The following is a 57,671-nucleotide window of genomic DNA, read 5'->3' as shown; positions in this document are numbered from 1 at the left end:
TTCTGGAGATAGGGCCCAAAGCTGGAAAGCACCGGATTACAATCTTGTGGATTTCCATGGGACCTACGATCTGCCCATCGAATTGGGTGGCATCAGATTGCAGGCATTTGTTCATGTATTCAATCTGTTGGATACCGAGTATATCCAGGATGCTGTTGATAACAGCGATTTCAACGCATTTGGCGATAAGGATCATAAGGCTGACGATGCTGAAGTGTACCTCGGAATTCCCAGGTCCGTTAATGCTGGGCTGGCCGTTCAATTCTAAACTGAACTGACAAGGCCTCGTAAGAAAAAAGCCTTCCGATCGGAGGGCTTTTTGTTTTTGTGCCGTGTGCCCTCATGTGTTGGAGCTATCTCACTTCGCCCACAAAGGTCTGGACTGCTCGCTTTTCTCAGGCATTGTGTCTTCCGGCAAACAGCCGTTCAACGGCATATAGGGGAAGATTCTGAATGTTTCCGTCAAAACCGAATCCCTTCGAGGAGATTCGAACACCACGCTCACCCCTTTTCTCCCTCAAGAATAAGTGCAAGCTCCTCATCCTGCCGGATGCCCCTTCTTTGACTTCCAGTGGGATGATCTCATTTCCTAGCTGCACCAGATAATCAACTTCGGCCGTGCTGCCGGAGGACTCCCGGTGCCAATACATTAACGGGTTGGTGACGGATGCATTCAAGTAGGCAGTCAATTCCTGTCCCACAAATGCCTCGGCAATAGGACCACCCCTGACGTGTTTTTGAACCCCACCTGTCACCCACTCCTCCAAATCCACACCCATCAGGTTTTGTGTCAATCCGATATCCAGCATGATTACCTTGAAGTGCCTGGGATTGAGCCTCGCCTGAAGGGGAATTCCATCTGCTCTTGAATTGATTGCTTTGTGGACGATTCGAGCTTTCTCCAGTAGTTCCAGTGGAGGAGAAAAATCCCGTGATCGAACATTTTCACCAAGGCGAGAGAATATGAACTTCGAGCCGAGCTGGAGAGGTATTGTCCGTACAAGTAGATCCAAATACTTCATCTGGTGGCTCTTGGCATATTTGGCAAAATCATCCTGAAGTGTGCGAAGCAGGTCCCGCTGAGCTTCATGGGCTCGGCGGAAGCTTTGCGAAGCAACGTACTCGTTCACCACTCCGGGCATCCCTCCGACCAACATGTACTGATGGAGAAGTCGCAGAAGCTTGTGGTGGTGAATTTCTGGGAGTGCCTCGTCCAACGGCTGTTTCTGAATCTTTGTCCTTAGCCGTTCCTCTCCTATGGCTACCAGGTATTCGCCCAACGTCATCGGACATAGATCTAGGTAAGTAATACGTCCGACGCCGGTAGGTATATGGTCCAAGACGAATTCAAGGAGTGACCCCGCACATATGACGTGAACGTCGGGCAGTTCTTCGTAGAAGTACCGGAGTGATTTGACCGCCAGCGGTGAGGCTTGAGCCTCGTCGAAGAAGAGTAGAGTCTCACTTGGCTTGTATTCCCGTCCCGTGGCGTCCAGGACTTCGTTCAATATCCTCCTCGGGTTTAGATCAACCTTGAACACCGAGGAGAATTGGGGATTTCTTTCGAAGTTTATCTCTATGAAAGATCTATACGTTTTTCCGAATTCTCTCACGAGCCACGTCTTGCCCACCTGACGTGCACCTTTCAACATCAAAGGCTTTCGATGGTCAGACTTCTTCCAGGTTCTTAATGCTTCAATCTTATCTCGATACATGAACAATATGGCTTTTATTCAGGGTTATAATATGGCATTCATGGTCATAAATCAAGCTTATTTGGTCTGGTAATGGTTTTTATTTGGGGTTATAGTGGGCTCTCGATGGCTCTAAATCAAAGTTAATCACAGCCTGTTAGGAAGCCAAGAGGTTGTGATTGATTATCGTGGGATCACTTCCCTGTGCAGAATCGTTCCCTTCGGGTCCCGGATGACCACCGAGACTTCGTTCAATTTCGGATTGTAAATATATTCAATCCATTCGGACAGGTTTCCCGCTGAATCGAAAAACTCCTTCTTTACCAGGCTGTTAGCTTCCGTGAAAGTGAGCCGGTGGCTCCCCAGGAGGGTGCCGTCAGGCCGGTAATATTCGGATAGGAGGCGCCGGTAGGTGACCGGACTGGTGGTATCTGTCACCGTCTCAAAACTATGCTTGAATTTGTAGGCGTAGTAGTCGTTACCCGTGGAGTCACGGACTGTCACACGCACCGGTCTCCCCAGTCGGTTGTGCTCAAACTCGGCAACCCATCCAGGCCTCATCTCACTGGCGGTGGGATGGAATAAATGGGGATCCAACGCTGTAAGAGGCTGGTGAGTGGAAAAAACGAGAGATAACTTGGAATCCTGCATTTGCTCGTCCCAGGTGACGTAGAATGTCCAGAGAAGTCGATTTCTTCTTACTAAGTATTCGACGGTTTTCACATGAGTTGTGTCCTGAAAGGCGGCCCTGTAGAAAGGTGTATCGCCAACTTCGTTTTCCGGCACCTCGCTCTCAAGTAGCCTCATGTGGTAATTCCAGGATTCAAAGTATCGAAAGGGGGGCTTTGGCCTGGGAAAGAGCTCACTTTTCCCGACGCGTTCTTTTCTCCTGTCACCGTTGGGAATAAACTCGGCACTGATGAGTTCACCCTTGTGGTCGTAAATCAATTTGAAATGGTTGACCAGCCTGGCTTCTTCCGAGCTTATTTCGTTTTTCAGGATATCTTGCCTGCGGAGCTTCGTCTTGAAGTACTTGACGGTTTCTTTCTCCTCTTCCTGGATTCCGGCCCAAAGGGGAACGAAAAGGAGCGACAGAATCAGTCTGACTATAAGAGTGTTCATGTTTTCATGTGTTCATGTGTTTAAGAAACAAGACAAAGGACAAGCCCACCGGAGCTCAAAACCTGAACACTTTAACACCTTAACACATGAACACTTCAATGACACGGCCAGGTTATTCACGACAGATGACCTAACAGTTCTGTTCGCTTGGTCTCGAGATCATCCAGCTTTTTCTGGAGGTCCATGACGCTCTGAAGAGCCGGCGAGGAATCCTTTCCTTTTCTTTCCAGCTCCCGGAGTTTGAGACGCTCTTCTGTGATCTTCCGTTTTAGGGGGGATTCTTCAAGGGAAATGAGGCAGTCGACGGCCACACGGGACGAATCCTCCTGTTGAGAAGTTTCGAAGAGAATCCGGCTTGCCAGATCCCGGTCCGGTTTTTCCTCGAATTGACCCAAAGCACCGGACGGATCAGGCGTCTGGAGCAGGTATGTTGCAAGGGATTTCATCACGGGATGGGAAAACAGTTCCATGTTCAGATGCGCTTTAAGGAAACGTGTGGTCGTTTGATCTCCTGTGGCGAGCAGCTTAACCAGCTCCATCTGGGCTCTTTCATAAGACGAAAAAAGTGACGAATCTTCTTCAAGTGTCTCTGGCTCTTTTCGCCGGTGTCGCCGGGTGCGACTGGTAGTGATGCGAAGAAGCACTTCTTCATCAACGGCCAGTTCTTCGGCCAGGATTTTGATGGTGTGTTGTCTAATGATGTCATCGCGGATTCCGGATATTTCAAAGGCGATTTCTCTGGCCAGGCGTGACCGATTGGCCGGTTTGGAGAGATCGAGTCCGCTATTCGCGAGATGAAATTGGATCAATCCTTTCGTTTTCTTGACGGCCGCCAAGAACGGTTTGGGTCCTTTCTCCTTCACCCACCCATCAGGATCCGAGCCATCGGGTATCTCCACAATTTCGGCGGTTAGTCCCCCTCTCAGCAGGTGATACCCTGCAGCTATGGCTGCTTTTCTTCCGGCTGCATCCCCGTCAAATGCTATCTGGGTGATGTGGGTGAACTTCCGGATTTGATTCACATGCTTCTCCGTGAGAGCCGTGCCGGAGGTGGCCGCTACGTTTTGAATATTTTTCTGATACAGCTGCAGAAAATCTGTGTATCCTTCCACTACGATCATCGCCCCGGTTTTCCGTACGGCTTCCTTGGTGTGGGCGAGGCCGTAGATAATTTCACTTTTGTTGTAGATGGGCGTTTCCGGAGAGTTCAAGTATTTCGCCTCGCTTTCGCCCGACAGATCTCTTCCTCCAAAAGCCACTACTCGTCCTGACAGATTGGTGATGGGAAACATCAGCCTGTTTCGAAACCGGTCAAATGTACCCTTGTCGGTTTTGGTAAATAGTCCGCAGCGATCCATGGCATCTTTGGGGAATCCCTTTTTCTTCGCAACGGATAGTAAGGCGTCCCATTCCTTTCCGGCAAGGCCGATGGAGAATCGATCCAGAGTTTCGGGTGTCAGACCCCTTTCCTTCTCCAGATAGCGGCGCACGCGATCACCCGCCTCCGATTTGCGATTCTTTCGATAGAGGTCTGCCGCGAGGCTATGTATGTCATACAGATGAGTGAAGAATTCCTTGGAGGCCCGATCCTGCCTGAACTGGACGTCAATACCGTACCGCTCAGCCAGCTTCTGAAGTGCCTCCACGAAGCTGATTTTTTCATATTCCATGAGAAAAGTGATCGCATTTCCTCCAACGCCACAGCCGAAACAATGGAAAATCTGTTTATCGGGGGCCACGCTGAACGAGGGCGTCTTTTCGGAGTGAAATGGACAGAGTCCGAAAAAATTCTTACCGCGCTTTCTCAGTTCAACATAGTCGGAAACGATGTCAAGAATTTCCGACGTATCACGGATATGGTCGATGGTATCCTGTGAAATCCCTGCCATTTTCAATCTTCGGTTCCTTTAAAGGACCCCACGCTTTCCTTCATCCAGGTTCTTCCCTTCGCCACCTGTTCCTCCATGCCGAACGCGCCAACCACCCACCTGCGGCCCTGAGTCAAGTAGCGATAGGTAATGGACCTTTCCCTGAGGTTCTGGAAGAATTCCGGATTGGGTGCCATGTCCATTACCAACATAATAATCATGAGAGCGAACGCTCCCTTGAGAATGCCAAACATGAAACCGAGTACCCTGTTGGAAGATCGTATTCCCCGGGAAAGCATGAACAGTTGAAGAGTCCCGGACAGAAGCCTGAAAAGGACAAGGACGGGGAGAAAGATGGCCAGAAAGCTAACCACGGCCAGGAGGGCGTCGTCAAGGGAAGTCCTGGACTGGAGCCAGGAGGAGACTGGCGCGAAAAACCTGATGGCGACAAGACTTGAAATTACGAGCCCCAGAAACCTTCCGAGCTCTTCCAGAAATCCGCGAGTGTACCCGATGATCGCCAGTACCGCCATGACGAGCAATGTCAGAACGTCGAACGTGTGGGTCATTCGGTGAGCTTTTCCCTGACCAACTGTTGAACCATTTTTCCGTCGGTCCGTCCCGCTGTTTTCCGCATAAGGATGGGCATCACTTTTGCCATATCTTTCAGGGAAGTCGCTCCGGATTCCTGAATCACCTCATCCACGATGGTGGCCAGTTCATCCGGCGTCAACTGCTCGGGGAGGTAGGATTCAATGATAACCAACTCACTCAGTTCGGCCGTCGCGAGGTCCTCGCGTCCACCGTTTCTGTACAGTTCGATTGCCTCTCTTCGCTGGCTGGCCGCCTTCTGAAGCACTCGGGACTCTTCATCTTCGGAAAGGTCGCTCCCTTTTGCGATCATTCCTTCCTTCAGTTTGGCCAAAAGGGTACGGAGGGTGCGCACGGAATCCCTGTCCCCGGCCCTCAGGGAGTTCTGCATGGAGGTTCGTAGCTTTTCATACAGTGACACGGTTTCTCCGATGGTAAGCTTTGGACTTCAAATTTACACGCCTGGGAGAGGAAATCAAGGTGTTTTGGCCCCTCTCAGGTCGACAAGTCGTGAAAACGATCCTGAGGAAGGAGAGGACTTATGCTAGAAGAGAAAGAGGTTAAGCCGGTGCCCGATGTGACGCGTGGGTTCGCAGTTCCAGGCGGAGATTGTGATCTCTGGACGGAACTGCATTGGCAAGTACATGCTGGGGGGTGCTTGCAGGTGAGTTAGGAGGGTCACCTTTCGGGCACCGACTTGAAGTGTTCATCTGGCCGTGCGACAAAGATCCTGCATGGTCAGCGGGATAAAATGAACTGCTTATCTTGTTTAATCCAAAAAAAATGTCTGGTGTTATGCTCACGAATATCATTCAGGTTGCCTTGAGAGATTCCTCCATCGCGGTATGTTTTTCCGTTACCATCTCGGCGAGCTTGTCGAGGCTCTCCAGGCCAAGCATATCGTCGATATCCTCCCGTATGACCTCCCAGCGAGGATGAAAGGGACACGGTTGTTCATCAGAGCATTCATCCAACCCGAAAATGCATGGTTCCTCTTCCGGCGGGGGACCATCAATGGCATGGATGATTTCTGGGAGATAGATCTCGCTTGAGGGACGGGCGAGTTTCACTCCTCCGTTCCTTCCCCGAAATGCGGTCAACAACCGGTACTTGACAAGGGTTTGGACAATTTTGGCCAGGAACTGCCTGGGAATGCTGTAAGCCTGAGCGATTTCCCCGATCATAATAGGGTCATCTGAATCCCTCTCGGCCAGGTAGATCATAGCCTGAATGCCATATTCAACTGATTTAGAAAAAAGCACTCTTCAGGACCTCGTTATCTGCTTCAAATTAAGAGGGTCTGTTCGCGGAGTCAAGGATTTTCTCCATCTTCATGCACCATGAGTGATGTAGAGAACTGTCCGATTCCGTGGGGAGAAATGGAGGGCTGGAATTGACTATTTACTATTGATGATTGATTATTGAACATTTGAGAACCGGAGACAGGGAGAAGGGAGAAATGGAGAAGTGGAGAATTGGAGGGATGGAGAATTGGAGAAGTGTTCCGTAGGACCTCCTTGGGAGGATAGATGGGCCATGATGCGTGACGCCCCGAGAGGGCATCCCCGAAATAATCGGGACAGGCGGGATTTCGCCCCGAAAGAGCGTCGGGATTTCGCTTTACTCAACTTTGCTCAACTTTGCTCAACTGCGCTCCGACGTGATACGTAATTGGTATCGTCAAACTGATGACTGGTTGACGGTGAGTACGGTGCTGGAAAATCGGGAAACTATGGAACCAAGGGAGTGGGGAACAGGGAATCAGGAAACTGGAAGGAATTGATGAATGAAAAATGAAAATTGGGTAGTGAGACATGATACCATTCACGGATATAAAAAAGGATAACACGGTCACGTTATCTTGACTTAGTGTATTCAAAAGTTGTAATTTTTCTACAGAACTAACTACAGGTTTCTTCAATGAATTCTGATCCAGACAAAGCTGTTGTTGAAGCCCACGACCCCGTTTATACAATCGGAGTCATCGCAAGAAAGATGAGTGTATCACCGCAAACCCTCCGATTGTACGAGAGAAAGGGGCTTGTTATTCCGTATCGAACCGAGACACGCCGACGATTGTATTCCCAGGTGGATCTTGAATGGATTGCCTGCATTCGCCGACAGATTGGGGGTAATAAGCTAACGATTTCCGGACTTCGGCGTCTGCTATCCCTCATACCGTGCTGGGAGATAAAACCTTGTGGAGTGAATGACAGAGAAGCCTGTGCCGCCTACATAAGCTGCGAAGAGGTATGCTGGAATCTTGAAGAAACAGGGGAACGATGCAAATCTGAAGACTGCCGGATTTGCGGAGTCTATCGTTCGGCCGCCAAAGTGGAATCTTTTAAAGAATTCTACAAAATGTCTCTTAAGCCTTCGGCCTGAAGCGAAAGTGCCTGCATGGAGTATGATTACGATACAGCTTCGTGATGGGATGGTTTTCTTCCTGGAGGCAGAAGATAGTCCGCTCGGATAATTCTTTCTTCTACTCAGATTCTTCCTCAATTTCTATGAGGGGCTATCCTTCTGTCTCCTTCTTGAAATCCTTAGGTCATGATTCGAAACCTCGCCCGTCAAAGTAATTCCTGTTTCAACGGTTTCATCCTGGCCCTCGTAGCTTCCTCACTAGTCTCGGCGGCCAAACCCGAGGTAAAAGTCACCTCCACGTTTCTGACGCCCAGACTCCATATGGTTGGGGGTGAAGAAGAAACTCACTGGCGGCTTTGGGCCAGCTACCACCAGACGCTTGGGCGGCTGGTGAAACTCCAGTCTCATTTTGAGTACGGATCGGAAAACTATATTTTCCAGAATCCGTTCCGCGTTCACAATCTATCCGCTACGGTAACCATCCGTAAGCATTCATTGAATGCTGGAAGAATCACGCTTTGGAACCGGTTGATCCACGCCCGCGTAGACGGCGGGGAATATCAGCTCCGGACGGAGAGGTTCGGTTCTCTGAGATTTCTCGGTGGTGTTCCTGCGGTAACGGACTTCAGTGACACGGAGGTCGCGGAAAAATCGTTCTTCTTTCTCTCGTGGGGAAAAGGAGGACCGGGGAAGAACCTGGAGGTGAGTTCCTGGGCCCGGAGCGAAACAAACGAAACAGCCTTCTATACTGGCACCACATGGAATGCAAGAATCTTCTCGCAAGTGAAGATCTCCGGCTCCTTGGCCTGGGATTTCACCCATAGCGTGTTATACCATGGTCGATTGCTCATGTCTTACCGATGGGGAAATCATCTTGTGAGGTTAGGCGCGAGACACAAGCGGTATGCGGTTTCCAGTCCGTACCCATGGGCGACGACAAGAACAACAGGGTCACCCACGACATCTCTGGGCGTTACCTCGTCCCTCTCCCGTGAGACGTCATGGTGGAATCAGCTGGTGTACCGCCTGGGGGATCCGTCGGTGCGGTATTTCAGGAGCATCCTGTTTCATCGGAGTTATCATGTGACTCTTCTTGCCGGAATTCAGGGTGACAGAACGCTTCTGGGAAGTGGATTGGGTGCTACACGGGCACTCTCTCGGACCTTGAGGTTCGGGGGGAACATTCTGGTTAACGCCACAGGCTACAAAGATCTTGTGGAACTCAGTCGTGCCACCAGCCTGTACGGCTGGATTGCCTTCAGACCCCTATCGATGGTGATGGTGAGACTTTATGGTGTATTTAGCAAGAATCCATACTATGTGAACGATGGAAGAGGCGGGTTGACGATCCGTGCGACACTTTAGACTGAATCTGGTCATGGTCCTTTTCCTCTCCTTCATCAGTGGACAGGAGCGGGACCATATTATTTTTCCTCATCGGATTCACCTGGAAGTGCTGGAGCTTGAATGCGACGCATGTCACGAGGGGATAAAGAAAGCCAGTTCTCTTGCCGTTCGCCTTTTACCTCTGCAGGATTCCTGCCTTGAATGTCATGATGGAGACGTGGCTACGGATGAATGTTCCGCGTGCCACACCCGTCCCGACGAGCCGAAGACCCACCCTGAGCTGCCTCCGAGGCCGGGACCATCATTCTCCCATATCCTTCACCTTTCGAAACGACCGGATTGCGTGGATTGCCACGAATACGTTTTCTCCGACGACGGGTTGGCTCCTCCAAAATTATGGAAGGGTCAGGACTGCCGGGACTGTCACCAGAAATCGCGGCCTGTATCCCACACATCGGATTGGACGCGGCTGCATGGAATGGAGATAAGTCAGGTCACGGAGGAGAATTGCATGGTGTGTCATTCTCAGGTCTCCTGTGACGCCTGTCATCAACTTCAGCAGTTTGAACCGAAGGTTCACCCGGTGTCCTATTTGCTGTCCCACGGATTTGATGCACGGTCCGGGATATCGGATTGCGTATCCTGCCACCAGGTTCAAACCGACTGTCAGGGATGTCATGGGGATCTCCAGATTATGCCCATGGATCACAATTTACCAGGATGGGTAGGTACCATCTTTGCCCTCGAGGATGGCGGACTACATTCATCGGCCGCCCTCGATGCCCCTGAGGTATGCCAGGCGTGCCATAACCCGTGGACCGACTACTCCTGTCTCAGGTGCCATGGGGAGTAACGGATGGATTCACAATTCTCAGAGGCGATCTAGACGCATGTTGAGTCTCCGTCATCCCGTATCACGCCTGACGAATCACGGAAGAGTCATTTTGCGTATTGCCCTTGTCTCGTCTATTCTGTTTTTCTCCACCAGGTGCACAGATCCCGCTGAACCCCCCGTGCATCCTGATGACTGGGGAGATCCAGGCAGTAGGAATTTCCATGGCCAAGTTCTCAAGACAAACGGCTGGGGATTCAACCGATGTCAATTCTGTCATGGGGAGGATCTGTCCGGCGGAAGTTCTCGATTAAGCTGCAGCTCCTGCCATGTTCATAGTGTGGGTATTGGTACCTGTACAACCTGTCACGGTGACCGGGAGGCGGGCCATGCGTACCCACCTGTTGATCTCCACGACCGCACCGACGTGACTCTCAAATCGGTAGGGGCTCATGAAGCACATATGGAATCGAGCCTTGCCATTGTATCATGTGATCAATGCCATATGGTTCCTGTGGATTATCGTGATGAAGGTCATCTGGGTTGGGATAATACCGCAGAAATAACATTTGGAACTACGGCAACCGGCGGTGGCAATGTGGAGCCCATCTGGAACAGGGATGACGCGACCTGTTCTGCGGTCCATTGTCACGGGAATTTTGTCTACAACAACATATCGGGGAATTATTCCACTCCCGTATGGACCGGACCCGGGAGCGTGGTATGCGGATCTTGCCACGGGATACCACCGACAGGCCATTTTGGAGAATATACTCTGGCACAGTGTTCGCTCTGCCATGCATCTGTCATAAACTCAGAGGGAGATATTATTGACAGAACGAAACACGTAAATGGGGAGAGGGATTTCAACTAGGGAGGGGTTATGAAGAAGGTAATCGTACTGGCCACCTGTGCATTTTCACTGCTTGCGGCGCAAGAAACCGAAAAGGCACATGAATTCGAATACATCGGTTCCGAAGGCTGCAAGATCTGTCATTCCGGCAGTAAGAAAGGAGGGCAGTACAAGGTTTGGGCCGATGGGGTTCATGCGAAGGCTTTTGACTCCCTGAAAACGGAAGAGGCAGCCAAGATTGCCGCGGAAAGGGGACTGGAGCTTCCTGCCTACGAGGCACCGGAGTGTATAGTCTGCCACGTCACCGGATACGGCAAAGGTGGTTACGAAGTGAAAGACGAGGAATTCTGGAATCCGCCGGAGGCCGATAAGGAAGCCAAAAAGGCAGTCAAACGGATGAAGGGTTTACAGGCGGTGGGCTGCGAAGTGTGTCACGGCCCGGGAAGCGAGTACAAGAGCATGAAGGTCATGAAGGCGATCTTTGGAGGAACCGTTGAGGGTAAGTCTGTAGGACTGCTGGTCCCCAACGAAGCAACCTGCAAGCAATGCCATAACGAAAACAGTCCTGCGTACAAACCGTTCGAATTCGAAAACCGGGGAAAAGAAATTGCTCACCCATATCCTCCGGACATGAAGCAATAAGTTGATTTGACGGATGAACCAGAAAGGAGGAGGTTATGTATAGCGCATTTCCTCTTACTTCTCTTCTTTAGTATTTGGGGATATTGATGTACGTCGATTGATCTCTCAGCACCAGTTTCCATGTCCATGAGATCAAAAAACAAATTTCTGAAGTTCCTTGGGATTGCACTGGGCAGTGTGTTCACTCTGCTCCTCATCCTGTACGCGTTCGCTGAATATTCATCCCAGCCTTCTTTCTGTTCCACCTGCCATTACATGAGACCCTACGTGGAGGCTTGGAAAATATCCACTCATTCGGCGGTGACCTGTGTCGATTGTCATTATCCCCCGGGATTCAAGTCCCACATTCGAGGAAAGTTCACGGCCATCTCAATGGTGGTGAACTATTTTACGGGGGTATACAAAAAGAGTAAGCCCTGGGCGGAAATCACGGACAGTAGTTGTCTCCGTTCCGGATGCCATGAGGAGAGGGTCCTCACAGGTACGGTATTGTTCAAGGAGGGAATCATCTTTGACCACTGGCCCCATCTAACCAAGCTCCGTAGAGGGAAGAAGCTCCGTTGCACAAGCTGTCATTCCCAGATTGTTCAGGGCGAGCATATCACCGTAACTGAGTCTACCTGTTTTCTTTGTCACTTCAAGGATCAGCCCGAGGGTGCCTCCATTGACAATTGCACCTTGTGCCACGCGGCGCCTGAGCAGGGCAGCGATAAGGAAGTCAAATATGATCATTCCTATGTCGTTGAACACGACATCGCCTGTGAGAAGTGTCACGGACCCATGCAGGTGGGGAACGGTACTGTTCCCCCGGAGAGGTGTAGTGTTTGCCATGCGGAAATTGGCAAGATTCAACGGTACGGTGATATAGAGTTTATCCACAGGAATCATGTGACGGATCACAAGGTGGAATGCCAGAATTGTCATCAGATCATACTTCATCAGTCCGTATCAAGGAGTGTCGGCATTATGCCGGAATGTGAATCGTGTCACGCGAAATCCCATGCCGCCCAGCTCGATCTATTCTCCGGAATGGGAGGAAAGGATGTTCCGCCACACCCCAATCCCATGTTCGATGAGGGATTGAACTGTCAGGGATGTCACATTTTCCATCAACTCGAAAGCGGGTTTGCTGAGATGGGGGAAACAGCATTGGCAAGGGCGGAGTCGTGCGAAAAATGCCACGGAGGGGGTTACGGAAGGATTCTCCAGCAATGGAAAAACCTGATGGCCAGAAAAGTAGACCTTCTCAGAATTGCCTTCACGACGGTGGAGGCAGATATTGGTTCCAGCGTCGTATCGGAAAAGGCGAGACAGAATGCCCTCGTTATGGTCAACGACGCCAGATTCAATTTTGAGTTGGTGGAGCAAGGGAATTTCGTGCACAATGTTGCCTATTCGGACGAACTGTTGTCCGCCGCCCACGACAGATTGGCGGAAGCCCTAAATCTCATCGGTTCCACCTCAGCCATTCCCGAAATTGCTGTTTATAGCGAATTGGTTCCTTCCGAGTGTAAGAACTGCCACTACGGTCAGGAAGAAATCGATGTTGCAACGTTTGGTATTACCTTTTCCCACAGCATTCATATTGAAAGGAATCGACTTCTCTGTTCAAAGTGCCATTCCAATATGAGGCAGCACGGAGAACTGGTTATTCGAAGGGATGAGTGCCTTTCGTGTCACCATTCGCAGGATGAGGTGAGCTGCGAGAAATGCCACAACATTCAGTCCAAGATCTACAGCGGTTCGGTCGATTTTGCCACCGAGGCAATGCCGGACTTTATGTACGAAGCAGGAGTGGAATGCCGTGGGTGTCATGAGGGGACCCAAGGGCAGGTGGAGAGGGTTGGGGCAGACAAGTGTGCCGATTGCCACGATTCCGAATACAAGGAACTTCTCATAGAATGGCAGGAGGCGACCGCAAGATCGATGGAGGAGGTGTCAGGGAAAATGTCTGGTTTACCTTTTGACCGGTTGAGCGTCGACGACAGAAAAAAGATTGAGAGGGTACGTCAGGCCCTCCAGAAAATCGAAAAGGACAGGAGCGGAGGGGCTCATAACATTCAGCTGATTGAAGAAACTTTACTGGCGTACAAAGAGTTTCTCGGTCACCTGCCGGAATAGAATCAAATGGTGACAGGTAAAGAGATCCAAAGGCAATGGGTCTGCACCGTTGCAATTATTCTTTTTTCTTGCGGGTTCATTCACGGCCAGGGGGAAGAGGAGTATGAACCCATCGATGAAGGCTCCTGCGTTGAGTGCCATGAGACGGGAGCCCACGAGACTGTTATTGCTGAAGACATTTCTCACTCTTCGCATGAAGACATCGGTTGCCTCGACTGTCATGGAGACAAAGATACGATGCCCCACCGGAAGGATACGGGGTTACTCGTAGGAGATGAGGAGTGTCGAGGCTGTCATGAAAAGGAATCAGAAGAGTACAAAATCCACGGAAGACTGGAAGTGGAAGAGACAGAGGACATACCGTCATGCGCAAGCTGTCATGGCGACCACGACATTCTTCCCTCGACTGCCAAATTGTCGAAAGTTCACCCGGTGAATCTGCCCGGTACGTGCGGCATCTGCCACGAAGATCTAGATTTGACAAGGAAATACGAGCTGCTTCTCGACCATCCCGTTGAGGTGTATGAAAACAGTATCCACGGGAAAGCGACACGAGGGGGGATCTATGTTGCGGCCACCTGTAATGATTGTCACTCAACTGGAGGGAGCGCCCACAGGATATTCTCGCCTGGAAATCGGGAGTCAGCGGTAAATCACTTTAACATACCGAAAACTTGCGGCGAATGCCATAAAGGGATTGAAAGTGACTTCTGGGAAGGCATTCACGGGAAGCTGGTCGCAAGAGGTGAAACGGATGCACCGGTATGCACTGATTGCCACGGGGAGCACGGAATTATTTCTCCTTCTGACCCACGTTCCCCGGTATCCCGGGCCCGGGTGGCTGAGGTGACCTGTTCCCCGTGTCATGAGTCCACACGATTGAATGAGAAGTACGGATTACCCATGGGACGGCTGGTCACGTTTATTGACAGTTATCACGGTTTGAAGAGTAAAGCTGGGGATGTGAGGGTTGCCAACTGTGCCTCCTGCCATGGAGTTCACAGGATCCTTCCCAGTTCAGCTCCCACATCAACCATTCATCCCAGTAACCTTCGTACCACGTGTGGAGAATGTCATCCGGGGATTTCTGCCGAGCTAGCCGCTACGCCCATTCATGGCATCAGTGGCGAGGGTCTTCGAACTCCAGCTGCGGACGTGGTTGAGAAGATCTATATCGCGGCCATTATTGTTATCATTGGATTGATGGTGATACACTGGGTTATTGATCTCATCAGACAGATTCGCCTGGTCATGGCCAAGCCCCAGGTCCGGCGAATGACCCCTGGCGAGGTGTGGCAGCACTCGCTGCTCATGATCAGCTTTATTGTTCTCATCATTTCGGGATTTTCCCTTCGCTTCAGTGAATCGTGGATTTCCACGCTTATCTTTGGCTGGAGTGGAGGTTTTGAATTTCGGGGAACGGTCCACCGGTACGCGGCCGTAGTTTTCATGATTACCGCTCTCTGGCACGTATTTTACCTTTTCACACCGCGGGGAAGCAGGTTTGTTAAAGACATCTGGCCACGGGTACACGATTTCAGGGAATTCTGGCAACGAATCCTGTACAATCTTGGCCGCGTGGACAAAACGCCCCAATTCAAGCGGTTCAGTTATATTGAAAAAGCTGAATACTGGGCCCTGGCCTGGGGCACGGTCGTCATGATCGGTACAGGTTTGCTTCTGTGGTTTGACAATTACATTGTCCAGTTCTTGCCAAGAGGGGTGCTCGATGTCTCACTGGTCATCCACTACTGGGAGGCCTGGCTCGCAACTCTGGCAGTCTTCGTATGGCATTTATGGTCCACTGTCTTCAATCCTCACGTCTATCCGATGAATCCGTCCTGGATGACCGGCCGGATGCCCGAGGATATGTACGCCCACGAACATCCCAAGCATCTGGACGAAGCGAAGCGGGAGACGAAGGAATGGGTGGAGAAGGAGAGCGGCGGCGCGTCGGGAGTGGATACGTCGGAGTAATATCGAAGCGAATGGTGATGAATGCTGTTTCGAGCGTGGGCCATCGTGAAAAAGGGTAAATAAGGGTCGGGATCCGAGATGATATGGACAAAGCCGATAGAAGCGGCCGCTGGAAGAAGGATGGTTGAATCCATGTTCTATTGCCGTACCAGGAGCATTTGAAGGTCCATGACATTTGTCCCGGTGGGACCCGTTACGAAAAGGTCTCCTATTTTTTCAAAGAATGGGTATGAATCATTTCGTTCGAGATACTCATGCCACTCCATTCCCATTTTCCTGGCCCTGGGAATGGTCGTTTCATCCACAAAAGCCCCCGCCGCATCCGTGGGACCGTCGGTCCCGTCCGTTCCTGCAGAGAGGAAGGAGAACTTCCCCGGCAGCATCCCGGCCAGTCTCAAGGCCAGTTCCATGTTCCGTCCTCCCTTTCCTGGACCTTTGACCTCCACCGTCGGTTCTCCTCCAACGATCGCTGCGAAGGGCTTTTTCATCTCCCTGTCACATCTCTCTTTCAGTTTTTTCCAGAATTCGGTGACCTGAGATATGTCATCTGACAGGAAGCGTGATTCCGGGACGGTCGGGTAGTTCAGACCGATTGCTTTCTTTACTGCAGCGTTTACCGCGTCCTTGTTTCTGGCCATAACCTGGTAGTACGTTCGAGAAAACAGTTCATCACCGGGCTTGGGGGTTTCCGAACTTTCCCGCTGCAGATGTTCCAGTATCTCCGGGGACAGTTTTCGTTCAATGCCATATTTTCTGACAATGGACCAACAGTCATTAAGAGTCGTAGGGTCTCCCACAGTGGGACCCGATCCGATAGTTTCCGGTGAATCGCCGGGTACGTCCGAGATAGCCAGGGTGACCCATACGGCTCCGGGAGCAGCCCGGACCAGTTTCCCCCCTTTGATCCTGGAGCAGTGTTTTCGCAGGGCATTGATTTCGTGGATGTCGGCCCCACATTCCAGAAGTGTGCGGGTCATGGACATCTTACTGGCAAGGGGGATACCCTTTGCCGGTAAGGGTAGCAGGGCGGAGGCTCCTCCAGACAGGAGAAAGAGAATGAGATCATCCGGCTCGGTTCCGGCCACCTGTTTGAGAAGCTCAATGGCACCCTTTTCACCCTGGCTATTGGGAACGGGATGGCTTGCCTCCCGGCAGCGAACATGCTCAAGAGGAAGGCCGTGTCCCTCTTTTACCACGATTACTCCCCCGGCAAAGGCCTGTGGCATCTCTTCCAGGAAAAATTCTTCCGCCACTTTTGCCATGGCCGCGGTGGCTTTGCCACCGCCAAGAATCCAGATCTTTTTGAGGTTAGGCCGGGAGATTTTGAATCCACCGATCTCGAGGAAGCCGGAATCCGTCTTCAGAAAGCGTGCGGTGGAGGTCCCAGCGTCGACGGCTTCGACGCCGGTTCGAAAAAGTAGTTCGAGCTGACTGCGATCTTCTGGACGGGCCAGCGCCACCCTACCCGATCCGTTTCCGGAAGGCTTCCGTGTCGTAAACGTCTGGATTCACAGTATTGGGGGCGCGCTCCTTTCGCAAGAGTGCGAGGGCATTGCGAGCAGCCACGATTGCCATTTCACCCCTGGTGGCTCTGCTTGCACTCGCCACATGGGGAAGTAAGACAACATTCCGGAGTTCGGCAAGTCCTTCCGCCAATTTCGGCTCTTCCTCATAGACGTCCAGGCCCGCCCCGGCAATTTTGTTGTTTTTCAAGGCCCAGACCAGCGCTTTCTCATCGATCACAGGTCCACGGGACGTGTTGACCAGGTAGGCTGTGTTCTTCATTCTTTCCAGTTCTTTCCTTCCAATCAGATGGTGAGTTTCCTGGGTAAGATTGCAGTGGAGCGTGACAAAGTCACTCTGTTCGAGGAGGTGGGGAAAGTCGGCATATTCTACCCCTTCTGACTGAAGGACGGTATCCTTCGCCCAGGGATCATAGGCGAGGACGCGCATGCTGAATCCTGTTGCCCGACGGTGGACTCCCCGACCGATTCTGCCGTAGCCTACAATTCCCAGGGTCTTGGGTTCGTTCCTGGGACCCGGACCAATGTCCTCGCCCAGAAGAAGACTGGGACTCCAGATATTGTATTTTCCTGCCATTGTGTAGTTGTGAGCCTCGGGAATTCGACGGGCAACCGCCATTAGGAGAACCCAGGCAAGATCCGCTGTCGTCTCGGTCAATATTCCCGGTGTATTCGTCACCGGAATTCCCAGGGATGTGGCTGTCTCTATTTCGATATTGTCGAAACCGACAGCGTAGTTTGCCACACCCAGGAGACTTTCATTCGCCTCGAGAATGGGACGGTCGATCTTTTCAGTAAGGAGCGACAGAAGTACCCGGCAATTCCTCACTTCTTCCAGGATCGTGGCCTGGTCCGGACTTCCGTCCTCAGGTCCTGACCAAATCCTGTAATCACATTCATCCTCAAGAACACGAATTCCGTCAAGAGGGATTGTCCGAGTTACGAATACGTCGTGGATCTCACGAGACATGAATAACCTCCCTTAAGTCCTTCGTCTTTTCCCGAGAATCCCGAGACAGTTTTCAGATTCTTGACGGTGACAACAGGCTCAAAATATCACGGAATGATCGCGAAGAGCTCAGGCAGAAATTAAGGCATTATGATCGTTCGAAGTACCTCCAATTGCCCGTTGAATCCGGTCTTCACCGGTGATGTAGCAACGGCTCTAGACGGGGAGGCCTTCAAGTCGGGCCTGATTCTCCTCAAGCATTTCGTCGGTGTATGAATGGCGAATCTTCCAGTTTTCCGTAGAAGAAGTGCTCATGCGCCAGCATGTCGAAGTGTCCATGGCCAGGATGGTAGGAGATTTCGCACAGCATTCTGACTGTAAATTAGCTACGGGGATTTACTAAGATGCAACGCAAAAATGAGTTATGAGAAGGAAAGGTGCGCGGAGGATCTTCCCTTGCCCGACCTGAGGAGTTCCCTGCCGAAGTGGTCCAGGCTCTCGTCTTCCAGCATTTGTTTGATTCTGTCCCGTATCGCTTTCCAGTGTGGGTGGAGGGGACACGGGCGTTCCTCGGTACAGACATCAAATCCAAAGAGGCACGGCTCCGTCTCAGGAGCGGGTCATTAGACGGCGAGTACGATCTCCGAGAGGAATATGTCCTCGGCCGGCCTGGCAAGCGTGACTCCTCCTTTACAACCCCTGTGGGTCTTAAGAAGTTCGTGTTTGACGAGCACCAGGGTGATCTTTGACAGGAATTGTCTGGGGATTTCGTATACTCTTGCTATCTCTCCAATAATAACCGGATCGGGGGAGTCCATCCCCCCAAGGAAGGCCATGGCCTGAATGGCGAATTCACTCGATTTGGATAAAAGCATTTGTAGGACCCTGTTATCTTGTTAAAAAGTATGTTCCGCGGATAGGTGAATCAAGTCAACAAGGATCTAACTTGCACTATTTGCCATGGAACCACAGAGGACACAGAGAATCATAACAAATATAAACTTAGGATTAATGTATACGCTCTGTGATCTCTGTGGCTAAAATGCAGGTGCCGGTGGTTATGTTTTTCGCTCTTTCTTACGAGCGGCTGGAAATAGGATATTGTTCAATATCAGACGATAGCCCGGGGAGTTTCGGTGGAGGGAAAGATCCGTGGGGGGATCACCGACGAAATGTTGATAGTCCTCGGGATCATGACCCCCAAAAAACGTAACGCTGCCCCGGCCATAGTTTGTGTGAACATATTTTACCTGATCACCACCTTCCACTTCGCCCATGATGAGCACGTGTTTCTTGATAAGATCTCGGCGGAATCCGGTGGTCTGACCCATGAAGCCCTTGATGACGTCAAGGTGGTTTTGAGTCAGCATGGTGGGCACCGGATCGTATTTGGCCGAAAAGCTGAACAGGGTGAAGTAGTCGGCTTCCGGTCCTCTGAACGTGGGACGGTCGCTGGGAGGGAGGTCAATATCGGAGAATTCGTACACGAAAGGATCGGGAATAATTCCAAAGTTCTCAAACACCAAGCATTTGGAATAATCGAGCTTCTGCTGCGCCTCAGGGTCGGCAGGTGTACCGTCGATCAATGTTTCAACAATATCGACTCCCTCTGCCGCCAGCGCGATGTCATAGGAATCGGTGGCGGAGCACATGGAAAAGAGAAAGCCACCACCGGCAACGTAGCCTTTGATTTTTCTTGCCGCGGCCTTTTTTTCTTCCGGCACGGTGGGAAATCCCAACTGTGTCGCCATGGCTTCGAATTGTCTCTGCTGTTCCATGTACCATGTTGCGTTGTGAAAGTTTCGGAAGAACTTCCCATACTGGCCGGTAAAATCTTCATGGTGTAAATGTAGCCAGTCGTAAGTCTCAAGCCGTCCCAGAAGAACTTCTTCATCCCATAGAGTCTCATAGTCCACTTCGGCATAGGAAAGGGCAAGGGTAACTGCATCGTCCCACGGCTGTTTGTTGGGAGGCGTATAAATGGCAATCCGGGGAGCTTTCTCAAGCAGGACAACTTCCATATTACTGGCGTCGATTTCGCCATAAATGGAGACCACCTGTTCACCTGAAACTTCCTCTGTGGTGACGCCTCTTATTCGGCATTCCCTGAGAATGGATGGAAGATGATCCAGCAGGAAGGAACCGCCTCTATAGTTGAGGAGCCATTCCACGTTCACGTCCTGTTTCAAGACCCAGTAGGCGATACCGTAAGCCTTCAGATGATCCTTTTGAGCGAGATCCATTGGGATGAGTACCTTCTGGGCGAACACTATCTGTATTAGCAGGACTGGGATGAAGTACCGGATCAATCCAACGCTGCCTTCTCGATTTCCCGGATCCGGTACCTCACCGGCTCAGCCAGCATACTCCCGGGGTGTTCTTCGAGGACGGCGTAATACCACCTGATCGCCTCCTCTTTATCCTCAAGGTACCGTTCATAGATCTCACCGATCATGACAGTGGCTCGATCACCAAGTGGAGAACCCTTCAAGAAGGCAAAGGTTGATACGGCACTCTCATGGTTTCCCAGCAACAGGTCGATCTCGGCATGGCGGTAGATGGCTTCATCAGAGATTGGCGCGTCGCGATAGAGTTCCTCGATCTCTTTGAAAACATTCTGCGCTTCAGCGACTTTGGACTGCCTCAGTAAACGCTCCCCCGCAAGATAGGTCTGAAAGGCCTGCCTGGCAGTTTCTCCGGGCCGGACGTAGTTTTCCTCAATGAAGCCTCGAAGCTCCAGTGCATCATTAAGCTGATCATCCGTGATGTCCAGGAGTGATATCAACCTGTTGAGGTGAAACAGGGTGGAATCGAGCTCGCCCGACAGGAAAAGAACCTGGCATTTCTTAAGAAGGTATCTGTTCTTCTCAACGGGGGAGCCGGTGGCTTTCAGTTGCCCGTGGACATAGTCGAGAGCTTCCGGGAACTGCCCTTTGGCCATAAGAACGTCTCCGATTCTAAAGCTGGCACTGCGCTTGAGATCGGCGTCTTTTGACATCGCGTACGCCGAACGGAAGGATTCAAGAGCACCGTCGTAGTCCTCGGTAATGCGGTATTTGATCTCCCCCAGGCGATAATGTGCCTGTGGTGAAAACGTGCTTGATGGGAGCGAGACCAGGATAGAATCGTAGAGGGTGAACGTCTCTTCCAGGGGCTGAGCGTGGATTGTATGAACGCCAGGAAAGTCGCTTTCGAAGAAGAAATTGTTGGGGAAGTATTCTCCGAGGGAAGGAACCGTTTCTGTTGGAAGAATCTGGCTCTCGTAGGTAAGAGCCAGTCCGTACAGAGCCTGGCCGGTCAACTTGCGGTGGTGAGCTCCTTGCGGAATATTCCTGAGAACAGTGGAGAAGGCATTCAGTGCCAGAGACAACTGACTTTCTTTCCTCAGGTTATTGGCAAAGCGAAGCCACCTGTCAAGATCCCTATCCCTCTCCGTTCCCAGGGCGAGATGCTGGTCAAAAGCGTCGCCATATCTTCCCATTTTGAAAAGAAAGTCACAGTAGAGGTTCCGAACGACATCCTCACTTTCGGGAATCCGTTCCACGAGTTTTGCCTCTATGATCGGTATGCTCTCCTCATCGTCTGACATTCTCAGGAGTTGTGATGAAACGGTTTGAATCTGTTTTGGGTGGTATACAGCAAAGGTCACATATTCGTGGACTGATTTCTCCCAGTTGTGGTTCCTTCTGTATATGAGACCAAGATCGGACGAGAACAGGGATGGATCATTGAAAGCCTTCCGGCCCCGGAGAATCAGGTCATCGAGCTTTTCATACAGTTGATGGCGCAGAAACGTTTGCATCAGGACCCGGTACGCCACCTGGGAACGGGGATTCCGGACCAGGATATCTTCCCAGTATTCCGAGGCTTTTTCATTTTCTCCCCGGTCGAAGTAGAGTTCTCCCAATTCAGCATGGCTCTGAAGATCATGAGGAAGGACCTTGAGACGGTTCAGGATCAGTCTTTCCAATTCCGAGTGTCTCTCGAGTTTCCTGTAGAGGGTCTTGAGCTGGAGATATGCCCGGGAATTCCTGGGATTCCTTTCCAGCAGTGCACGGTAGATTTCTTCAGCCGCCTGGAATTGCTTCAGTCTTTCCAGTCTTATGGCTCTGTTGAATGCTCTCCGTTCATCAGGGATGAGAGGCGGAACAACCTGCTGAGCGACAGCCGTTCCTGCCATCAGCCACACCAAAACAGGTAAGAGACTATCTGTTTTCACCTGTCTCCTCATCTATCAACCCGGGGGATTCGATAAGAGCATTGAAGTAGCGACGGATCATATCCTGATAGTCTTTTGGATATCCCGACTTGAGCGCGAGGTTCAGAGCTTCCATGGCCATGTTTCGACGTTGACCCAGATCCTCCGGCAGTCCCGAGGGACCGTCCCGAACGATATCTCGAGCCGTGGTAGCCTTTCTCGTTTGCTCGAAGTCCTGGTGCCTCAACGATTTCTGGGAATCGAGCATGCGTGTCAGGATTCGCTCCTGGCGTTCCACCGTTCTGCGATCGACCTTTCGCGCTTCGAAGTCTTTGAGAACCTCTTCCATCTCATCGAGGATACCTCTGAGATCACTGCCGCTCTTCTGCCAGCCACGCATTTCGCGACGCAATTGATCCAACGATTTCCGCAGTTGTTCCTGGTCGCTGGCCAGCCTGCGCATGAGTCCCTCTCGCTCTGTCGCCGCCAGACGTCCAAATGCAAGTTTCAGAGATTGCTCATTGATTCCCCGCTGCTGGGCTGCCATCCGCTCCATTCTTTCCAGGAATTGCTGGAAGCCTGAAGCCATTCCCGACTCTCGAATGTCGGCAATCGCCGCCAGTGTCGCAAGGGCAGCCTCGTTCAGGGCCGCCACGGTATTCCTCTGATTCTCCGCAGCACTTTGACTGTTACGATCCTCGAGTTTTTTCAGCGATTCATTCATTCCGGCCGTGGCACGTCCGATAGCCTTTCCCATGGCTGGAGTAACGGCGAAAGTTTGATGGGATAACGTCATCAGGGATTCGATTAGCTGACCCAGCTGGTCCCGGAGAAGTTGCTGAGAGTTTGCCATCTCACCCAGCCTCGGACTGTTTCTTGGAGCATCTCTGGTCTCGATTTGAAGACGTTCCTGCTCCTTTGATATGAAAAGTGTGTTTCTCAGAATCTCTTCGAACTCCATTACCATCTCATCCTCAGTCTGTTCACGGAATGTCTCGCGGATTTCCCGGAGTTGACCAAGCATATTCTCAAGATTCTCCTTGGCCGCAGCTGCGGACTCCAATCCTTCGGCAGAATCTCCACGGTTCAGGGAATTCGAGGCCGATTTCAAGTTGCGAGCGGTACGGCGGGTAAGATCCGATTGCGCCATGGTCCTGAGATCCTCGGCCGGAATTGGCGCAAATGTTTCCATGCTCCGGGAAGCATCTGCCATGACCTCCCGGATGTTTTCGAACTCACGACGGTTGCGCTCCTGTTCCTCAGCCACTCGGGGGAGATTCCGAAGGGTGTCACTCCGGCTCAATTCCCCAACCACCGTTTCCTGCCTCTTTACCAGGTTTTCCATGCGCACGACAAGTTCGTCAACGGTCTGTTCCGCCCGGATTCGCCTGAATACGTCGATGAACCGGTCAAGCTGCGCTTCCAGCTCTTGCGTGTTGAGCCGAAAGTTCTGAAGCTCATCCAACAGCTGATGGGGCTGTAGGTTTTTGAGAGCCTCACGTACTTTTTCCATGGACTCGGCAAGCTCAGGAGTCATAATACTCTGGAGGAGTTCCTGGAGATCGTTAAACTTCTCAATCAAGTCGGCGGAGAAGAGATTGTGTTTCTCCGATTGTTCAACAATTTCTTGAAGTCTTTCACGAAGACTTTGAATGTCCTGAAGCTTTTCCCTTACTTCTTCGACGGAATGCTTGATCGTCTGCTCCTGTTCCCAACTAACCTTCTCGTCTTTCAGCATTTCCAGTTCCACATCTTTTAAGACGTCGTCCAGGTCCTGCAGATCCTGAATCATATCTTCAGCTTTTTCCTCCATCAATTCCTCCTCCTCTACGGTCCGGGCAAAAAGGTCGGCCATGGAAGGGAAGCGGGCCAGAAGGGTGGGAGAGACTGATTTCTTGGGTCCGGATATCTCATCATTGTCATACAGTTCAAAGTGGAAACGGAGCTCGTCTTCCGGCATGAGATTCAGATTGCTCACATCCCAGAGATAGAAAACGTCCTGCGACGTTTTCCTTCGTGAAAAGGCATCAATGCCGTGGATATTGACGATATCGCTCTCCTCCGCGGAACTGGTCCCGGATCCAGAAGAGACATAATCCGGATGTTCTATCTCATAGACGATCTGAAGATTCGAGAAGCCGAAGTCATCTTCAATGTGAAGACGGGAGGGTAGTGTGAAGTCACTCCCCAGTTCCGTGGGGGATGCGGGCTCGAGCACATGGAGTACCGGGGGAATGTCCTCTACCACTATGAAGTGATAGGGTATGGGGTCAAGATTACCGACGTTTCTTTCGTCGAAGATGTAGGTCGCAAATACTCCGTCTTCCACCAGGAGGAACTCTCCTTGAGCACGATTCCGATTTGTCTCCATTTTGACATTGGTCTTGTTTTTATCGTCTGTATCCGGCTCATATTTGAGGTATGCCCGGGTAAGTGCTTTGTCCGATCGAAGTTGAATCTGGATGGTGGATCCGCGCAATCCCCGGATTTCTGCCACGTTGCCTTCCTGGGAAGTGGGGCTCATCCCCGTATAGGCCGGAGGTGAAAGTGTGACGCGGAAATCTTCAATGACAGGTCTGTCAGTCACATGAATCGTGTAGGTGGGAGAGGAGATTTCGTCCCAGGGCTCCCAGAAATGCCTTGATTTGACAAACCCACGATAGCGAAGGTTTTGGAACACGCGGGTCAGAGAGTCAGTGAAATAGCTGCTGTCATCCCGTGTAAGTGTTCTATAGCTCACGCGTTCCGGTCCTCTGATTTCCACTTCTATTGAGTGGGGAATCTTGCCTTCAGTCTTGAACCTGATTAACGCATCATCTCCCCCCATGAGATACAGATTTCCGCTTGTGCTTTCAAGTTCAAATGGATGCGGCACCGGGTAGGCTCTTTTCGGATGGAGCCAGTGCCCGGCAGCCACCCGGAATGATGGGTAAAGGGCAGCAACGAGTATGAGAGAAGCGATTGTCATACCCCCCGCGACTTTTGTGAATCGTGGAGCTGCCCGCTTTCCATATACCTGAGTGGGTTTCAGATTATCAAGTGTTGTGGATACCTGCCCCACAAACTGGTCAGCGAGCTGGCGGGAGGAAAAAGCATCTTGGGTTGCCGTTGATTCAAGTTGAAGTGCATTGAGAACCTCATCCTCTTTTTCCAATCCTTTCTGGCCGATTTCCCTGGCAACGACTGGCAGGGAGTAGCGGGGGATCCTGTCGCGCCGGAGTAAGAGTGCACCAAGACTGGCGGCGATGCCGAGGATCAAGACCAGGATCATACCGGCTTGCCACAGGCCGTACCTCAGCGTTATGGAGAACCAGAAAATTGCTTCCAGTCCCACAAGTATGATAAGCGTTACAAGCAATGCAGAAAGACTGATCAACGCAAACGATTGGATATCGATTCCAATTTTTCTCCGGCGGAATCGAAAAAGTCGTTGAGTGATATCTGTCATTCTACTGACTGAGGGCATACAGGAATATGTTGACTCCCATCCTCAGGGCGGCCATCCTCTTTTCCTGGGGATCCTTGTGTACTTCCGGGTCTTCCCATCCGTCTCCCAGGTCCGTTTCGTTTGTATAAAACACCATAAGTCGTTTGCCATTGAAGAGTCCCAGTCCTGACGGGGGCTTCCCATCGTGCTCATGAATCTTAGGAAGACCATTGGGAAAGTCAAAATAAATGTGATAGATAGGATGATCAAAGGGGAGCTCAACCCACGCCCTATCCGGGAATACATGTTCCATTTCACGCCTGAATGATTTATCCATTCCATAATTGTCGTCGGCGTGAAGGAATCCACCTCCGAGAAGATAGGTCCGTAACCGGCTGATCTCCTTTTCTGAGAACCTGACATTGCCGTGGCCCGTCAAGTATAAATATGGATAATTGAAGATCTCATCATCCTCCAGCGTGGCCCTCGCTTCCCTATCACTCACAATGACATTCGTTTTCTCTGAAATGAAATTGAGGAGATTGGGCAGTGAACTCGGGTCGCTGTACCAGTCGCCACCGCCGGGATACTTCACGCGGCAAATGGTAAGTCCGTTGTCCGTCTGCTGAGACAATCCCACCGCCACAGAAATGATTACGACGAACGACACATGCCTGAACGTGTTCATGCTTCCACCCGGAAAGTTACAAAGGAGACTCTTTCTCTTGATGGGGTAAATTCTTGCCCTCACTCGCGGGAGAAAGCCTATCCCCCGATTCAGATAACGCTCCTTGACGGAAGATAGTTTCATAATCCAAATTGTCTTGAATAATTATTAGGGTTCTGGTATTTTGTTTTTCCATGGTAAGAGAGGAGTTCCATATCTCCCAGTCTGTGTGGATCGCACTTTTCCTGCTCGTCCCGGTCTTTTCCGGGGGCACGGTGGGAGAATCCCACGCAGGCGTTTACGACCCTCAGAAGGACAGGAAATCCTGGTTTAGTTTCCTGTCTCCCGGCCAACACTTTGCATCCATAAAGCGGGGGGACAGCCGGTTGTTTGAGGCAGTTTTCCGGCCTCTGGAGTTCAAGCAGCCCATCGTCACGATGCCGGTTGAAGGACGATACGGAATTGGATTCTACGGCCGGAAGGGATTCAATCCCGTGGAATTCAATTCGAGCTTGATCACTTACGAACCGGGTACCGCAGAAATTATTGAAAAGATAGATCTGTCCGGGCGAATGGGGTCATTCTTGGAAGTGGATGCTTTCCAGACCAACCTCTCACATCTTCTGTTGAAGAAAAGTTATCTTGATGTCCTGACGGGTCTCGGGTTCCGCTATTCATCCATCTACGGTATTCCCGATATTGAGCTGCTCGCGATTTCAGGTCCCCCGGAGGTTCCGTCATCGTGGGATCAGGAAAAGAAATTCTCTCCAACAGTGATGGAAGGCAATCTGGTCACATCGCTCATTATGCAGTGGAAACCCAAGTGGTTCCTTCATCTGAAGTATTCATACGGTCTGAACCGTACGCGGTTCTATCGCGATGACAATATAGACAGAAAACCTTTTGGCACGGGAAGGAGTGCCACTGTCTCACTGGGGCTTAAGTATGTTCTCGAATCTGAGACGGAGGCCCGGTATGCATGGGGACTGGAATTACGGCACATCTATCACAAAGTGACCACCGTTCCTGATCCTGAATATGAAACGAAAATCTCCGGTTTTCATTTGCCAACTATCGGTCTCTATTTCACATTTGGAGCCTTTTACGGTGGGCGTACCACTGTTGGAGACGAAGGTAAGAAGGATTTCCTGAAAGGAGACTACGTGTCAGCCCGGCGCAAGCTGTTAAGTTTCGTGAACAAGTATCCAGATCATACCCGTATTAAGAGGGCCCGGAGTCTTGTTCAGCTCTGCGAAAGAAGGATTCCAGAGCAGCTCTACGCTGAAGGTATTCAGCTCGCCGGGAAGGAGAAGATGGACAGAGCTCTGGAGAAATTTGTTAAGGCGAGCCTTACTTCGGATGCTGCATTGAAGAGGAAGATTCGCGTGGAGATAGAGGGAGTCGCCGATTATTACCTGGAGGCGGCAAACACGTTATTCGATAGCCGGAAGGATGAAGATGCCTTGCGATTAGCCCGCAGGGCCGCGTCAGTTTCCGACCGGTCACGGGAATCGTTGCGACTTCTCGAAGGGAGAATCCTTTTCAGGCAGGGCAAAGATCTTGCACTGCGGGGATTTTACCCCATGGCACTCAGGAAGTTCTCCCGTGGTTTTGAGCTGGCTCCCTCTTTGCGAGAGGATATACGGGAAGCCGAACTCGAAGTGGCAGCCAAAATGCTTGAAGACGTCAACAAGGCCTCAGATGAGGGGTCGTTGAGATTGGCTCTTCAATCTCTCTACACAGTCCGTGAAATCCTCGGCACCTCTGATCCTTCGATGGATAGAATCATCGAGCGGCTGGAAGGTCAACTTTCCCATCTCGATGAGATCCTCTTGAGGTATACTCTTCAGGAGCAGATGGATGAAGCCAGAGAGGAGAGGGCCAGAGGTCATGCTCCCAGAGTGCAACGGGGCATGCTCGTTGCCGAGGTGCAGGCGATCCTGGGAGATCCCTATGAGGTAGTCGAGCGGGTCGATGACAGACAACACAATCATCAAATGTGGATTTACCACGTGCCGGAAGAGAAAAAGAGATTCTACTATTTTGAAGACTACGTTCTCTACAGGATAGAGGAGGAGTAGGGCTAGAGAAGATGGGCGTTCCTCACCGCCCACATGATCTCGCTGGTGATTACCTTGATGGTTCCCGCCGCCGGTACGGCCACAAGCATACCCAATGGTCCCATGAGGTTCGCTCCTATGAGTAGGGCCATGATGACCACAATGGGGTGCATACCCACACTTTGACCCACAAGTTTCGGTGTAACAAGATTGTTATCAATCTGTTGAACGATGAAAAACATGACGACGATGGAGATGATGACTACGAGGAGGTGCCCTGCTGGTCCGCCGTCCGTTCCCAGATGGTTCATGATGGCAATGAGAACGGCGGGAACCATCCCAACAAAGGGCCCAACGAGTGGAATCAAATTCGCGAGACCGGCGATGACGCCTATGAATACGATGAGCGAAAGATTCGCATCCACCAGCAGATTGAGAAGAAACAGTCCGATGACAGACATGGCGGCCACACTTGACGCGGCAAGAAGTTGGCCGTGGAGGTAGCTGCTGACCTGTTTTTCAATATTTCGAACGAGCCGGATTCCCAGTTCCAGATATTTGTTGGGGATAAACTTCACGAGGGTTCGCTTGAAGTTGTGGTATTCATATAGAATGATGATGGTAAAAAGGAGAAGCATAATGGCAAAGAAGAGGAACGAACCGATTGCTCCAGTCAGTTGGGAGAGCTTTTCAATCACGGTATTGACGTAGCGGCTGATTTCTGCCGCCCCAAAGCCTCCGTCTGTTCCTCCTCCCATGTATTCCTGAATAAAGCCCTGGACAAAGGTGGGTGATGCGTCCACCACGGCCTCCCTGAGCTGTTGAAGTCCTTGAACGAGTTGTTCCTGATCAAGATCTAGAGCGATGGTTCGTGCTTCCTGTGAGAGTTGGACAATGAAACTGAAGAGGAAAAGGGAAATCACTGCGAGAAGTGTCACAACCGTGGACATAACAGCCAGGGCACGGCTTTTCATTCTTCCTTCAAGCCAATCAACGATGGGAAGCAGGATAGTCGTGAAGAGGAACGCAAAAACCAGCAGAAAAACGATTCCGGATATGTAAGGCCAGATAATATAGAGAAATCCCAGGGCGAGCAGAATGAGAAGAAGGTGGTAGAACCGCAAGATGGGGTCCTTGGCTGAGGTCTTCACGATTAAACTTTGGACTGCGCTTCTTCGAGGAGTTCGTTTGTTTTTCTCAGTCTCTCACCGATGATTCTCGCAACGTTGAACAGGATTTTGGCTCCCAGGTCCGGTTTTCGCTTCAATATGTCCGTCAGGTCCGGGCGGAAGAAACCCAGGAGTTCGGAGTGATCTCTTGAAATGGCACTCGCGGAGCGAGGTTCCCTGTCAAGCAGTGACAGATCTCCGAAGAAGTCGCCTTCTTTCAGGGAGGCCATGAGGTTCTCTTCTCCGTTTTCACTCTCAACAAGGATATCGATCTTGCCCTGGAGAATGATGTATAGTCCTTCGCCGGGAGCGTTCTTCCGGAACACGTATTCGTCAGGCTTGTATGCTCTCAGGTGGACGAGTTTTTCAATTTCAAGGAGTTCTTTTGCCTCGAGATTTTCGAAAATAGGCACGTGTTTCATGGCCAGGACTTCTCTGCTCTCTTTCCCGGATCTGCCCCGGAAGATATTTTCCCAAACTGCGCTCTTCACGTTTCCCTCCTATGTGATAACCGGAGATCCAAAATAGTCACGGTTCCTTCATTTGTCAAGAGGTTTGGCGTAGTAACTGACGGTGAAACCACAGATTACCCCGCTTACTGCCTGCCAGCCACCGCGAACGTGGAGCAGGCTGGCGGGACAGGCACAGCTTTCACTAATAGCTTAAAAACAACAGAAGGGCCACATCAAAACCACACCTGCCCGCCCTCCCTACCAGGAGGGAGCAGGCGGGGAGGAGACAGAGTAGTACAATGAACATAACCTTTGAGATAGAAATGTTCGCAGGACAGACTGCAAGAACACAACCGGAAGCATAACCACAAAAAGGTCTCTGGTGTCAAGTTTATTTACTCTGTGGTCTCTGTGGTTCTCTGAACAGGCGAGGCTTCGTGGGAAAAGAATTGATAATCACTGAGGGACAATCTATTTTCCCGCTGTGGATTCAAACGCGAAACTCATCCTTTTCCTGTTGCTGGCAGTTCCCCCCGTATTGACTCCCCAGATCGAGGACATCGACGAAGATATCCAATTTCATTCCCGGGAATTGGATCTGATAAGGAACGAAATTCGTGACTTCCAGAGGCGCATCAGGGAGACATCGGCCAGAGAGAAGAGCACTCTCGACAAGTTAGAAGAAATCGACGAAGAGATCTCTCTGGTGAGGAATTTGCTTTACCGCCTGAAAAAGGAGGAAAAGTCGAAGCGGGAGACTGTTGTTCAGATGGAATCCGAGATTGAGGAGAAACAGCGCCAGTATGGGGATCTCAAGAAGCGGTACGCCCGGCGAGTGACCAATGTCTACAAGAAAGGTCGTTTGTCGGACATTGAGATTCTCCTGGATTCCGACTCGTGGCGTCAGGCCATCTACCGGTCGAAATACTTGAAGATCATTTCCGATTACGATAAAACCCTGGGCCGTGAGATAAGAGAAACGCTTCAGGATATTTCCGGCAAAAGGGCCTCTCTTAATAGAGAGCTTACGGATATGGAGAAAATCGACCGGGAAAAATCGGTTCGCAAGAAGTGGCTGGAGAATAGAAGAAGAATGAGAAACCGTGAGTTGGCACAATTGAAAAGGAACCGCCAGGAGTTTTCCAATGCTATCAATGAGAGGCAGAAAGCAGCCCGGGAATTAGAGTCGATCATCACCGAACTCGAGCGCGATAAGGAGAAGGAGGCACGCCTGGCTGAGCTCGAACGGATGAGGCGCGAAGAACAGCTCGTTGGGAGAGTCGACTTCTCCTTGCTGAAAGGGAAACTGCCATGGCCCGTGAAAGGGAAGATCGTATCGCACTTCGGGAGCCACCGAAACCCGACATTGAAAACCGTGACGGAAAACACTGGAATCGATATTAAGGGCCCTGCTGGCAGACAGGTTCGGGCCGTATACGATGGCATTGTCACCACGGTTACTTACATCCGGGGTTACGGAAACACCGTTATCATCGATCATGGAGACGGCTTTTACACGGTATATACTCATGTCACGGACGTGGAAGTGGGGGAGAACGATTATATAAAAGCCCGTGACGTAATTGCCCATGTGGGGGATTCCGGGTCCTTTGATGGTGCAAAGCTTCATTTCGAAATCTGGGGCAATCGGAAGAAACTGGATCCTGAACAATGGCTGAGGAAGTCCTAGCTGACATGCCGGACAAAGGGAATTTCCGGTCACTGGTTGACCAGCAGGCCGTATGGGATCGCCTCACGGCGGCATTTCGGAATGGCCGTATCTCCAGTGCCTATCTGTTCCAGGGGCCGGCAGGCACAGGAAAGGAGGGATTTGCCCTGAAATTTGCAGCCCTTCTGAATTGCAGAAATCCGGGAAAGGATCCGTGTGGTGAGTGTCCCTCCTGCACAAAATTCGGTGCTCTGCAACATCCGAATCTTACACTGGTGGTACCCCTGCCCCGTGACAGGGACATCAAAAAGGACGACCCGCCTGCCAGGGCGCTATCCGACAAAACGCTGGCCACGCTCCAGAAACTCACAGCAAAGAAGGGCTCGGATCCATACTGCAAGATCGACCTGCCGCGGGCGAACACAATCCTCCTGGTTTCAATTCGATACATCCGGAAAAAAATCTACCTCAAATCGATTGAATCCGGGCGGAAGATGATTATTCTGTTTGATGCTCACAAACTGATGACTCAACAGGCTGAATCGGGCAATGCGCTGCTCAAGATTCTGGAAGAACCACCGGCGGATACAACATTTGTTCTTACCACAGAGTATCCGGAAAGGCTGTCTGAAACCATCCGTTCCCGGTGTCAGGGCATCTACTTCCCACCTGTTCCCGAAAAAGATATCGTTCATCTTCTGACAGAAACCATGGGAAAGGAGGAATCAGAAGCTCTTCTCATCGCTCATTTTTCACAGGGTAACGTGAGGACGGCCCGGAGTCTCGCCAGGGAAAAGCTGGAAGAATTGGACGCTCTTCTGGACTCTTTGATAGACTGGACCACGTCCGGTTCAGGATCAGGCTGGCGGAGTTTTCTGCATCATGGAATCTCGGTCTACAGGACGGATGCCGGCGAGTTCTCCTTTCATTTGCAGCTTCTGAGCTACTGGTTCCGCGATGCCATGTACCTTCAAAAGGGAGATGGAGATGCTGAATTGATCCTGGGAAGACGTGAGGCACGGATACGGGAGTTTGCGAAGAAATACCCGGATGCGAATTTCCCGGAAATCATTTCATCGGTTGAAACCTGCACCCACTCCCTTTCCAGAAACCGCAACATAAATCTGGTCCTTACCAATCTGCTGCTTGACATTGAACTGAATCTCAAGGGAGGCGGGGTGGAATAGTATGGGCAAGTTTTTCGTGACAACTCCAATCTACTATGTGAATGATGAGCCCCATATCGGTCATGCCTATACGACCGTCCTCGCAGATGTTCTGGCACGGTATTACAAAGAGAGGGGCGATGACGTTTTTTTCCTCACGGGGACCGATGAGCATGGGCAGAAAGTGTTCAGAGCTGCCCGGGATCGGGGTATGGAACCAAAGCAGCATTGCGATGAAACGGTGGTCCGGTTCAAGGATTTGTGGGAAAAGCTCAATATTAACTACACTCACTTCATCCGTACCACGGACCCGGAACACGAAAAAGTGGTCAAGCAGATCCTGCAAACCATCTACGATAAGGGAGACATCTATTTTGATGAGTACAGTGGATACTACTGTATCGAATGTGAGCGTTTCTACACGGAGAAGGAGCTGCAGGGGCCGTCATCGGACGTCCCTGCAGAATGTCCGATCCACCGGACTGAGCTGAAGGTCATCTCAGAAGAAAACTATTTCTTCAAGATGAGCAATTACCGACAACGCCTGATTGACCATATCGGCGACCACCCCCAGTTCATCCTACCCGACTTCCGTCGAAATGAGGTCCTGGGCTTTCTAAAGCAACCTTTGGGCGACCTCTGCATTTCGCGTCCGAAATCACGCCTTTCGTGGGGAATTGAACTCCCTTTTGACAGCGACTACGTCACTTATGTCTGGTTTGACGCCCTGATAAACTACGTCAGTGCCATCGGTGTAACGGAAAACGATTCACTGTTCAGGAAGTGGTGGCCAGCAAACTATCATCTCATTGGCAAGGACATCCTGACCACCCATGCCGTCTACTGGCCCACCATGTTATTCGCGGCTGATATTGCTCAGCCGGAGACAATCTTCGCTCATGGATGGTGGCTCAGCGAGGATTTCAAGATGTCCAAGTCCATGGGAAATGTTGTTCGACCGCTGGATCTCATAGAAGAGTTCGGTGTGGATCCGGTGAGGTATTTTCTGATGCGTGACATGGTGTTGGGTCAGGACGCCAATTTCTCACTTGAGGCCTTCGTTCGGCGGTATAATAGCGATCTGGCGAACGATCTTGGGAATCTTGTGGGTCGCATCTGTGCACTCATAAGGAGTCACTTCGCTGGGGAAATTCCCCCTTCGGGAGATCTGGGTGAGGAGGAAGTCACGTTGCGTCGTCATGGGGAACGGGTGGCGTCAGTGGCCCATGATCAGGTTGAAAGGATGCGGATCAGCGCGGCAGTGGAGGAGGTTCTTCAATTCGTCCGGGTGATCAACCGCTACATGGAAAGAAGGGAACCGTGGAAGCTTGTGAGATCAGACAAAGAGAGAGCCGGGACGGTGCTCTATTTCGCCGCGGAGTCGTTGAGGATCGTACTTCAGCAGCTCCACCCGATCATGCCAGCGAGAACGGAGAAGATGCTTGAGATGATAGGGGTGAGCGAGCCGGACTTCATGGATCATGAATGGGGAAAGTTGGAACGTGGGGCACCTTTGGGATCATTCGAGGTCCCATTCCCAAGAATAGAATTAGAGAAGAAATCAGTGAAGATAGAGGAGGAAGGGATGACACGAGAGGAGATTGCTATTGAAGACTTCGCGAAGCTCGATCTGAGAACGGCTGAAGTTGTGGCGGCTGAAGCGGTGAGTGGAACAGACAAACTCGTCAAACTTCAAATCAGGATCGGTGAGGACGAACGCCAGATCGTGGCGGGTATCGCGGAACATTATTCCCCGGAAAAGTTGGTGGGAAAGATGATCGTTGTACTTACAAACCTCAAATCCGCGGTAATCCGGGGCGAGGAGTCGAAGGGGATGCTTCTTGCGGCGAGCGGTGAAAATTCCATTATTCTGCTAACCGTGGACGATCCCGACATAGGATCAGGAGCCAGGATTTCGTAATTGACAATTGACGATGGACTATGGACAATTGAATATTGACGATAGAGAATTGTTCCGTAGGAACTCCTTTGGAGGAGAAATGGAGAGATGTCGAACATTGACAATTGAATATTGAGAATAATTTATTACAGGTTTCGCTACTTCGGTCTTCAATAAAAAATAGTCAATAGAAAATAGTCAATTGTATACCGACACTCACGCGCATCTTTACCACGGTGGACTTGAAAAAGAGCTCGACGCTGTCATGGAAAGGGCTGAGAAAGCCGGGGTGGAAAAAATTGTGTGCGTGGGGACGGATCTGGAAACATCCAGGAAATCGATAACCTTTTCCGAGCGGTACCCGGGCATATTTGCCACCGTGGGAATTCATCCCCATGACGCCAAAGAGGCTCCCGGAGCCTACCTGGATGAGATTCGCGATCTTGCCGCTCACGATGGCGTCGTGGGTATCGGAGAAACCGGCCTCGATTTCTATCGGAATCTATCTCCCCCTGAGATCCAGGTGGAGATCTTCCGAGGCCAGTTGGAACTGGCCGATGAACTGGATCTGCCGGTGATTGTCCACAATCGAGATGCAGACGAAGCACTGCTCAGGACCATAGAATCGGTTGGGCAGAGAAAAGGGGTGATGCACTGTTTCACAGGTACCTTCGAGATGGCGGAAAAATCTCTCGTACTTGGCTTCAAGATTTCCTTCACCGGAATCATCACATACGGCAATGAAACAATTGAATCCGTCGTGAGAGGAGTCCCTCTGGAATCGATGATGATTGAAACAGACTCACCCTTTCTATCACCTGTTCCAGTGAGACGAAGGCGTAACGAACCCGCTCATGTTCCGTATGTGGCGTCGAGAATCGCAGAAATCAAGGGGGAGTCACTGGAAACGGTTGCCCATGCGACACGAGAGACGGCTTCACGTTTCTTTGACTTGCCCGGGTGAACCCTTATTCGCGGAAACGGTGGGGTCAGCATTTCCTCTCCGACAGAAATCTCCTCTTGAAACTTGTGCGGATCATCGATCCCGAACCGGGCGATTCCATTATTGAGATCGGTCCGGGAGAAGGCGCTTTGACTCAGCTCCTGGTGCCAAAAGTAAAAGAGCTGATAGGAGTGGAAATCGATGGAAACTTGTTCGACACCCTCGAGTCTAACCCAGCCTTCGCGCGGTGTACATTCTTGAATCGCGATTTCCTTGAGATTGATCTCTCCTCACTGTCATTGACCGGAGATAGATTACGAGTAGTGGGAAACATTCCTTATAACATTACGTCGCCGGTCATCTTCAGACTTCTCGAAGAACCGTCGCGATGGTGGGACATCCACCTGATGGTCCAGAAGGAGGTGGCCGACCGGTTAACCGCTACTCCCGGTGGGAAGGTGTACGGTCGTCTCACCGTGATGGTCCAGGCCTACATGAACGTTCGTCAGGTCCTCAACGTCCCCCCTGAAGTATTCATTCCGAAACCCAGGGTACGATCCGCAGTTGTTGCCTTGAAGAGTCATAAACGATTTGACCTCGATGATCACACCGCCAGTGTACTCGAAGAAACCGTCAGAAAGGCATTTTCGCAAAGACGCAAAATGCTCAAGAATTCGTTACGAGAAATCTTATCTGATTTAAAAGGGGATGTTGACCTGGATCTTTCCATGAGACCGGAAATGCTGACCGTGGGTGATTTCATCGATCTCGCCCGACGTTTTTCCGAGGCTCGACTTCAGAATATGCAGTAGGTGTGTGGGAATCGATGGGGTTGATGAGGAGTCTGCTCCTCCGGGCATCTGAGAATCCGACCATTGCCCACACATTTCCTCGATATCCTTCTGTTCGCAGAGCTGTCACTCGTTTTATGCCGGGAGAGAAACTCGCCGACGCCTTGAAAGAGGCAGCCGTACTCCGAGAAAGCAATATTTCAACAGTACTCACATACTTGGGAGAAGACGTCAGCGAGCTGACTGAGGCCAGGAGGGTGACGGATCACTACCATGAAGTTCTGGACAGGATCAGCAAGCATCATCTCGATTGCCATATTTCGGTCAAGCTCACTCAGCTAGGACTCGTTTTCGACAGGGAGTTCTGTTTATCCAATCTCATGTCTCTGGTGGAGCAAGCCGCCGATCTGGACAATTTTGTCTGGATAGATATGGAAGAGAGTTGCTACGTGGATGCAACTCTAACCATGCATCGACGCGTGAAGTCGCATTATTCCAGCGTTGGAGTCTGTCTTCAGTCTTATCTCTTTCGCACGTCAAACGATTTTGGGAGCCTCCGCTCCTTGGAGTCGGCTATTCGTCTGGTCAAGGGTGCCTATGCCGAGCCGCCAGATGTCGCCTATCCTCGCAAGAAAGAAGTGGATGAAAACTTCCTGGTTCTCGCCACGTCAATGCTTCAGGGGGTTCGGGAGGGCGGCTTAGGAGCCGCGTTTGCAACCCACGACCTCAAGCTGATTCGGCGCATTTGTGAGGAGGCAAGTTTCAGGGGAATTCCAGGAGAACTTCTGGAATTTCAGATGTTATACGGGATCAAGAGTGAGGAGCAGGCTCGGTTAGTCCGGCAAGGATACGGAGTTCGCGTGCTCATAAGTTACGGGTCCGCCTGGTTTCCATGGTACATGCGACGCCTTGCTGAACGACCGGCAAATATATTCTTTCTGGTGCGAAACCTTTTCCCGCTATTCTCGTAATTCCCACCAGAACGCTCTCCGCTGCCGGGTTTCCGGCGCAATTTCGTTCATGGTAGAGGCATTGAACAGCCGGCCATTGAGCATGACCATTTCAACAGAATCAGAATTCCTGATATTCTCCAGGGGATTCTTCCCGAGGACCACCAGGTCTGCCAGTTTCCCTTCCTCCAAGCTTCCCAGGTCCAGGTCCAATCCGATGTAGGCCGCTCCGTTCAACGTGGATGCTCTCAAGGCTTCAAGAGGCGTCATTCCGCCCTGAGCCAGCATCCACATTTCCCAGTGGACCCCCAGTCCCACGAGCTGACCATGGGCGCCGTTATTGACTCTTACGCCGTAGTCTGCGAGTGCTTTGGCTGCTTTGGCATTCTCGATGTAATTATAGTCGTTATCCTCCACCATCATTCTGCGCCGACCCACCTCGTCAAGCAATTCCTCTGGCATGTAGGTCAGAAGGCGTTCATGTTCGAAAACCTTTTGGTGCTGGTACCAGTAGTTCTCTCCCCAGAGTCCCCCGTAACTCACAATAAGGGTGGGAGTGTATCCTACGCCGCTCGTGCCATAGAGTGTCAACACGTCCTTGTACAGAGGCGAAACTGGGATAGAGTGTTCGATGCCTGTGTGACCATCCACAATCATGTTCATATTGTGTTGAAATGTGGAACCTCCCTCGGGTAGAACCATCATTCCGATTTCACGCGCCGCTTTCAGAACCTGCTGACGTTGAGCCCGCCGGGGTTGATTGTAGGACTTCGCGCTGAACGCACCAAACGCTCGCAGCCTTCTGAGATGGGATTTTGCGTCCTCAAGTGAATTTACTTCCGCCGTAAATCCAGTTTCCGCTCCATAGAGAATCATTCCCGTGGAATAAACCCGTGGGGCCAGGATTTCTCCCGCCTTCTGCAACTCAGAGTTGGCGAAGACGATTTCCGTATCGTTGGACGGATCGTGAGTGGTGGTAACGCCAAAAGCGAGGTTCGCCAGATAATGCCAGTTCTGCTGGCTCGACAGGCCATCCCAGTTGAGGCTCATGTGAGAATGGACATCCACGAAACCCGGGATGACTGTCTTTCCCGAAACATCAATCTTTTTTGTGAATCGGGGCACCTTTATCTCCGAAGCGGAGCCGATCTTTTCAATACGGTTCCCTTCAATCACTATGATTCCGTTCTCGATGATTCCGGGTTCTCCCATGGTGATGATCCGGGCGCCCATCAAGGCTATTCTCCCGTCGGGAATGTCACCCTTTTCCTTCCATCCAAGCTGGATGCCAGCGGAATCGGGTTCAGGAAGGGAGTCCGGTGCCCCCTCAACAAAAGTAAACATTTCTCTGAGTGGGCGTGAAAACAGTTCAGCCCCAAGTGTCCAGTAAACGGACTTACTGTCATTTGACCAGTGTACACCGAATCCCGAATCCCGCGTCACTTTCGCGATGGGTAGCGAGGTTGTTTTGGGAGACAGCTTGATCTGTTTTCCGGTATGAGGAAACTGGGCGACATAGATGTGGAACCGCTCAATGAATGCGATCCATTCTTCATCGGGTGAGACGGCCCAGGAGTGGGCATGTTGCGATGCGGCCAGCACTCTGCGGTCCTTGCCATTCAGATCCACACTGACGAGGGCCTGATCCTCTCCTTCACGAGCGTGCAGCGTGATACGCTTTCCATCTCTGCTGAACCGGGGATGGGTCCCCTCGTCCGTTACAAACCGTGCCCTTCTCCCGCTTCTGGGGACCATGTGAATTCCGGGTTTCATGGTATTCTCAAACCCCCGAAGCCAGTTTCCGGTACCCCGTCTGTAGACCAGGAACTTGCCATCCGGAGACCAAGAGGGATCAAAATAGTGGCCGGGAGAAATATCAAGTTTGGCTGCTTTCCCCCCTTTGCTACTAACAACGGAAATGCCGCCCGCGCCCCCATCTTTCCATGTTGTAAAAGCCACCTCTTTTCCGCTGGGGGACCAAGCCGGTTGAAATTCAAAGATATCCTCAGACGACGTTAACAACTTCCGGTCTGACCCATCCTTATTTGCCACGTAGAGTCGACCCAGGGCCTGAAACACCACTTTTTCCCCATCGGGACTTACTCTGAGATGCCTAATAACGCGGACCTGGAAATCCGGATCACCCACGCTGACTGGGAATCGAATCGCTTCGGTTATCGTCTGCTTCACATTCACGGTGAACGGAATCTGTTGAGCACTCCCCGTCTCCACTTCCACCTTCCACAAACGTCCTTTCGCAGAAATGACGATGTGTCGGCCATCAGGCGTCCAGCTGTAACCTGGATGGACGCCAAAGATCGCCCACGTTTCCTGGGCATCTCTGTTAAGTTTGTCAAAGACCTTTCTTTCATTCCCGGTGGTAAGATCTTTGACAAAAAGGACGGTCTTCAAACCGACGCGCCGCACAAATGCAACCGTTTTGCCGTCAGGCGAAATCTGGGGCGTCGCTGCACCGCCGGGACCGCCCACGATTTGCTTTCGTTCACCCGTGATCAAATCTACCCTTTCGATGGCGTAGATCCCTTCATAGGGATTCCGGTTGTATTCAAACCTCTCTCCGGGACTCGCATCCTGTGAAAAATAGAGAAAGCGTCCGTCAGGACTCACATCCGGCTCGCCGGCATCGTGCTGCCAATCCCTTTTTTCAGTCAGCTGTACCCCATCACCTCCGGAAATATGGTACATCCACATTTCACCAGCGCCAAGGGAGCGGGTTTTTACAAAATGTTTTCGCGCTACAATGTATCGACCGTCTGGCATGAAGACGGGATTGTTCAAAAGACGGAAATCTTCTTTCGTAACCTCCTTGGGATCGGAACCATCCCGGTTCATGCTCCATATGTTGTCTCCTCCTCCTCGATCAGATGTGAATGCGATTTTGTCGCCATGGGGACTGAAGGCGGGCTGAACATCCCACGCGGGCCCTGAGGTGAGAGCCTTTGCCACTCCGCCCGTTAGGGGAATGACATAGATATCACCCAGAAGGTCGAAGACAATCTCCTTCCCATCGGGTGAAACGTCACAACTTATCCAGGTTCCTTCATCCGTCGTGAACTCCAGTTCAGACGTGGTACCGTGGGCGACAGTGACGTCCCATTTTTCTTCTTCGGCGTTTGATGAGTCGGATTGGGCAAACACCAGTGTTGCAAGGATCAAGAAACCGACACTTAGCCACACCTTCTCATTCATGTTTGCTTCCCTTTTACAGAATGGTTGACCATTTTGTCTGGAATTTGGTAGTGGGCTAATTAGGTTTATAGACGGGAAAATTGCGAAATACAAAAAACTTGGGAACAAATTCATAAATTGTATGAATTAGTGTATATTATATAACTAGGGGAGGAACCATGAAGGAAGGAATACCTGAATTTCAGTTAGACGCATTAGCGTTTGAATACCAAGGGGACTATGGGAGTGCCCGGAACTATTTCGACACTTCGGATTTCATGAATGAGTCCTTTGTCGAGGGCAAAGGTAGCGTCCTTAGTTTGGGTTTCCCTGAAGAGTTCTTCGATCTCTTGCTTAGTAATATCAGTATGACCAGTGATGATGTCACCGATTCGTTTTTGATCGCTTAAAAGACCGCCCAATTTTTCTCTGAAGTATTTTTCTTCTAATCTCTGGTTTTCTGGAGAATTAAACCCAACACCATGAAATATAAATGTTGCATTCGGTGTCGCATAGCGTTTTTGACCAGCTAAGAATATTGCGTTTCCAATAGAATCAACATTACCCACATTATGAATGCTGAGTTCAAAGGGCATCCCCTCTAGAACATTATATAAGTTCATGCCATTCATAACTGACCCGCCAGGAGTAGAAAGTAAAAGATAGACCTCTCTAACTTCCAAATTTGCTAATCTTGACATTACATTTATTAAGCTTTCTGTAGTAGCTGGCGAGATTTCTGCTGAAAACGAAACATAGACAAGGGGGGCATTTTGTTGTATATCCATTTTTGAACTCCTTTTTGTCTAACAAAAGTTAAGGTAGTTTTTCTCGATTCACATGTTCTTTGACTCTTTCTGCCAAGTTTAATACTGCTCCTCCCACGCAAGCAAATCCTCTAAGACCCACAGTCTTCGCGTAACGCCAGCACTCATGGCTGGAGTACATCTCAAAGTCTTATGTATGCGACAGAAGTTGTAGTAAGCAAAGTGAAGTGCGACAGCATATTTTAGATTATCCAATTTCTTGCTGAATCCGTTTGTCAGTCGCGTAAATCTTCTCATTTGCATCCTCATTGTAAGATTCTGCCTCTCCACATGAGAGGTTGAAATATACTTTCGCTGAGGATTCCCCTGCATAACAAGATGGAAGACAGCCACTATGCTTGGTGGACTGTAGCGTCTCTCCCCGTTTCCTGCGAAGCTTTTATGTAATTGAGCATAGTCTATATCGCGCCCAAACGCTTCATCTATAGCCTCAGGGTAAGGGGTGAAAGCGTCAGTTGTTAATTGGACATGATTAGTCAAACGCTTTTCAAGGTTGAACATGAATCTAAGTGTTGTTTCCTTGTCACGTTTGCCTATCTCAAATAGAGGAACAAGCTTTGTTTCAGCATCCAACGCCACAAAGACGTATTGATCTCCCAGGTCTCTACGATTTCGTTTCTCTTCTTTGGTTAAGTGGGATTGTTTCTTTCCCACAAAACACCAAATTTCATCTACCTGAAGTGACTGACATTCAAGATTTGTCATTCGCTCGTCCAGTAATTGTTCACAACCCTTACCAATTCGCCCAAGAAAACTAAGGATTGTTGTCTTGTGAACACCTGTCATTCGACTTACGCTTAACACGCTATTCCCTTCAACAAGACCAGCTAACACAGCAAGTTTCTTTTCATCTTTTAGACAGTTCATTTGGGCTCCCCTTGATTTGCCACACAGAGAGCCCTAAATTCTCTTTCGATCTCACGCGGGCCGTCTCCGTGTGAGGTTAATGCTCCGTCGGTAGTTAACGCTATCGACGGAGTTGTTTTAAGGTGGGCTTCTAAGTCTCATTTCAACGATGCCACGTGATACATGATACTTTATCACTTTAATGGCTAAAAAAAGAGGCTATTGCCTCTTTCGGCCTTTCCACCCTTCTATTTCTCTTTTACTCAAAAGTGTGAGCCCTTTGAATTTGTATGTGGTTAGCTTTCTCTCATAAAGATAGTTGCGAATTGCACTTTCTTTCACACTAAGAAAGCTTGATGCTTCAGACACCGAGAAAAACGTATCCTCGTCAGCTTCATTTAAGATTCTTGTCTTACTCATGAACGTAATTTAAGTGATACATTATAATATATCAAGAACTTTCTTCTGTGGTGAGTTCAGAGTCTTCCTTCAGTTGACGAATTCTAAGAGCTTCTTGTAGCAGTCTATACTTGTTCCGAAGCAGTTTCCACTTAAGAGGATGATGATCCCAATTATTCGTATTGTACTTTAAGTCCTGTAATTCGCTCACGGAGTTCTCTTCTTGGGTCTTTCGCTTCATAGCTATTATATATATCCTCCAGTTGTTTAACTGTTCCCTCTTTAACTATTCTCAGGCCTTGTTTGGCAATAATCATGATGTCACTCGCTTGTCCAACCCCACCCGCTACTTCTGCTTTCTTTTTTGCCTCAAACGCAATATGTAAAGCTTGTCTTAATGGCATGTTGCGAGAATATCTGTACCAAGCGAAAACATTGTCAGCGTGCCTCTCTCCCATTCCTACTGTGCAATAGCCTAAATTGTCGAAACTCCGCCACGCTCCGGGATTTCCAATATGTAAAATGTGAGCTTCGTTATCAACACCGACAAGCATCAGAGTAAGTCCCAGATCGTATTTCTTTACAGCATCATTTATCTCAAGTATCATAGAATCGTGTAGAATCTTCTGTTTTCTTTGGTACTCCTCAAAGGAAGACAGTCCATTACGTCGCAGTATTTCGTCCTGGATGTGATTTACTCTTAATTCTTGGTATAGACCTACACAAGTATCTGCAATATCTCGTATTCGGTCTTTCCCTTTTGCTTTTAGTCTGAGGTCGCGTATTAAATCTGGCTCATGCATTGTTCCAGCAATAAGTATGGCAGAATGACTTGTAATTGCTTGTGCCTTGCGATCTGAGTGTTCAAATGTTAAGGTCATGTCACCCGAGCTAACCATACGATCAGATACAGTAATGACCTTTTGCCCGTCATCACATATTGCCGCAACAAGCTGTGTCAATGGAGTTTTCTTGTTTTTTAAAGAATTAGGAGCTGTTGATTCAAACCCCCGGAATAACACCCCTTCTAAGTGAGAATGTATCACTTGTCTTTTCCCGAGTCAAGAAGTATCTTCAAAATCCAAATTAGCCCACTACCTGGAATTTAGACTGTGAAGGGTGAATACACATTATTAAACTCAATGGGTAATCCGTGGCAGCTAAAAAGTATCAGCACATTATCTGGGACTGGAACGGAACTCTTCTGGACGACGCCTGGCTTTGCGTGGAAGTCATGAATGCAGTCCTGGGCCGCAGAGAGATGCCTCTTTTAACCTCTGAGAAGTATCGGGAAGTGTTCGACTTTCCTGTCAAGGAGTACTACAGACGGCTCGGATTTGACTTTGCCAGGGAATCCTTCGAAGTCTCTGGAACCGAGTTCATTGTGGGGTACGAGAAGCGGAGACATGAAGCGAGACTGCGGCTTGACGCGAAAAGAACTCTGGCAGCGGTGGCTGAACTTGGTATCACCCAGTCTCTTCTGTCAGCATACAAGCAGGAGACCCTGGACGAACTTACGCAAGATCTTGGCGTGCGTCAGTTTTTCTTGAAGGTGATTGGACAGGACAACCACTATGCCCACGGCAAGACTGAGAGCGGCAAGCGGTGGATAAATGAGATGCACTGCGGAGCTCATGAGGTGCTTCTCGTGGGAGATACAGTCCACGATCACGAAGTGGCAGAGGCTATCGGTGCAGATTGTGTACTGATCCCAGCAGGACATCATAATAGGGAAAAACTGGAGACCTGCGGTGTTCCGGTGCTTGACTTGCTGCCTGACGTTGTGGGATTCTTGACTGGCGAAGTTTGACGGAGGTGTCAGGATGAAACGGGGAACGGTCAAAGAATACGATCGCGACAAGGGGTATGGATTTATCACAGGAAATGACGACGAGGACTACTTTGTCCATGTGAATGGATTGGGGGCGAACCTCCGAAACAGGGGACTGCGGAGGGGGCAACGCGTGAAGTTTGACGTCATGTTTGACGTAAAGGGAGACAGTGCCGTAAATGTAAGGCTTGAATAGGACGATGGGTGAAAAGATTAACAGAATTGAAGTCATGCAGGGGGATATTACGAAAGTCGAAGTCGACGCTATCATTAATGCGGCAAACCAGACTCTGCTGGGCGGAGGGGGAGTGGACGGTGCCATTCACCGGGCAGCAGGTCCTGAACTTCTGGAAGAGTGCAAGACTTTAGGAGGGTGTCGAACTGGTGAGGCGAAGATTACGAGAGGATACAACCTTCCTGCGAAATGGGTCATCCACACGGTGGGTCCAATCTGGCATGGCGGCAAACGGGGTGAACCGGATCTGCTGGCGAGCTGCTATCGATCCTGTTTCAAGCTTTCGGAAGAATTCGGGGTCAGGACGATGGCCTTTCCAGCCATCAGTACCGGGGCCTACCGCTTCCCCATGGACGAGGCGGCAGAAATAGCCGTGACGGAAACAGTGAAGTCTCTCGACGAACACGCATGGATGGAAAAGATCACTTTTGTCTGTTTTCTGGATGAGGCTTACCGTACCTACAGGCGAGTTCTTCGCGATCTCTTTCCTTGATACAGGCGTTCATCATCCACTCGTCTTTTCTGCTTCTTCACACCTCTTCTTTACAGAGACAACAAAACGGCCTAAAATAATCTGGCGAAAAGGGGTTGACTGAGTCGCGGATTGGAATGAATTTCTGTCTATTCTGTAAACCTCTCGTTTTAACGTGAAATGATTGCCGCGAAGACACAAAGGCACAAAATTTTTGGTATTAATAACTTACTGGTCCCGACCCGTGGGGATCTTTGGTGGACAAGTTTTGAGAGTCTCCATTTACACAGTCCTTTACTATATAGATACTTGGTGTCTTTTCCACTGGATCCTGCGGAGAGCCTTTGTGGCTGACAGGTCAGGCTAAATGAGTCGTGTTCCTTCGAGATCCATCTCCGTAACAATACTTTTCGACCGAATATCGATTTTTCCGAATGCCCTCGCCATGGCTTGGCGAATCTTTTCAGGTCTCTTCCCGGATTGATTGGTTACGGCAAAAAGGGTGGGGCCTGACCCGGATATACAGACGGCATCCGCCCCCGCCGCAAAGGCCTTTGCTTTCACGTCATCAAATCCCCGTATGAGCTGGCATCTCACCGGTTCCACAACCAGATCCTTTAATCCCCGTACCAGAAGCTCGTAATCATTTCTGGCGAATGCCGCGGTCACCGCGGCGGCGTTGGCAGCGTTTCTCACGAAGAGCTCCAGAGGTACGTCGTGGGGAAGAATTTCCCTGGCATGTCGTGTCAGGATGACAACGTCCGGAGTAACCAGAATGATCTTGAGATTCTCAATGGTCCCGATATGTGAAACGTCCAGAGGTCTGGTGGACCGGATGAGTACTGCCCCTCCCAGAAGGGAAGGGGCAGTATTGTCTGCATGAAATCCTGATACCTTTTCTTCCGCTTTCGTGGCAGGCAGTATCAGTTCCTCCTTTGTAAGCGTGTTGCCATACAGGAAGTTCGCCGCAAACGCCCCTGCCGCGGCGGAAGCGGCACTTGAACCGAGTCCCGAACCGAGAGGGAGACCCTTTTTGATGTGGAATTCGAGTCCCCCCGGATCCTTGAGTAATGTCAGAACTTCACGAGCCGCGATACCGGCCGTGTTTTCATCAGGATCGGAAGTCAGGTCCAGATCCGGCTCAATATGGCTGATGACTATGCCTGAATCAATTTTTCTGGCGACCACTGTGTCTCCCCATCCTCTGACGGCCATGCCGAGGACGTCGAAGCCGGGTCCCAGGTTTGCAATTGTGGCGGGGGCAAAGATTTCTATCCATTCCACGTTATGCCTTCTCCATAAGAAACGTCTTCAATTGTCGGAAATCATTATCCAGATGTTCCACCTCCCTCTCCCGTTTCTCAAGCCTTTTCAAAGCAACGGGAAGCTGGATGACCATCTGCAGCAAATCCTCCAGAGTTTCCGGAAACTTGCCGGGATGAGCCGTCTCAACACAGATGGCGAGGCTGGATTCTCTTGTTTCCCTGTAGCGATTCAGGGCGGCCAGTCCGACGGCGCCGTGCGGTTCTATTAACATGCCCTTATCTTCATACATCTGTTTGATGAGTGCAACGGTTTCGGCGTCATTGACAGAGGTGGAAAAGAGGTGTTTTCTCATTTCTACCAGGTCGGGTGGGCGCTCCACTTTTCCTTCTTTCGTGAGAATTCCTCCGTAAAGGTCGAAGTATCGCGCCAGGTTGCTGGGATTTCCCACATTCATGGAGTTGGACAAACAGACCCGGGAGGGATCAATCTTTTCGTAGTTACCGGATTCGAGAAATCTGGGAAACTCGTCGTTTTCGTTAACACCGATGATAATCCTCTCAATGGGAAGTCCCATCCTTCTGGCGAACTCGCACCCGAGGGAGTTTCCAAAATTTCCGGATGGTATCGAGAAAACGACGGGCTGAAGATCCGAAGACGCGTTGACGCAGGCGTAGACGTAGTAGGCAATTTGTGGAAGGACTCTGCCCACATTGATTGAGTTGGCGGATGTGAGGTTCAATGGCGTCAGATCGGAATCACCGAAAGCCATCTTCACGAGTGACTGGCAATCATCGAATTTTCCTGCGATCGATATTGCCTTAACATTCTTACCTATTGATTCCAGCTGAACTGCTTGAACGTGACTCACTTCACGTTCCGGAAAAAGGATATAGACCGTAAAACCTTCAAGCCCCCGGAACGCCTCACCGATAGCGCTGCCTGTATCTCCTGACGTGGCCACGAGTACCGTGATTTCCCGGCCACTTGACCTGAGGTGAGACATGATCCGTGCCATAAACCGGGCAGCGAAATCTTTGAATGATGCGCTGGGTCCCCGATCCAGTCTCAACAGCAGGGTATTATGATCGATGCGCTCTAAGGGGACTTCGAAGTTGTAAATCTCTTCGATCATCTTCCTGAGGAGGTGATCATCAACCTCACCTCGAAGAAATGGATAAATAGCCTTATGGGCGATTTTCCAGTAAGGCTCTCCCCGGAGCCGGTTGAGATCATCCATATTCAGAAAGGGAATCCGTGTTGGCATGAACAGACCCCCATCGGGCGCAAGTCCCATGAAAAGGGCTTCCATGAAAGACACTTCCCGGTACTTTTCTGTGGAATCCAACTCTCGATTGGTGCTATGATATTGAATTAGATCGGTCACTGTGGACTCCGCGTTCTGCGCGGGTGGCTTCAGGGACGGTGAATAGGAGTTTAAGCAGCAGTCTCATGTTTTCCAATGTTCCGATGCGTTTAAAATGTTGTGGTGACTATCCAATGTGAACACTGCTGTCGCAACTTCGGTCTATTGCTCCTCATATTCTGGTCACGGGATTAGCTAGAGCGTGCCCTTGTATCGTACTTTTCTTGATCGCAAGAAAAGTACTGCAAAAGAACTCTGGCTCAAAAATCCTCCCGCCCTTGTCGGCTGGAGCCACGGGAATTCATGAAACTCGTCCCGCATTCTGCGGGTCTCAGACAGTCATGGATTCTGATCCGTGACTCCGCCTCCACCAAAACCGGCGGGACGATTTTAAGGCCATTTCTCTTATTCTTTGTCTATTCTTTGTCGCACATGAAATATTCAGCCTTCGAGCCGAGGTGGGACTCAGACAAGGTTTCTTTCTTAACAGAAACCGCCTCCGGTTCTATTTCGCCCGGAGAAATCAGGCCGAGAAAGAAACCTGCTGTATTCTTGTTTTCCTGTCGCATTTGAAATATTCAGTCATGTATGGCTGAAAGGAGCTTGAGGGTGAGGGTTGTTTTCTGTTTGATCCCAGCAGAATGCGGGGAGAGTTAAAACGACCCCCTCAAGCGCTCTTGAAGCCGAACTGAATATTTCATCAGCGACGGTTCTTTTCGTCCTTTTCTTGCGTAAGAAAAGGACAGGAAAAAATGGTTCAATCTTTCGGAAAAGGAGTATGAGCTTAACCGCCGATGGTGGGAGCTATGGTGATAACGTTGGTTCTTCGCTACTTTTCTTGGTCGCAAGAAAAGTAGCAAAAGAACTCCGGCTGAATCCCGACGAGTCGGGACTGATCCGCGTCTCCGCCTCCACGAATACTGGCGGGACGATCTTAAGGCCGACTTTTTTTCCTATTTTGCTTTTCGCATAAAAGATATTCTGCCTCACTGCCCAGTGTCTGGTTGGCGTGGAGAATGGTCTTCATTATACGTAAATTTGTGGAACCACCTATGAAGTTCACATTTCCTATCCTTCTCCTGTCGCTTTCCCGGTTATTCTCTGGTTCACTCGCGGTTGAAGTGGAGGGTCCTCCCTTGGAACTGACAGGTGAAGAGACCTATTTCATCGCTCCCAGGTGGTCTCCGGACGGGGCAACCCTTGCAGTTACGGGGCGGAACTACCGTGGCATTTATCTCCTTTCGTTCCCGGAAGGTGATGTCACTCCAATTTCAGAGGAACCGGCGGCAGGACTGGCCATCCGATGGTCTCCGGCAGGTGACAGGATCCTCTCCATTGTCTCCCGGTATGAGAACAGACGCCGGTACAATGCTGTCGCAGTCTTTGATGTTAATTCCGGAAGGAAACACCTTCTGACTGACTTTCAAACGGATCCAACCGGGGCACCCTCTTGGTCAAGAGATGGGAAACAGATCTTCTTGGCGGGCTCCAAAGATATTCTCCTGTTCGATTCAGAGCGAAAGGAGAAAACGACTGATCCTTCTTCTCCCTCTTCCGAGACAATCGTGACTTCCCACAAAGAGGAGATCATCATCTATGAACTCCCGGAAAAGAGGAGAATGGCATTTGAGGCGGTGAAGGGAGGAAAACTGAACCTGACGGTTTCTCCAGATGGAAAAAGCGTTGCGTTTGAAATCATGGGAGGGCATCTGTGGGTGACCGGCATCGACGGGAAAAATGCCGTCGATCTTGGAATTGGTTATCGACCTTCCTGGTCCCCCGGTAGTGATAGAATTACCTACATGATCACATCGGATGATGGGCATCAATACCTTTCTTCAGACATTTATGCGGTCAATGCTGATGGCTCAGGGAAGGTCAATATCACCAAAACCGAGAAGCAACTGGAGATGAGCCCCACCTGGTCTCCAGATGGAAAATGGATCGCCTATCATACCCTGAACGAGGGAAAGATACTTGTTCAGGAAGTTCGTTAATGAAAAGAGTTGTCTTACTTTCTTTCTGGCTTTTTTCGTTCCACTATTTGTGTGCGCAGGTCACCGGTCTGTCGGGATGGAATATCTATCTCGATCCGGGTCATAGCATGAAGGAGAACATGGGAATCTACGGCTACTCTGAGGCGGAGAAGAATTTGAGAGTTGCCTCGGCACTGCGAAATCTGCTCACGACAATGACGGATATTGACACGGTATTCAGATCCCGCACCAACGACCAGCAGCAGGTATCACTTTCTCAAAGAACGGATCACGCGAATAACGCCTTTGGCCAAGCCCAGCCTGCCGCCTGGTTTCATTCCATTCACAGCGATGCGGGCTCTCCCCAGTCTAACAGTACGTTACTTCTCTGGGGCCAGTACGACAACGGCAATGAAAAGGAGCCCAAAGGTGGGCAGGCGATGAGCGATATTATGGTGGATCTCCTCACGAGAGGAATGAGAACGACCACCCGGGGGTCGATTGGGGACTGCAGCTTCTACACGTGGTCCGATTGGTGTCAACAGTCCGGCGGTCCCTATCTTCACGTGAACAGGAACAGTGTCATGCCCTCGGAACTGAGCGAGGCAGGATTTCACACCAGTCCCAGGCAAAATCAGCGGAACATGAATGCGCAATGGAAAGAACTGGAGGCACTCACCTTTTTCTGGTCCATACTGAAGTATCATGAAACTGACCGGCCTTTCGTTGGCACATGCGCAGGAATCATTTCCGATCTGGAAACGGGTGTGCCAGTCAATGGAGCGGTGGTGACTCTGAACGGTCAGACAGACACCACAGACTCCTTTGAATCACTGTTCCACAAGTATGCAAACGACCCTGGCCTGCTTCACAATGGATTTTACTTTTTGGAGAATCTACCGGACGACACACTGGAATTGACAGTGAAGGCGGACGGCTTTTACGGCGATACGGTCCAGGTGGTGGTGGTGGACACGTTCTTCACCTTTGCAGATCCAAAGCTCATCTCGAAGGTACCCCCACACGTGGTTTCAACCGAGCCCGCCGAAGGGGACACCAACGTCCCCGCGTGGGATCCCATAGTGATTGAATTCAGCCGGGAAATGAAGCATGCCAGTGTGGAAACAACACTCGCGATCGTACCCCATTCCGAAGGAACTTTCTTGTGGTCGGACGATGGTGAAAAGATGCGATTTCAGCCCGACACTCTTGAATTCGAGGAACATTATGCCGTCACGGTTTCAGGGAAGTCTCTCGATGTTTATGGACATCCCCTCGATGGAAATGGGGACGGAACCGGAGGAGACGATTTCACATTGAGTTTCAGGACGGGTCCCCCGGACATGTATCCTCCGGATATCTTGACGGTCCATCCATCCTTGAACGCGTCAAACGTGGAATTGAATCTCATCGTCAGTGTAACCTACGATGAAGAACTTGATGAATCGTCCATTTCCGATGATATCTTCAAACTGGAGAGATTTTCCGACCGATCGGCAGTATCAGGAATTCTTGAGCACTACGTTGTGGGGAGCCAGAGTGTTCTCTCTTTTTTCCCGGCAGAACCGCTTCATCCCGATGAAATCTACATAACTCGAGTCTATCCCGGTCTCCGGGATCTGGCAGGTAATGAATCATTTTCCTATGAGGCCTACAGTTTTCGAACGTCAGAGAATACCTTTTCGAGCCGGAGTATTGACGATTTTGAATCGGGGACGACGAGCAACTGGTGGGTCCCCCAGCAAAGTGGAAGCACAACCGGAATCATTACGGATAGTACCGGCAGGAGCGTCAGCGGGGATATGGTGAATTTACTGACCGGCAGCACCCTGTCTCTGAAGATCGATTATGGTTGGGATATTCATTCAACGTCCTGGCTGATTCGTACATATCTGAGCGGTGGTTCGCCCAGGAATGTCAATTTTGACAGCAGTTACCTCCTGCAGATTTACGTATTTGGTGACGGAAGCGGGAACCAGTTCCGTTTCAGTGTGGATGACCATGTGCCCAATTCCGCCGCGGCCAATCATGAGGTGAGTCCCTGGTACACCATAGACTGGATCGGGTGGCGATTGGTTTCGTGGGATATGACGAATGACGGAACGGGTACCTGGATCGGTGATGGGAATCTGGACGGAACTCTGAGAATCGACAGCATCCAGCTTACGTACAGCCCAGGCAGTTCTCTATTCGGGGAGTTGTATTTTGACGATCTTCAGCTTGCCCAAGTTTCTACGATTGACATTGCTAAAGAACCTGTTCTTCTGCCGGATCGTTACGTATTGTATCAGAATTATCCAAATCCGTTCAATCCCGGCACGGAAATAACGTATGAATTACCCAGGACGGCGCACGTGCAGCTGGCCGTGTACGACATTCTGGGGAGGCGTGTGAAAATTCTGATGAACGGAATTGAAGAACCAGGTTTCAAGAAAATCATGTGGGATGGCACCGATGATGGCGGCAAGCCAGTGAGTAGTGGAACCTACTTTATCCGCATGTTTGCCAGATCCTTCACGGGTAAGACTACCAATGATCACACCCGCCAATTCGTTCAGACCAGAAGGGCGGTGCTGTTGAGGTGACAATGTTCTTCCGTTATTTCTTCCTGATTCTCAGTTACCTTTTTGTCTCAGTCACATTTGCCGAGGACCGGGAAACTGTCGCACGCTTTGCCTAGCTGAGCGATGTGTAGTGTTTTAATCAGCCGGACAGATTTACTGTAAAAGCTAAGGTGATACTTTTGGGTAAATTACAGAGGATAGAAAGGAAGCAAGATGACCCCACCCGGGAATGCTGTAAGCCCTGGGTAGAAGATGTATCCATCTTCATCGGTTTGAAACATGTGAACATCGCTACCACAAATGCCGCAAGCCTTCACTTTGATTAACACTTCCGTAGGTCCCACTTGGGGAATTTCCTTTTCAACAACCTTAATAACAGGATTTCGCCACACCTTGCCGCCAAGATAGGTCAGTTCCCCCTCAATATCTTTTGATCCCAGCTCAAAATCCGGCTTGGAATCCCAATCAGCAAATAACGTTACTGTTTTCATCGTTGACACTGTTTAATCTCTTTTTTCTTGTAGTTGCGGAATTATGTTCTCACAGTTGCCCTGCCCGGTTAGCTTCTCCACGATATCTTCAACCGTTCGATCAAAGGGTCCTTCTTTTTCCAATTTTAGGGAAGTTACGGCAGCGGCGAACCTGCACGACTCCTCAGGTGATGCTTTTAACCGCCTCGCCAGATAGGCAGAAATGCAGGTATCCCCCCGACCTGTGCGGCCTTTCAAGACACGAGGGGTAAAAGGAGCTTCGAATATTTCACCCTCACCATAAACCAATAGACCATCTTTGTGTGTGATGGCCACTTCCCGCGGTCCCCAACCGGCGATAATCTTGGCCGCTTTGGCAATGTCTTTCTCCCCTGTAATAACTTTGGATTCTACCGAGTCCGCTTTTATGGTATGGATTCGCTTCAACCCTCGTTCCTTTTCGGACCAATCGCTAAAGGTAAGCTGATTGCCCTCTCTAACCCGTAGGACTCCCTGAAGGTCGAGAGAGACCTTATCGAACTTTGAGGTTAACCAGTCAATCAGGTCGAGGGAAACTTCGCCCGCCATAATCGGTCCGATATGAAAAACCTTCGTTGTCACATCAGGTATATGTTTCTTCCTGAATTCTCCTGCAAATCCTAGAGGCTTGCAAATCCTCTTATCAAGGTTCTCTGAACGGTATATGTTTTCAATGCCACTCGTCATATCGGCTTCATGGGCAAAAACTTTTACACCGTTCTTTTCAAGAATGTCAAGATAGCAAAAGTCTTCTCTGGAAAGGAGGGTGATAATTCCGGTGGAAATATTCATTTTCGATAAAGCCATAGAACCGTAATAAACGGCTCCACCCAGAGCATTTTTTTTCACACCATCGATAACCAATTTATCTTTCGCAAAATGCCCCAGTATAATTATATCAAAATTTACCGGTTGAGTCATTATAACGACTCCGGAGTTCTCAGGGAAGGGACTCTATGGCGAGACAATTGAATAAGCGGTTATTCTTTTGTACGCTAAACTTCAATTTCCAGCCCATCATAGGCGACAATCATATTCTCACATGCGGCAAGTTTTTCCACCAGTTCTTCATGGGCCAAATTATTATGGCCGATATGAGTGATAACAATGCGGGTGGAAGGATGCGTTTCTGCAATATTCATCACTCTTACGACATCAAGGTGGTCCGTACCGCCATCAAAAGCTACGGTATGAAACACGACAACATCCGACTCTTTCACAAGCTTTTTTTCGTAGTCGTTTAGTGTATCTCCCTTATCATTGAAATGAACAATCCGTTTTTCATCTTCTTTAAACATCAATCCAAAGGTGGGGACCTTATGGGAAACGGAGAAAGGGGTAATTCTAATACTTTTGACTCTGACGGATTTCTTCTCATGCAGGATATTAAATTCACAGTTTTCATACAATTTGTCTGTTATTTCAAAATTCCCAAGGACCGATATATTTCCATAAACAGGAATTCTTTCTGGCCAGTATTCAAATTCAGTGATTCCTCCGACATGATCATAATGTTTGTGAGAAAGAAACACGGCCGATAGTTGGAATACCTTCTCTTCGTTTAACACTTCTCCAATGGTAGGGGGTGTATCAAACAGAATTTTATCCGATTCATCCGATATGATAACCGATACTCTCCGGCGGCGATTTCTCCCGTCCTCTTTCCTCGCTATCGTGCAGAGCCGGCACTGACAACCAATGACAGGTATCCCACGCCCATCTCCTGTTCCAGTGAATTTTATCTTCATGGTTCCGTTTCTCCATCTAGCGAAAAACTATGTTTAGTCCAATCAAACTAAGAGCAAGAACTATGCCGAAGTATCCTACCATCCTTGAGTCAACAGTGATCAGTTCCTTCCACCTTATCTTTTGTCCGGGTGAGAAATGAGACACTGCCGCAAGAATTCCATAACACAATACGATAACCCACCCTGTTCGGTTCAAGTAATTCATATCGGGGAATATGAGATATCTGAAAGCAAGCGATACGCCTGCACTGGCTATAAAAACAGTTGTAACAATTTTCTTGGGCGTGTGGCTGCAGAACACCGCCGCCAGAATCAAAATTGTGAAGCCGGCTTTGATATGGTAGGATATCTCGTTTGTTAGATGAGAGAGGGGAAAATCAAGCCCACCATGCTTGATATGAATGAGCGCAAATGCGAACAAAATCCCCGCAATGGTAGACAGCCAGGTGGAGTTCTTCCCTATTCGGATCAATTGTTTGTCCGTTGCCTTTTTGTTAATCAGTCGTTTATACACATCAATGGAAATCATGGTGCCTACCGAATTGATAATGGAATCAACGGTACTCATCAATGAAGCGAAGAGTCCCATGAGAACAAAACCACGGATACCCGGTGCCAGCAATGTGTTTACCAACACAATGTATGCCCGATCGGGATCCTCCAGCGATTCATGAAAACCGACCAAGGCAATCGGTGGAATAATAATCAGAGCTGCCACAAAGTACTTCAAGAAACCACCAACGACCAGTCCCAGTTGAGCATCCTTGAGAGAGCGTGCGGCAAGGGCCCTTTGCAGAATTACCTGGTTTGCTCCCCAGTATTGGATATGCATTAACAGCATCCCAAAAAACACCGCCGTCCACGGAATTTTCTCGTGATCCAGGGGCAAAAACAGATGCATCAAGTGATCCTTGCCTGTCTGAATACCGCTGTATAAGTCTACGTTATACAGTTCGGGTAGGCCACCAAGCGTTTTTATGGCCAACACTAAGACGATGGAGGAACCCCCCAGCAAAGTAATCATTTGAATCACGTCGGTGCGAACCACTGCCGCAAGTCCACCGAAATAGACGTACCCTGCTGAAAACAGCCCCATAAGAACCACAAGGATGTAGAGCCTCATTACGGGATCTGGATGGAGTATATTCAATTGTTCTCCAAAAATTCCGTTGATGGCGAAGCTTCCCCAGTAGAGAGCACCTCCCAGATATATTATTCCAAACAGAACAATGGAAAATATTGCATAGCTGAGAGCGAGGAAGCTACCGAATCTATCCTGAAAGAATTGTGCGAGGGTGAATACTTTTAACCGCAAATAAAGGGGAACGAAAAAGAAGGCGGCCAAAAGGATACCGAAGACGGCGCCAATTTCAAAATTTGCCTGTGCCAAACCGTAGGCGTAGGCAGCCCCCCCCATGCCGATAAAGTGGCCGGCTTGAATATTGGTTGCGATTGTGGACATGGCAATGGAGGGCCAGCGCAGCTTTCTGCCGCTGAGGAAGTAGGCCTCAGCATCTTTTTTCTGCCTGGCACTCTTATACACTCCGAAAATAAAGATCCCTACGAAATAGAGAAGCACCATCAACAGATCAATATTCATCCCAGGTCCGCTTTTCCTCTTCTTCGCCAGACAAATCCTCTATTGATAATTCTCGCATCTTTATGAAATAGCCTTTCATAAGACGGAATCGCTCACCTTTTTTCTTAAGCTCTTGAAATGGCTGAACATTTGGATAGGTCCATGATCGTCTGGCTGGAATCTCGCTCAATTGAGCTGCTTGCTTTATATTTATTGAAGGAAATGAATGAGTGCCGAAGGATCTCCCTGCAGAAGTCCCCTGACCAGTACCTGCGATTTTGCAGGTTGTACCATCAAACGTAGTTTATAGAAAAACGGTGAACAAAAGCAAAAGATAATCGAAGAAAGTGTGAAGAATCCGTGTAACCCTTAGAATTCTAAGGCTAATGATAATCTCTGGGCATTGATCAACCTTCCAAAGTCCTGATAGCCGTAGTCAAATTTCATCGATACGGCTCTGTTAATTTTGTATTTTAATCCTGCTCCCAGAGCTAAGCCTTCTTCGTTATCGAGCATAAAAAGATTTTTATAACCAGCTCTCAAGAACAACCAATTATTCAAGGCATATTCCAACCCCAGGTTCACGTACTCTGTATTATCATTGGGGTGAGCAGCATCTATCGCAATTGTCAAATGATTGGATCTGGATTTAAGAACATCCATTGCCAATCCAACACGGAAAAGGAGGGGTAGTGGGAATTCGTCTGTTCTTAAGTTGGCAGGTATTCGGTCATTACTCCCTTCCTGAGTCGGAGCCAAATCATAATTAACAAATGTATCCTTTCCAAGCATCCGCATCTTGCCGCCGAAATTGGATATGCTCATTCCGATTTTCATGCCAGCAAATTGAGTAGTGAACAAAGTTCCAATGTCAGCAGCAAATCCTGTAGCACTCATGTGCCAGATTTTCTGTCGAATATATTTCACGTTCAGGCCAATTGAGAATCTGTCGGTAAGATTCTTGGCATAGGCAACACCCATCGCCAGATCCCCCACACTAAATTTTTCTCCTGTCCCTTCAGGTTTATCAACCGTCCTTACTTTCATTTCATCAGTGCTCAGAGATGTAATGCTGATGCCTATGGTTCCAAAACCACTCAAAGGAAAAGCGCCTCCCACGAAATCATAACTGATGTCCGCTATCCATTCGGAGTGAATTAAAATCATTTCATTCCGTGTCAAGCGCGATAATCCTGCAACATTCCAGTATAATGCCGTGGCATCATCGGCAACGGCAACAAACGCACTTCCCATCCCTATGGCTCTGGACCCGACGCCAATTTCCAGAAACGGCGCAGAGGTTGTCCCTACCTTTGAAACATTAATTGCGAACTGACTAAAGGCAGGATTTGATAGAGTTAGTATTGAAAAATAGAGTATTAACCATTTGACCCCGGAAAGATTACAACTTTTTTCAGGGAACCGATATGGTATTGTTTTATGAAGAATTTGTTCTATAAAGGTCATTTAATCAGCGCAAACTTTCCAATAGTTTCACCAATTCCCGGCGCTTCGATATGATAGATATAAAGTCCATAGGCAACATCCCTCCCTTCCTTTGTCCTTAAGTCCCAGAACTCGCTTCCATC

Annotated in this window: 46 protein-coding genes and 1 pseudogene (1 of these 47 running past the window's edge); 21 read left to right on the top strand and 26 right to left on the bottom strand. The window is 49.9% G+C overall.

Annotated features, from left to right (window positions below; all coding sequences use genetic code 11):
• A protein-coding gene (locus V3U24_07645) for a TonB-dependent receptor (GenBank protein ID MEE9167315.1) crosses the window boundary here: on the top strand, window positions 1-268 show its 3' end. 2,450 nt of this gene lie to the left of the window's left edge; 268 of the gene's 2,718 nt are visible here — the last part of the coding sequence; the start codon falls outside the window, past its left edge; the stop codon is at window positions 266-268.
• Window positions 269-395: 127 nt separating this feature from the next.
• Here V3U24_07645 and V3U24_07640 read toward each other — a convergent pair whose 3' ends face one another.
• The 6 genes from V3U24_07640 to V3U24_07615 form a co-directional block, all read right to left on the bottom strand.
• The gene (locus V3U24_07640; protein ID MEE9167314.1) at window positions 396-1,652 is read right to left on the bottom strand and encodes an ATP-binding protein; all 1,257 of its coding nucleotides are present in this window, start codon (window positions 1,650-1,652) and stop codon (window positions 396-398) included.
• Between the two features lie 225 nt (window positions 1,653-1,877).
• Entirely contained in the window at window positions 1,878-2,816 is a 939-nt protein-coding gene (locus V3U24_07635) for a hypothetical protein (GenBank protein ID MEE9167313.1), read from the bottom strand.
• 116 nt (window positions 2,817-2,932) lie between these two features.
• Window positions 2,933-4,705 (bottom strand): DNA primase, encoded by a 1,773-nt coding sequence (gene dnaG / locus V3U24_07630; protein ID MEE9167312.1) that lies wholly within the window; start codon window positions 4,703-4,705, stop codon window positions 2,933-2,935.
• A gap of 2 nt (window positions 4,706-4,707) precedes the next feature.
• Window positions 4,708-5,253, bottom strand: coding sequence for a CvpA family protein (locus V3U24_07625; protein MEE9167311.1), 546 nt, complete (start codon window positions 5,251-5,253; stop codon window positions 4,708-4,710).
• Window positions 5,250-5,696: a GatB/YqeY domain-containing protein gene (locus V3U24_07620; GenBank protein MEE9167310.1), complete on the bottom strand. Its 447-nt coding sequence runs from the start codon at window positions 5,694-5,696 to the stop codon at window positions 5,250-5,252. Before V3U24_07620 ends, V3U24_07625 begins: the two co-directional genes overlap by 4 nt.
• A 391-nt stretch (window positions 5,697-6,087) precedes the next feature.
• Window positions 6,088-6,537 carry an Rrf2 family transcriptional regulator gene (locus V3U24_07615; GenBank protein ID MEE9167309.1) on the bottom strand — a complete coding sequence of 150 codons (450 nt, stop codon included), beginning with the start codon at window positions 6,535-6,537 and terminating at the stop codon, window positions 6,088-6,090.
• Window positions 6,538-7,195: 658 nt separating this feature from the next.
• Between V3U24_07615 and V3U24_07610 the strand changes: the two genes are divergently transcribed.
• From V3U24_07610 to V3U24_07590, 5 genes are all read left to right on the top strand, one after another.
• Complete coding sequence (locus tag V3U24_07610; protein MEE9167308.1) at window positions 7,196-7,660, top strand: MerR family transcriptional regulator; 465 nt, start codon at window positions 7,196-7,198, stop codon at window positions 7,658-7,660.
• Window positions 7,661-7,828: 168 nt separating this feature from the next.
• Entirely contained in the window at window positions 7,829-9,007 is a 1,179-nt protein-coding gene (locus V3U24_07605) for a hypothetical protein (GenBank protein ID MEE9167307.1), read from the top strand.
• Window positions 8,994-9,842, top strand: coding sequence for a cytochrome c3 family protein (locus V3U24_07600; protein MEE9167306.1), 849 nt, complete (start codon window positions 8,994-8,996; stop codon window positions 9,840-9,842). The genes V3U24_07605 and V3U24_07600 overlap by 14 nt, the downstream gene beginning before the upstream one ends.
• Before the next feature lie 37 nt (window positions 9,843-9,879).
• A complete protein-coding gene (locus V3U24_07595) occupies window positions 9,880-10,695 on the top strand; it encodes a CxxxxCH/CxxCH domain-containing protein (GenBank protein ID MEE9167305.1) in 816 nt (271 codons plus the stop codon).
• A 9-nt stretch (window positions 10,696-10,704) separates the two neighbouring features.
• Window positions 10,705-11,316, top strand: coding sequence for a cytochrome c family protein (locus V3U24_07590; protein ID MEE9167304.1), 612 nt, complete (start codon window positions 10,705-10,707; stop codon window positions 11,314-11,316).
• Between the two features lie 528 nt (window positions 11,317-11,844).
• Here the strand turns inward: V3U24_07590 and V3U24_07585 are convergent.
• Window positions 11,845-12,255 (bottom strand): hypothetical protein, encoded by a 411-nt coding sequence (locus V3U24_07585; GenBank protein MEE9167303.1) that lies wholly within the window; start codon window positions 12,253-12,255, stop codon window positions 11,845-11,847.
• Here V3U24_07585 and V3U24_07580 point away from each other — a divergent pair.
• Both V3U24_07580 and V3U24_07575 read left to right on the top strand, forming a co-directional pair.
• Window positions 12,205-13,437: a cytochrome c3 family protein gene (locus tag V3U24_07580; GenBank protein ID MEE9167302.1), complete on the top strand. Its 1,233-nt coding sequence runs from the start codon at window positions 12,205-12,207 to the stop codon at window positions 13,435-13,437. The two genes, V3U24_07585 and V3U24_07580, sit on opposite strands and share 51 nt — an antisense overlap.
• A gap of 6 nt (window positions 13,438-13,443) precedes the next feature.
• Entirely contained in the window at window positions 13,444-15,414 is a 1,971-nt protein-coding gene (locus V3U24_07575; protein MEE9167301.1) for a cytochrome b/b6 domain-containing protein, read from the top strand.
• A gap of 137 nt (window positions 15,415-15,551) precedes the next feature.
• Here V3U24_07575 and V3U24_07570 read toward each other — a convergent pair whose 3' ends face one another.
• Window positions 15,552-16,874 (bottom strand): glycerate kinase, encoded by a 1,323-nt coding sequence (locus tag V3U24_07570; GenBank protein ID MEE9167300.1) that lies wholly within the window; start codon window positions 16,872-16,874, stop codon window positions 15,552-15,554.
• A 1-nt stretch (window position 16,875) separates the two neighbouring features.
• Window positions 16,876-17,907, bottom strand: a complete 1,032-nt coding sequence (locus tag V3U24_07565; protein MEE9167299.1) for a D-glycerate dehydrogenase — start codon at window positions 17,905-17,907, stop codon at window positions 16,876-16,878.
• A 416-nt stretch (window positions 17,908-18,323) separates the two neighbouring features.
• Here V3U24_07565 and V3U24_07560 point away from each other — a divergent pair, with 416 nt between their 5' ends.
• On the top strand, window positions 18,324-18,635 hold the full coding sequence (locus V3U24_07560) for a hypothetical protein (GenBank protein MEE9167298.1): 312 nt from the start codon (window positions 18,324-18,326) through the stop codon (window positions 18,633-18,635).
• Between the two features lie 309 nt (window positions 18,636-18,944).
• Here V3U24_07560 and V3U24_07555 read toward each other — a convergent pair whose 3' ends face one another.
• From V3U24_07555 to V3U24_07540, 4 genes are all read right to left on the bottom strand, one after another.
• On the bottom strand, window positions 18,945-20,129 hold the full coding sequence (locus V3U24_07555) for an asparagine synthetase B (protein ID MEE9167297.1): 1,185 nt from the start codon (window positions 20,127-20,129) through the stop codon (window positions 18,945-18,947).
• A gap of 62 nt (window positions 20,130-20,191) precedes the next feature.
• Window positions 20,192-22,105, bottom strand: coding sequence for a tetratricopeptide repeat protein (locus V3U24_07550; GenBank protein MEE9167296.1), 1,914 nt, complete (start codon window positions 22,103-22,105; stop codon window positions 20,192-20,194).
• Window positions 22,092-25,550: a hypothetical protein gene (locus V3U24_07545; GenBank protein MEE9167295.1), complete on the bottom strand. Its 3,459-nt coding sequence runs from the start codon at window positions 25,548-25,550 to the stop codon at window positions 22,092-22,094. Before V3U24_07545 ends, V3U24_07550 begins: the two co-directional genes overlap by 14 nt.
• Entirely contained in the window at window positions 25,534-26,199 is a 666-nt protein-coding gene (locus tag V3U24_07540) for a DUF4159 domain-containing protein (GenBank protein MEE9167294.1), read from the bottom strand. Before V3U24_07540 ends, V3U24_07545 begins: the two co-directional genes overlap by 17 nt.
• Before the next feature lie 173 nt (window positions 26,200-26,372).
• On the opposite strand from V3U24_07540, the gene V3U24_07535 reads away from it, so the two are divergent.
• A complete protein-coding gene (locus tag V3U24_07535; protein MEE9167293.1) occupies window positions 26,373-28,259 on the top strand; it encodes a hypothetical protein in 1,887 nt (628 codons plus the stop codon).
• Window positions 28,260-28,261: 2 nt separating this feature from the next.
• Here V3U24_07535 and V3U24_07530 read toward each other — a convergent pair whose 3' ends face one another.
• Window positions 28,262-29,389 carry an AI-2E family transporter gene (locus V3U24_07530; GenBank protein ID MEE9167292.1) on the bottom strand — a complete coding sequence of 376 codons (1,128 nt, stop codon included), beginning with the start codon at window positions 29,387-29,389 and terminating at the stop codon, window positions 28,262-28,264.
• A 2-nt stretch (window positions 29,390-29,391) separates the two neighbouring features.
• Window positions 29,392-29,898, bottom strand: a complete 507-nt coding sequence (locus V3U24_07525) for a cyclic nucleotide-binding domain-containing protein (protein MEE9167291.1) — start codon at window positions 29,896-29,898, stop codon at window positions 29,392-29,394.
• A 445-nt stretch (window positions 29,899-30,343) separates the two neighbouring features.
• On the opposite strand from V3U24_07525, the gene V3U24_07520 reads away from it, so the two are divergent.
• From V3U24_07520 to V3U24_07495, 6 genes are all read left to right on the top strand, one after another.
• A complete protein-coding gene (locus tag V3U24_07520; protein MEE9167290.1) occupies window positions 30,344-31,549 on the top strand; it encodes a peptidoglycan DD-metalloendopeptidase family protein in 1,206 nt (401 codons plus the stop codon).
• Window positions 31,531-32,715 carry a DNA polymerase III subunit gene (locus tag V3U24_07515; GenBank protein ID MEE9167289.1) on the top strand — a complete coding sequence of 395 codons (1,185 nt, stop codon included), beginning with the start codon at window positions 31,531-31,533 and terminating at the stop codon, window positions 32,713-32,715. Before V3U24_07520 ends, V3U24_07515 begins: the two co-directional genes overlap by 19 nt.
• A 1-nt stretch (window position 32,716) precedes the next feature.
• Window positions 32,717-34,615: a methionine--tRNA ligase gene (gene metG / locus V3U24_07510; GenBank protein ID MEE9167288.1), complete on the top strand. Its 1,899-nt coding sequence runs from the start codon at window positions 32,717-32,719 to the stop codon at window positions 34,613-34,615.
• 181 nt (window positions 34,616-34,796) lie between these two features.
• Complete coding sequence (locus tag V3U24_07505) at window positions 34,797-35,558, top strand: TatD family hydrolase (protein MEE9167287.1); 762 nt, start codon at window positions 34,797-34,799, stop codon at window positions 35,556-35,558.
• Entirely contained in the window at window positions 35,555-36,349 is a 795-nt protein-coding gene (gene rsmA / locus V3U24_07500; GenBank protein ID MEE9167286.1) for a 16S rRNA (adenine(1518)-N(6)/adenine(1519)-N(6))-dimethyltransferase RsmA, read from the top strand. The genes V3U24_07505 and rsmA overlap by 4 nt, the downstream gene beginning before the upstream one ends.
• 23 nt (window positions 36,350-36,372) lie before the next feature.
• Window positions 36,373-37,299, top strand: coding sequence for a proline dehydrogenase family protein (locus V3U24_07495; protein MEE9167285.1), 927 nt, complete (start codon window positions 36,373-36,375; stop codon window positions 37,297-37,299).
• On the opposite strand, the gene V3U24_07490 is transcribed toward V3U24_07495, so the two are convergent.
• The 4 genes from V3U24_07490 to V3U24_07475 all read right to left on the bottom strand — a co-directional run bounded on the left by V3U24_07490 (window position 37,288) and on the right by V3U24_07475 (window position 43,585).
• Complete coding sequence (locus V3U24_07490) at window positions 37,288-40,488, bottom strand: amidohydrolase family protein (protein MEE9167284.1); 3,201 nt, start codon at window positions 40,486-40,488, stop codon at window positions 37,288-37,290. The genes V3U24_07495 and V3U24_07490 overlap by 12 nt on opposite strands.
• 194 nt (window positions 40,489-40,682) lie before the next feature.
• Window positions 40,683-41,255 carry an ATP-dependent Clp protease proteolytic subunit gene (locus tag V3U24_07485; protein ID MEE9167283.1) on the bottom strand — a complete coding sequence of 191 codons (573 nt, stop codon included), beginning with the start codon at window positions 41,253-41,255 and terminating at the stop codon, window positions 40,683-40,685.
• 78 nt (window positions 41,256-41,333) lie between these two features.
• The gene (locus V3U24_07480; protein MEE9167282.1) at window positions 41,334-42,161 is read right to left on the bottom strand and encodes an IS1 family transposase; all 828 of its coding nucleotides are present in this window, start codon (window positions 42,159-42,161) and stop codon (window positions 41,334-41,336) included.
• A 551-nt stretch (window positions 42,162-42,712) separates the two neighbouring features.
• The gene (locus V3U24_07475) at window positions 42,713-43,585 is read right to left on the bottom strand and encodes a hypothetical protein (GenBank protein MEE9167281.1); all 873 of its coding nucleotides are present in this window, start codon (window positions 43,583-43,585) and stop codon (window positions 42,713-42,715) included.
• A 107-nt stretch (window positions 43,586-43,692) separates the two neighbouring features.
• Between V3U24_07475 and V3U24_07470 the strand changes: the two genes are divergently transcribed.
• Genes V3U24_07470 through V3U24_07460 form a run of 3 tightly spaced genes read left to right on the top strand, consistent with a single transcriptional unit; the run spans window position 43,693 to window position 45,098 of the window.
• Window positions 43,693-44,349: an HAD hydrolase-like protein gene (locus V3U24_07470; GenBank protein MEE9167280.1), complete on the top strand. Its 657-nt coding sequence runs from the start codon at window positions 43,693-43,695 to the stop codon at window positions 44,347-44,349.
• A gap of 13 nt (window positions 44,350-44,362) precedes the next feature.
• A complete protein-coding gene (locus V3U24_07465) occupies window positions 44,363-44,566 on the top strand; it encodes a cold shock domain-containing protein (GenBank protein MEE9167279.1) in 204 nt (67 codons plus the stop codon).
• A 4-nt stretch (window positions 44,567-44,570) separates the two neighbouring features.
• Window positions 44,571-45,098 (top strand): O-acetyl-ADP-ribose deacetylase, encoded by a 528-nt coding sequence (locus tag V3U24_07460; protein MEE9167278.1) that lies wholly within the window; start codon window positions 44,571-44,573, stop codon window positions 45,096-45,098.
• A gap of 342 nt (window positions 45,099-45,440) precedes the next feature.
• Here V3U24_07460 and V3U24_07455 read toward each other — a convergent pair whose 3' ends face one another.
• Together V3U24_07455 and thrC are read right to left on the bottom strand one after the other, a co-directional pair.
• The gene (locus tag V3U24_07455; protein MEE9167277.1) at window positions 45,441-46,361 is read right to left on the bottom strand and encodes a homoserine kinase; all 921 of its coding nucleotides are present in this window, start codon (window positions 46,359-46,361) and stop codon (window positions 45,441-45,443) included.
• A 1-nt stretch (window position 46,362) separates the two neighbouring features.
• Complete coding sequence (gene thrC, locus V3U24_07450) at window positions 46,363-47,727, bottom strand: threonine synthase (GenBank protein MEE9167276.1); 1,365 nt, start codon at window positions 47,725-47,727, stop codon at window positions 46,363-46,365.
• A gap of 1,031 nt (window positions 47,728-48,758) precedes the next feature.
• On the opposite strand from thrC, the gene V3U24_07445 reads away from it, so the two are divergent.
• Entirely contained in the window at window positions 48,759-49,703 is a 945-nt protein-coding gene (locus V3U24_07445; protein MEE9167275.1) for a hypothetical protein, read from the top strand.
• Window positions 49,703-52,267 (top strand): Ig-like domain-containing protein, encoded by a 2,565-nt coding sequence (locus V3U24_07440; GenBank protein ID MEE9167274.1) that lies wholly within the window; start codon window positions 49,703-49,705, stop codon window positions 52,265-52,267. Before V3U24_07445 ends, V3U24_07440 begins: the two co-directional genes overlap by 1 nt.
• Window positions 52,268-52,470: 203 nt before the next feature.
• On the opposite strand, the pseudogene V3U24_07435 reads toward V3U24_07440, so the two are convergent.
• The 5 genes and pseudogenes from V3U24_07435 to V3U24_07415 all read right to left on the bottom strand — a co-directional run bounded on the left by V3U24_07435 (window position 52,471) and on the right by V3U24_07415 (window position 57,549).
• Window positions 52,471-52,737 (bottom strand): annotated as a pseudogene (locus V3U24_07435) (alcohol dehydrogenase catalytic domain-containing protein).
• A gap of 12 nt (window positions 52,738-52,749) precedes the next feature.
• Window positions 52,750-53,676, bottom strand: coding sequence for a PfkB family carbohydrate kinase (locus V3U24_07430; GenBank protein ID MEE9167273.1), 927 nt, complete (start codon window positions 53,674-53,676; stop codon window positions 52,750-52,752).
• Window positions 53,677-53,750: 74 nt separating this feature from the next.
• The gene (locus tag V3U24_07425) at window positions 53,751-54,503 is read right to left on the bottom strand and encodes an MBL fold metallo-hydrolase (GenBank protein ID MEE9167272.1); all 753 of its coding nucleotides are present in this window, start codon (window positions 54,501-54,503) and stop codon (window positions 53,751-53,753) included.
• Between the two features lie 16 nt (window positions 54,504-54,519).
• On the bottom strand, window positions 54,520-56,103 hold the full coding sequence (locus V3U24_07420) for a sodium/solute symporter (protein ID MEE9167271.1): 1,584 nt from the start codon (window positions 56,101-56,103) through the stop codon (window positions 54,520-54,522).
• Window positions 56,104-56,451: 348 nt separating this feature from the next.
• Window positions 56,452-57,549, bottom strand: coding sequence for a PorV/PorQ family protein (locus V3U24_07415; protein MEE9167270.1), 1,098 nt, complete (start codon window positions 57,547-57,549; stop codon window positions 56,452-56,454).
• Window positions 57,550-57,671 lie beyond the last annotated feature (122 nt).

This window comes from Candidatus Neomarinimicrobiota bacterium, from assembly GCA_036476315.1.
Classification (GTDB): domain Bacteria; phylum Fidelibacterota; class Marinisomatia; order Marinisomatales; family S15-B10; genus JAZGBI01.
The sequence above is the reverse complement of the archived record's forward strand: the minus strand, read 5'-3'. Positions and strand labels throughout refer to the sequence as shown.

Coding starts and splice junctions, on each gene's coding strand:
- V3U24_07640 (MEE9167314.1), bottom strand. CDS start 1,652: ATGTTGAAAGGTGCACGTCAGGTGGGCAAGACGTGGCTCGTGAGAGAA.
- V3U24_07635 (MEE9167313.1), bottom strand. CDS start 2,816: ATGAACACTCTTATAGTCAGACTGATTCTGTCGCTCCTTTTCGTTCCC.
- dnaG (MEE9167312.1), bottom strand. CDS start 4,705: ATGGCAGGGATTTCACAGGATACCATCGACCATATCCGTGATACGTCG.
- V3U24_07625 (MEE9167311.1), bottom strand. CDS start 5,253: ATGACCCACACGTTCGACGTTCTGACATTGCTCGTCATGGCGGTACTG.
- V3U24_07610 (MEE9167308.1), top strand. CDS start 7,196: ATGAATTCTGATCCAGACAAAGCTGTTGTTGAAGCCCACGACCCCGTT.
- V3U24_07605 (MEE9167307.1), top strand. CDS start 7,829: ATGATTCGAAACCTCGCCCGTCAAAGTAATTCCTGTTTCAACGGTTTC.
- V3U24_07595 (MEE9167305.1), top strand. CDS start 9,880: ATGTTGAGTCTCCGTCATCCCGTATCACGCCTGACGAATCACGGAAGA.
- V3U24_07590 (MEE9167304.1), top strand. CDS start 10,705: ATGAAGAAGGTAATCGTACTGGCCACCTGTGCATTTTCACTGCTTGCG.
- V3U24_07585 (MEE9167303.1), bottom strand. CDS start 12,255: ATGAAGTATGATCTGATGACAATTCTGGCATTCCACCTTGTGATCCGT.
- V3U24_07575 (MEE9167301.1), top strand. CDS start 13,444: ATGGTGACAGGTAAAGAGATCCAAAGGCAATGGGTCTGCACCGTTGCA.
- V3U24_07565 (MEE9167299.1), bottom strand. CDS start 17,907: ATGTCTCGTGAGATCCACGACGTATTCGTAACTCGGACAATCCCTCTT.
- V3U24_07555 (MEE9167297.1), bottom strand. CDS start 20,129: ATGGATCTCGCTCAAAAGGATCATCTGAAGGCTTACGGTATCGCCTAC.
- V3U24_07545 (MEE9167295.1), bottom strand. CDS start 25,550: ATGCCCTCAGTCAGTAGAATGACAGATATCACTCAACGACTTTTTCGA.
- V3U24_07540 (MEE9167294.1), bottom strand. CDS start 26,199: ATGAACACGTTCAGGCATGTGTCGTTCGTCGTAATCATTTCTGTGGCG.
- V3U24_07535 (MEE9167293.1), top strand. CDS start 26,373: ATGGTAAGAGAGGAGTTCCATATCTCCCAGTCTGTGTGGATCGCACTT.
- V3U24_07515 (MEE9167289.1), top strand. CDS start 31,531: ATGGCTGAGGAAGTCCTAGCTGACATGCCGGACAAAGGGAATTTCCGG.
- metG (MEE9167288.1), top strand. CDS start 32,717: ATGGGCAAGTTTTTCGTGACAACTCCAATCTACTATGTGAATGATGAG.
- V3U24_07495 (MEE9167285.1), top strand. CDS start 36,373: ATGAGGAGTCTGCTCCTCCGGGCATCTGAGAATCCGACCATTGCCCAC.
- V3U24_07490 (MEE9167284.1), bottom strand. CDS start 40,488: ATGAATGAGAAGGTGTGGCTAAGTGTCGGTTTCTTGATCCTTGCAACA.
- V3U24_07485 (MEE9167283.1), bottom strand. CDS start 41,255: ATGGATATACAACAAAATGCCCCCCTTGTCTATGTTTCGTTTTCAGCA.
- V3U24_07480 (MEE9167282.1), bottom strand. CDS start 42,161: ATGAACTGTCTAAAAGATGAAAAGAAACTTGCTGTGTTAGCTGGTCTT.
- V3U24_07465 (MEE9167279.1), top strand. CDS start 44,363: ATGAAACGGGGAACGGTCAAAGAATACGATCGCGACAAGGGGTATGGA.
- V3U24_07460 (MEE9167278.1), top strand. CDS start 44,571: ATGGGTGAAAAGATTAACAGAATTGAAGTCATGCAGGGGGATATTACG.
- V3U24_07445 (MEE9167275.1), top strand. CDS start 48,759: ATGAAGTTCACATTTCCTATCCTTCTCCTGTCGCTTTCCCGGTTATTC.
- V3U24_07440 (MEE9167274.1), top strand. CDS start 49,703: ATGAAAAGAGTTGTCTTACTTTCTTTCTGGCTTTTTTCGTTCCACTAT.
- V3U24_07430 (MEE9167273.1), bottom strand. CDS start 53,676: ATGACTCAACCGGTAAATTTTGATATAATTATACTGGGGCATTTTGCG.
- V3U24_07425 (MEE9167272.1), bottom strand. CDS start 54,503: ATGAAGATAAAATTCACTGGAACAGGAGATGGGCGTGGGATACCTGTC.
- V3U24_07420 (MEE9167271.1), bottom strand. CDS start 56,103: ATGAATATTGATCTGTTGATGGTGCTTCTCTATTTCGTAGGGATCTTT.
- V3U24_07415 (MEE9167270.1), bottom strand. CDS start 57,549: ATGACCTTTATAGAACAAATTCTTCATAAAACAATACCATATCGGTTC.